This window comes from Allobosea rubneri, assembly GCF_032464875.1.
GTDB classification, from domain to species: Bacteria; Pseudomonadota; Alphaproteobacteria; order Rhizobiales; family Beijerinckiaceae; genus Allobosea; species Allobosea rubneri.
In genome coordinates this window covers 55,158-110,601 of the sequence record NZ_JAWDID010000008.1, presented here as the reverse complement: position 1 = coordinate 110,601, position 55,444 = coordinate 55,158, and the positions used below count along the sequence as shown (strand labels likewise).

At 67.6% G+C, this 55,444-nt stretch carries 57 protein-coding genes and 1 other RNA gene (2 of these 58 only partly in view); 38 read left to right on the top strand and 20 right to left on the bottom strand.

Annotated features, from left to right (window positions below; all coding sequences use genetic code 11):
• The 6 genes from RKE40_RS07860 to RKE40_RS07835 form a co-directional block, all read left to right on the top strand.
• On the top strand, positions 1-270 hold the final stretch of the coding sequence (locus RKE40_RS07860; protein WP_316017675.1) for a FadR/GntR family transcriptional regulator. 456 nt of this gene lie to the left of the window's left edge; 270 of the gene's 726 nt are visible here — the last part of the coding sequence; the start codon falls outside the window, past its left edge; it ends in the stop codon at positions 268-270.
• Positions 271-280: 10 nt separating this feature from the next.
• On the top strand, positions 281-1,249 hold the full coding sequence (locus RKE40_RS07855; protein ID WP_316017674.1) for a tripartite tricarboxylate transporter substrate binding protein: 969 nt from the start codon (positions 281-283) through the stop codon (positions 1,247-1,249).
• Between the two features lie 77 nt (positions 1,250-1,326).
• Entirely contained in the window at positions 1,327-1,800 is a 474-nt protein-coding gene (locus RKE40_RS07850; RefSeq protein WP_316017673.1) for a tripartite tricarboxylate transporter TctB family protein, read from the top strand.
• 4 nt (positions 1,801-1,804) lie between these two features.
• Positions 1,805-3,313, top strand: a complete 1,509-nt coding sequence (locus RKE40_RS07845; RefSeq protein ID WP_316017672.1) for a tripartite tricarboxylate transporter permease — start codon at positions 1,805-1,807, stop codon at positions 3,311-3,313.
• A gap of 472 nt (positions 3,314-3,785) precedes the next feature.
• Entirely contained in the window at positions 3,786-7,670 is a 3,885-nt protein-coding gene (locus tag RKE40_RS07840) for an autotransporter outer membrane beta-barrel domain-containing protein (RefSeq protein ID WP_316017671.1), read from the top strand.
• Between the two features lie 280 nt (positions 7,671-7,950).
• Positions 7,951-8,403, top strand: a complete 453-nt coding sequence (locus RKE40_RS07835) for a GNAT family N-acetyltransferase (RefSeq protein ID WP_316017670.1) — start codon at positions 7,951-7,953, stop codon at positions 8,401-8,403.
• 81 nt (positions 8,404-8,484) lie between these two features.
• On the opposite strand, the gene RKE40_RS07830 is transcribed toward RKE40_RS07835, so the two are convergent.
• The 12 genes from RKE40_RS07830 to RKE40_RS07775 all read right to left on the bottom strand — a co-directional run bounded on the left by RKE40_RS07830 (position 8,485) and on the right by RKE40_RS07775 (position 18,003).
• On the bottom strand, positions 8,485-9,501 hold the full coding sequence (locus RKE40_RS07830; RefSeq protein WP_316017669.1) for a peptidoglycan -binding protein: 1,017 nt from the start codon (positions 9,499-9,501) through the stop codon (positions 8,485-8,487).
• A 53-nt stretch (positions 9,502-9,554) separates the two neighbouring features.
• Entirely contained in the window at positions 9,555-10,574 is a 1,020-nt protein-coding gene (locus RKE40_RS07825) for a flagellar motor protein MotA (protein WP_316017668.1), read from the bottom strand.
• Positions 10,575-10,661: 87 nt separating this feature from the next.
• Positions 10,662-11,450, bottom strand: coding sequence for an inositol monophosphatase family protein (locus tag RKE40_RS07820; protein ID WP_316017667.1), 789 nt, complete (start codon positions 11,448-11,450; stop codon positions 10,662-10,664).
• 97 nt (positions 11,451-11,547) lie between these two features.
• Positions 11,548-12,468, bottom strand: coding sequence for a tetratricopeptide repeat protein (locus RKE40_RS07815; protein ID WP_316017666.1), 921 nt, complete (start codon positions 12,466-12,468; stop codon positions 11,548-11,550).
• Complete coding sequence (locus tag RKE40_RS07810; protein WP_316017665.1) at positions 12,465-13,118, bottom strand: thiamine phosphate synthase; 654 nt, start codon at positions 13,116-13,118, stop codon at positions 12,465-12,467. Before RKE40_RS07810 ends, RKE40_RS07815 begins: the two co-directional genes overlap by 4 nt.
• Positions 13,115-14,269, bottom strand: a complete 1,155-nt coding sequence (locus RKE40_RS07805; protein ID WP_316017664.1) for a benzoate/H(+) symporter BenE family transporter — start codon at positions 14,267-14,269, stop codon at positions 13,115-13,117. Before RKE40_RS07805 ends, RKE40_RS07810 begins: the two co-directional genes overlap by 4 nt.
• Positions 14,270-14,279: 10 nt before the next feature.
• Entirely contained in the window at positions 14,280-15,104 is an 825-nt protein-coding gene (locus RKE40_RS07800) for a TIGR00282 family metallophosphoesterase (RefSeq protein ID WP_316017663.1), read from the bottom strand.
• Between the two features lie 73 nt (positions 15,105-15,177).
• Positions 15,178-15,753 carry a 5-formyltetrahydrofolate cyclo-ligase gene (locus tag RKE40_RS07795; protein ID WP_316017662.1) on the bottom strand — a complete coding sequence of 192 codons (576 nt, stop codon included), beginning with the start codon at positions 15,751-15,753 and terminating at the stop codon, positions 15,178-15,180.
• Between the two features lie 6 nt (positions 15,754-15,759).
• A non-coding RNA gene (gene ssrS / locus RKE40_RS07790) (6S RNA) lies at positions 15,760-15,915 on the bottom strand.
• A gap of 231 nt (positions 15,916-16,146) precedes the next feature.
• The gene (locus RKE40_RS07785) at positions 16,147-17,211 is read right to left on the bottom strand and encodes a D-alanine--D-alanine ligase family protein (protein ID WP_390893282.1); all 1,065 of its coding nucleotides are present in this window, start codon (positions 17,209-17,211) and stop codon (positions 16,147-16,149) included.
• A 96-nt stretch (positions 17,212-17,307) separates the two neighbouring features.
• A complete protein-coding gene (locus tag RKE40_RS07780) occupies positions 17,308-17,676 on the bottom strand; it encodes a cell division protein ZapA (protein ID WP_066476063.1) in 369 nt (122 codons plus the stop codon).
• Positions 17,677-17,706: 30 nt separating this feature from the next.
• On the bottom strand, positions 17,707-18,003 hold the full coding sequence (locus RKE40_RS07775; RefSeq protein WP_316017661.1) for a DUF4164 domain-containing protein: 297 nt from the start codon (positions 18,001-18,003) through the stop codon (positions 17,707-17,709).
• Positions 18,004-18,323: 320 nt separating this feature from the next.
• Between RKE40_RS07775 and tkt the strand changes: the two genes are divergently transcribed.
• The 8 genes from tkt to RKE40_RS07735 all read left to right on the top strand — a co-directional run bounded on the left by tkt (position 18,324) and on the right by RKE40_RS07735 (position 25,801).
• Entirely contained in the window at positions 18,324-20,327 is a 2,004-nt protein-coding gene (gene tkt / locus RKE40_RS07770; RefSeq protein WP_390893281.1) for a transketolase, read from the top strand.
• 97 nt (positions 20,328-20,424) lie between these two features.
• Entirely contained in the window at positions 20,425-21,435 is a 1,011-nt protein-coding gene (gap, locus tag RKE40_RS07765; protein ID WP_316017660.1) for a type I glyceraldehyde-3-phosphate dehydrogenase, read from the top strand.
• A 71-nt stretch (positions 21,436-21,506) separates the two neighbouring features.
• Positions 21,507-21,968: a hypothetical protein gene (locus tag RKE40_RS07760; RefSeq protein ID WP_316017659.1), complete on the top strand. Its 462-nt coding sequence runs from the start codon at positions 21,507-21,509 to the stop codon at positions 21,966-21,968.
• A gap of 35 nt (positions 21,969-22,003) precedes the next feature.
• Positions 22,004-23,197, top strand: a complete 1,194-nt coding sequence (locus RKE40_RS07755) for a phosphoglycerate kinase (RefSeq protein ID WP_316017658.1) — start codon at positions 22,004-22,006, stop codon at positions 23,195-23,197.
• A gap of 86 nt (positions 23,198-23,283) precedes the next feature.
• On the top strand, positions 23,284-23,529 hold the full coding sequence (locus RKE40_RS07750) for a hypothetical protein (RefSeq protein WP_316017657.1): 246 nt from the start codon (positions 23,284-23,286) through the stop codon (positions 23,527-23,529).
• 94 nt (positions 23,530-23,623) lie between these two features.
• Entirely contained in the window at positions 23,624-24,706 is a 1,083-nt protein-coding gene (fba, locus tag RKE40_RS07745) for a class II fructose-bisphosphate aldolase (protein ID WP_316017656.1), read from the top strand.
• A 192-nt stretch (positions 24,707-24,898) separates the two neighbouring features.
• Entirely contained in the window at positions 24,899-25,489 is a 591-nt protein-coding gene (locus RKE40_RS07740; RefSeq protein WP_316017655.1) for a TetR/AcrR family transcriptional regulator, read from the top strand.
• A gap of 24 nt (positions 25,490-25,513) precedes the next feature.
• Positions 25,514-25,801, top strand: coding sequence for a YciI family protein (locus RKE40_RS07735; RefSeq protein ID WP_316017654.1), 288 nt, complete (start codon positions 25,514-25,516; stop codon positions 25,799-25,801).
• Positions 25,802-25,821: 20 nt separating this feature from the next.
• Here the strand turns inward: RKE40_RS07735 and RKE40_RS07730 are convergent, their stop codons facing one another.
• Together RKE40_RS07730 and RKE40_RS07725 are read right to left on the bottom strand one after the other, a co-directional pair.
• Entirely contained in the window at positions 25,822-27,828 is a 2,007-nt protein-coding gene (locus tag RKE40_RS07730; protein ID WP_316017653.1) for a PhoX family protein, read from the bottom strand.
• A 101-nt stretch (positions 27,829-27,929) separates the two neighbouring features.
• Positions 27,930-29,279: a globin-coupled sensor protein gene (locus RKE40_RS07725; protein ID WP_316017652.1), complete on the bottom strand. Its 1,350-nt coding sequence runs from the start codon at positions 29,277-29,279 to the stop codon at positions 27,930-27,932.
• Between the two features lie 213 nt (positions 29,280-29,492).
• On the opposite strand from RKE40_RS07725, the gene RKE40_RS07720 reads away from it, so the two are divergent.
• Positions 29,493-30,239: a YebC/PmpR family DNA-binding transcriptional regulator gene (locus RKE40_RS07720; protein ID WP_316017651.1), complete on the top strand. Its 747-nt coding sequence runs from the start codon at positions 29,493-29,495 to the stop codon at positions 30,237-30,239.
• A gap of 122 nt (positions 30,240-30,361) precedes the next feature.
• Here the strand turns inward: RKE40_RS07720 and RKE40_RS07715 are convergent, their stop codons facing one another.
• Entirely contained in the window at positions 30,362-31,141 is a 780-nt protein-coding gene (locus RKE40_RS07715; protein WP_316017650.1) for a TSUP family transporter, read from the bottom strand.
• 159 nt (positions 31,142-31,300) lie between these two features.
• Here RKE40_RS07715 and ruvC point away from each other — a divergent pair, with 159 nt between their 5' ends.
• Positions 31,301-31,810: a crossover junction endodeoxyribonuclease RuvC gene (gene ruvC / locus RKE40_RS07710; protein WP_316017649.1), complete on the top strand. Its 510-nt coding sequence runs from the start codon at positions 31,301-31,303 to the stop codon at positions 31,808-31,810.
• Here the strand turns inward: ruvC and RKE40_RS07705 are convergent.
• Positions 31,798-33,009, bottom strand: coding sequence for an NAD(P)/FAD-dependent oxidoreductase (locus RKE40_RS07705; protein WP_316017648.1), 1,212 nt, complete (start codon positions 33,007-33,009; stop codon positions 31,798-31,800). The two genes, ruvC and RKE40_RS07705, sit on opposite strands and share 13 nt — an antisense overlap.
• A 99-nt stretch (positions 33,010-33,108) precedes the next feature.
• On the opposite strand from RKE40_RS07705, the gene ruvA reads away from it, so the two are divergent.
• From ruvA to RKE40_RS07685, 4 genes are read left to right on the top strand one after another with little or no spacing between them, the layout of a single operon-like run.
• Positions 33,109-33,726, top strand: coding sequence for a Holliday junction branch migration protein RuvA (gene ruvA / locus RKE40_RS07700; protein WP_316017711.1), 618 nt, complete (start codon positions 33,109-33,111; stop codon positions 33,724-33,726).
• On the top strand, positions 33,723-34,208 hold the full coding sequence (locus RKE40_RS07695; protein ID WP_316017647.1) for a GNAT family N-acetyltransferase: 486 nt from the start codon (positions 33,723-33,725) through the stop codon (positions 34,206-34,208). Before ruvA ends, RKE40_RS07695 begins: the two co-directional genes overlap by 4 nt.
• Entirely contained in the window at positions 34,205-35,251 is a 1,047-nt protein-coding gene (gene ruvB, locus RKE40_RS07690; protein ID WP_316017646.1) for a Holliday junction branch migration DNA helicase RuvB, read from the top strand. Before RKE40_RS07695 ends, ruvB begins: the two co-directional genes overlap by 4 nt.
• On the top strand, positions 35,248-35,784 hold the full coding sequence (locus RKE40_RS07685; protein ID WP_316017645.1) for a DUF3828 domain-containing protein: 537 nt from the start codon (positions 35,248-35,250) through the stop codon (positions 35,782-35,784). Before ruvB ends, RKE40_RS07685 begins: the two co-directional genes overlap by 4 nt.
• Positions 35,785-35,802: 18 nt before the next feature.
• On the opposite strand, the gene RKE40_RS07680 is transcribed toward RKE40_RS07685, so the two are convergent.
• Positions 35,803-36,015, bottom strand: coding sequence for a hypothetical protein (locus RKE40_RS07680; RefSeq protein WP_316017644.1), 213 nt, complete (start codon positions 36,013-36,015; stop codon positions 35,803-35,805).
• A gap of 170 nt (positions 36,016-36,185) precedes the next feature.
• Here RKE40_RS07680 and ybgC point away from each other — a divergent pair, with 170 nt between their 5' ends.
• The 14 genes from ybgC to RKE40_RS07610 all read left to right on the top strand — a co-directional run bounded on the left by ybgC (position 36,186) and on the right by RKE40_RS07610 (position 50,691).
• Positions 36,186-36,611 (top strand): tol-pal system-associated acyl-CoA thioesterase, encoded by a 426-nt coding sequence (gene ybgC / locus RKE40_RS07675; RefSeq protein WP_316017643.1) that lies wholly within the window; start codon positions 36,186-36,188, stop codon positions 36,609-36,611.
• A 57-nt stretch (positions 36,612-36,668) separates the two neighbouring features.
• Entirely contained in the window at positions 36,669-37,316 is a 648-nt protein-coding gene (locus RKE40_RS07670; RefSeq protein WP_316017642.1) for a TetR/AcrR family transcriptional regulator, read from the top strand.
• Between the two features lie 302 nt (positions 37,317-37,618).
• Complete coding sequence (locus RKE40_RS07665) at positions 37,619-38,068, top strand: DUF2852 domain-containing protein (protein WP_316017641.1); 450 nt, start codon at positions 37,619-37,621, stop codon at positions 38,066-38,068.
• A gap of 527 nt (positions 38,069-38,595) precedes the next feature.
• Positions 38,596-39,309, top strand: coding sequence for a protein TolQ (tolQ, locus tag RKE40_RS07660; RefSeq protein ID WP_066476097.1), 714 nt, complete (start codon positions 38,596-38,598; stop codon positions 39,307-39,309).
• Positions 39,310-39,321: 12 nt separating this feature from the next.
• Complete coding sequence (tolR, locus tag RKE40_RS07655) at positions 39,322-39,768, top strand: protein TolR (RefSeq protein ID WP_316017640.1); 447 nt, start codon at positions 39,322-39,324, stop codon at positions 39,766-39,768.
• A 46-nt stretch (positions 39,769-39,814) separates the two neighbouring features.
• On the top strand, positions 39,815-40,936 hold the full coding sequence (tolA, locus tag RKE40_RS07650; protein ID WP_316017639.1) for a cell envelope integrity protein TolA: 1,122 nt from the start codon (positions 39,815-39,817) through the stop codon (positions 40,934-40,936).
• Positions 40,937-40,992: 56 nt separating this feature from the next.
• Entirely contained in the window at positions 40,993-42,306 is a 1,314-nt protein-coding gene (tolB, locus tag RKE40_RS07645) for a Tol-Pal system beta propeller repeat protein TolB (protein ID WP_316017638.1), read from the top strand.
• A gap of 114 nt (positions 42,307-42,420) precedes the next feature.
• Positions 42,421-43,089 carry a DUF2939 domain-containing protein gene (locus RKE40_RS07640; protein ID WP_316017637.1) on the top strand — a complete coding sequence of 223 codons (669 nt, stop codon included), beginning with the start codon at positions 42,421-42,423 and terminating at the stop codon, positions 43,087-43,089.
• A 179-nt stretch (positions 43,090-43,268) separates the two neighbouring features.
• Positions 43,269-43,769: a peptidoglycan-associated lipoprotein Pal gene (pal, locus tag RKE40_RS07635; protein WP_316017636.1), complete on the top strand. Its 501-nt coding sequence runs from the start codon at positions 43,269-43,271 to the stop codon at positions 43,767-43,769.
• Positions 43,770-43,955: 186 nt separating this feature from the next.
• The gene (gene ybgF, locus RKE40_RS07630; RefSeq protein WP_316017635.1) at positions 43,956-44,810 is read left to right on the top strand and encodes a tol-pal system protein YbgF; all 855 of its coding nucleotides are present in this window, start codon (positions 43,956-43,958) and stop codon (positions 44,808-44,810) included.
• The gene (gene tilS, locus RKE40_RS07625; RefSeq protein WP_316017634.1) at positions 44,807-45,853 is read left to right on the top strand and encodes a tRNA lysidine(34) synthetase TilS; all 1,047 of its coding nucleotides are present in this window, start codon (positions 44,807-44,809) and stop codon (positions 45,851-45,853) included. Before ybgF ends, tilS begins: the two co-directional genes overlap by 4 nt.
• Positions 45,854-45,964: 111 nt before the next feature.
• Positions 45,965-47,890 carry an ATP-dependent zinc metalloprotease FtsH gene (gene ftsH / locus RKE40_RS07620; protein ID WP_066476107.1) on the top strand — a complete coding sequence of 642 codons (1,926 nt, stop codon included), beginning with the start codon at positions 45,965-45,967 and terminating at the stop codon, positions 47,888-47,890.
• 226 nt (positions 47,891-48,116) lie between these two features.
• Entirely contained in the window at positions 48,117-49,460 is a 1,344-nt protein-coding gene (gene glmM / locus RKE40_RS07615) for a phosphoglucosamine mutase (RefSeq protein ID WP_316017710.1), read from the top strand.
• Positions 49,461-49,785: 325 nt separating this feature from the next.
• Complete coding sequence (locus RKE40_RS07610) at positions 49,786-50,691, top strand: outer membrane protein (protein WP_316017633.1); 906 nt, start codon at positions 49,786-49,788, stop codon at positions 50,689-50,691.
• Between the two features lie 132 nt (positions 50,692-50,823).
• Here the strand turns inward: RKE40_RS07610 and RKE40_RS07605 are convergent, their stop codons facing one another.
• The gene (locus RKE40_RS07605) at positions 50,824-51,258 is read right to left on the bottom strand and encodes an HIT family protein (protein WP_316017632.1); all 435 of its coding nucleotides are present in this window, start codon (positions 51,256-51,258) and stop codon (positions 50,824-50,826) included.
• 103 nt (positions 51,259-51,361) lie between these two features.
• Here RKE40_RS07605 and RKE40_RS07600 point away from each other — a divergent pair, with 103 nt between their 5' ends.
• The 4 genes from RKE40_RS07600 to RKE40_RS07585 all read left to right on the top strand — a co-directional run bounded on the left by RKE40_RS07600 (position 51,362) and on the right by RKE40_RS07585 (position 54,303).
• Complete coding sequence (locus RKE40_RS07600; protein WP_316017631.1) at positions 51,362-51,661, top strand: metal-sensing transcriptional repressor; 300 nt, start codon at positions 51,362-51,364, stop codon at positions 51,659-51,661.
• Positions 51,662-51,694: 33 nt separating this feature from the next.
• Positions 51,695-52,807 carry an S-(hydroxymethyl)glutathione dehydrogenase/class III alcohol dehydrogenase gene (locus RKE40_RS07595; RefSeq protein ID WP_316017630.1) on the top strand — a complete coding sequence of 371 codons (1,113 nt, stop codon included), beginning with the start codon at positions 51,695-51,697 and terminating at the stop codon, positions 52,805-52,807.
• Between the two features lie 185 nt (positions 52,808-52,992).
• Positions 52,993-53,832: an S-formylglutathione hydrolase gene (gene fghA, locus RKE40_RS07590; RefSeq protein WP_316017629.1), complete on the top strand. Its 840-nt coding sequence runs from the start codon at positions 52,993-52,995 to the stop codon at positions 53,830-53,832.
• A 63-nt stretch (positions 53,833-53,895) separates the two neighbouring features.
• A complete protein-coding gene (locus tag RKE40_RS07585) occupies positions 53,896-54,303 on the top strand; it encodes a low affinity iron permease family protein (protein WP_316017628.1) in 408 nt (135 codons plus the stop codon).
• Between the two features lie 119 nt (positions 54,304-54,422).
• Here RKE40_RS07585 and RKE40_RS07580 read toward each other — a convergent pair whose 3' ends face one another.
• Together RKE40_RS07580 and RKE40_RS07575 are read right to left on the bottom strand one after the other, a co-directional pair.
• On the bottom strand, positions 54,423-54,779 hold the full coding sequence (locus RKE40_RS07580) for an iron chaperone (RefSeq protein WP_316017627.1): 357 nt from the start codon (positions 54,777-54,779) through the stop codon (positions 54,423-54,425).
• A gap of 111 nt (positions 54,780-54,890) precedes the next feature.
• On the bottom strand, positions 54,891-55,444 hold the 3' portion of the coding sequence (locus RKE40_RS07575; protein WP_316017626.1) for a dioxygenase family protein. Its footprint extends 46 nt past the window's final position; 554 of the gene's 600 nt are visible here — the last part of the coding sequence; its start codon lies beyond the right edge, outside the window; it ends in the stop codon at positions 54,891-54,893.

The window sequence follows — 55,444 nt, the reverse complement described above, 5'->3', positions numbered from 1 at the left end:
GCCTTCCATCTCGCGATCATCGACGCGACCCACAACCCGATCCTGCGCAGCTTCCGCGGCGTGATCGACACCATCCTGAGCGCGCTCTTCGACATCACGGTCGGAGTATTCGCCGGCAACCTCGCGAACCATGCCGCCGTGGCGCAGGCGATCTCCGCCCGCGAACCCGAGCGGGCGCGCCGGGCGATGGAGCATCTGCTCGGCTACACCCAGCAGCACCTTCTCTCCGGCAGCCTGAAGCCGGCGCGAACCGACAACGACAAACCCTAGGGAGAACGAAATGAAACTGAAGAGCCTGATGATGGCGGCCGCCTTCGCGGCCACGAGCTTCTCGGCGAGCGCGGCCTGGCCCGAGCGCCCGATCACGCTGGTCGTGCCCTGGGCCGCGGGCGGCGGCACCGACGCGGTCGCGCGCATGGTCGCCGCCGGTCTCGAGAAGGAGCTGGGCAAGCCCGTCAACGTCGTCAACCGCACCGGCGGCGGCGGCGTCGTCGGCCACACCGAAATGGTCAACGCCAAGCCGGACGGCTACACGATCGGCCTCGCCACGGCCGAGGTCACGACCTTCTACTGGTCGAACACCGCGCCCTTCACCTATGAGAAGCTGACGCCGATCGCGCTGGTGAACTTCGATTCCGCCGCCTTCAACGTCGCGGCGAACTCGCCCTGGGCCGATCTGCGCGCTGCGCTCGACGACATCAAGAAGCAGCCGGCCGGCAAGTACAAGCTCTCCGGCATGGCGGCGGGCGCCGCCTATCACCTCGCCTTCGCCGGCCTGCTCCAGCTCGAGGGCATCGACCCCAAGGCGGTCGTGGTGGTGCCGAGCCAGGGCGCGGCCCCGGGCTTCCAGGAGCTGGCCTCGGGCGGCGTGCAGATCGTTCCGTCCTCGCTGCCGGAAGGCAAGCCGATGTTCGATGCCGGGCGGGTCAAGTCGCTCGCGGTGATGTCGAAGGAGAAGATCGGCGCCTTCCCGGCGGTCCCGACCGTCAAGGACGCGATCGGCAAGGACTATGAGGGCGGCACCTGGCGCGGCCTCGCGGCTCCCGCCGGCCTGCCGGCGGACGTCACCGCCAAGCTGGTCGAGGCGGCCGCCAAGGTCGCGAATTCCGAGGAGTACAAGAAGTTCCTCGCCGAGCGCGGCTTCGGCCATGCCTTCGCCAAGGGGCCGGCCTTCGGCGAATTCCTCGCCACCCAGCACAAGAACAACGGCGAGATCATGGGCGCGCTCGGCCTGCGCCTGCGTCAGTAGCAGCGGGCTCTCCGCCCTCAACCTTCCGCGGAGCGCCTGCCCATGGCGCTCCGCCCGTTTCCCGGGTCAAGCCGCGCATGAAAGTCAACGAACTCGTCGCCGGGCTGTTCTTCCTGGTCGTCGCCGGCCTCTATGCCGCCGGGGCCTGGAGCCTGCCCAATCCGTCGCAGCAGCCGCTCGGCCCCTCTGCCTTCCCGCTGATCCTCGCCGGGCTGCTCGCGCTCTGCGCGGCGCTGCTCGTCTGGCAGGGCGCGCGCGCATCCGAGCGCGGCCCGGCGCTGGCGCTCGCCGACTGGACGCGCAGCCCGGCTGCGCTCGCCCGGCTCCTGCTCGTGCCGGGCGCGGTGCTCTTTTATGTGCTGGCTTCGGAGGCGCTCGGCTTCCTGATCACCGCGGCGGTGATCCTGGCCACGCTGTTCCTGGCCGGCGGCGTCCGGCCGCGGCTGGCGCTGCCGCTGGCGCTCGCCGCTGCGCTGGTGATGCACTCGATCTTTTATCTCGGCCTCGGGGTGCAACTGCCCTGGGGACCGCTCGAACCCGTGCGCTGGTGAGATCATGCTCGACGCCTATGTAACCGCGCTGGGGATGGTGCTCGATCCCTATGTGCTCGCCGTCATCGTCGCCTCGGCCATTTACGGCCTCGTCGTCGGCTGCATTCCCGGGCTCTCGGCAACGATGGCGACGGCGCTCCTGGTGCCGCTGACCTTCTTCATGCCGCCGGTGCCGGCGATCGCCGCCATCGTCACCACCTCGACGATGGCGATCTTCTCCGGCGACATTCCCGGCTGCCTGCTGCGCATTCCGGGCACGCCCGCCTCGGCCGCTTATGTCGAGGATTCCTACAGGATGACCCAGCGCGGCGAGCCGGAGCTCGCGCTCGGCATCGGGCTCTGGTTCTCGGTGCTCGGCGGGCTCTTCGGCACCGCGGTGATGATGGCCGCCTCGCCGGCGATCGCCGATTTCGCGCTCGGTTTCGGCTCCGTCGAGTTCTTCTGGATCGTGATGCTCGGGCTCGGCGGCGCGGTCTTCATCGGCTCCTCGACGCCGCTCAAGGCCTGCATCGCGCTGCTGCTCGGACTGATGATCGCCATGGTCGGGATGAACAATCCGGCGGGCCAGCCGCGCTTCACCTTCGACTCGACCGAGATGCTCGGCGGCGTCTCGCTGATCCCGATGATGGTCGGCATGTTCGCCTGCTCGGAGGTGATGCGGCACATGATTTCCGGAGGCAACGCGCCGCAAATCAAGATCAAGAAGATCGGTCCGATCTTCGCCAATATGTGGCGCCTCACCAAGCAGTACCCGGTGCAGCTCCTGCGCGGCAGCGCACTCGGCACGGTGGTCGGCATCCAGCCGGGCAGCGGCGCCGACATGGCGGCCTGGATGTCCTATGCGATGAGCAAGCGCTTCTCGAAGGAGCCGGAGAAGTTCGGCACCGGCCATCCGGAAGGGCTGATTGAGGCAGGCGCCTCGAACAATTCCTCGCTCGCCGGCGCCTGGATTCCGGCCCTGGTCTTCGGCATCCCCGGCGACTCGATCACCGCCATCGCGATCGGCGTGCTGATGATGAAGAATATGGCGCCGGGACCGACGATCTTCGTCAGCAACCCGCAGAACGTCTATGCGCTCTTCCTCGTCTTCGTCATCGCCAACCTGCTGATGCTGCCGCTCGGCTGGGCAATCATCAAGGTCGCCTCCAAGGTGCTGACGGTGCCGCGCAAGGTGCTGATGCCGATCATCCTGCTCTTCGCCATCGTCGGCTCCTATGCGATCAACAACTCGCTGTTCGATGTCGGCCTCATGCTGGCCTTCGGCGTGCTCGCCTTCGTGCTGGAGGAGAACGGCTTTCCGGTCGCGCCGGTGATCCTCGGCGTGGTGCTCGGACCGCTGCTGGAGGAGTACTTCATCAACTCGATGATCAAGTCCGACGGCAGCCTGCTCGGCCTCGTCGACCGGCCGATCGCCGCCGTGCTGGCCGCGATCACCATCGGCATCATCGGCTGGACGATCATCAGCTCGATACGCGGAGGACCGCGCCGCGAGGTCACGGCGCAGGACCTGTAGGTGGGGCGGTCAGCCGTTTTCGGGTCGGAGAACTGCCGGCCCGAGGGACCTGAATCGATCTTGCCTTTGGTAAATTGAGTGAGCCCGGCGGCACCGCCCGCTTACGATATCGCGAGCTAGGCCCGGAAATCGGTTCGTGATCTCCGGGCCTTAACTTGTCATGCACCATAGCCGGGCTCATCCTCGTCGGCGCCTGCCTTGATTCTGAGTGAGCCTTTCTGGCTCGGGATGCCGCTTCCCCTGACGACCCAGAAGGGTATCGGAACTTCGACTGTCAACGACGGTCGTGAGGGAGCAGCAGTATCCCTGGTCGGAAGGTCCGGAAATGGAGCGACCGATGCTTCGCTGGCCTTTGTACGCAGTCTCGGCTCTCTCAGTGTCGTTGTGTTTGAGCGGTCCTGCACGCTCGCAGGTCTGTCCTTCCCCGGTCGTCGTCAATGGCGCGCAATGCACGGTCACGCCGGGAACGGTGGTGACCGTCACGCCCGCGAATGCGATCGGCCTCAGCGCAACCGGAGCGGGCGGCCTGATCACCGGCAACGGCATCACCGCGAATCTCGCCGCCGCGACGACGACCGGAGCGCGCGCCCAGAACACAGCCTCGATTCTGTTCAACGGCAGCACGCTCGCTACCACCGCGATCACGACCGCGACGGCGGCCGGACAGATCGGCCTGCAAGCGACAGGAGGGGGCAGCTCCGTCAGCGCCACCGGCTCGGGCGTCACGCTCGGCCCCGCGAACGGAACGACCGTCGCCAATAATCTGATCGGGGTGAGCGCCGTTTCAGGGGGCACGGTCACCCTCGTGAACACCAATGTCACGACGCTGGGCGGAGCCGGCGGGCTGAACAATCACGCGCTCGTTTCGGATGGTGGCGGCAGTCTCGTCGACGTCACGGGTGGGACGATCGCGACGCGTTCCCGAGCCTCCTTCGGCGCCTTAGCCCAGAATGGCGGCAGCATCCTTCTCAACGGGACCTCGATCTCGACGACCGGTGTCGGCACGGCGGTCATCGCCGGAGGTCACGCCCTGTTCGCGACCGGAGCGGGCAGCCAGATCACCGGCTTGAACCTCACGCTCGGCACGACGGGTAACTTCTCGAGCCCGGTTCGCATCGAGAATGGCGGCGCGATCTCCCTGACCGGCGCGACGATCACCGCGAGCGGCACCTCCGCCGCCGATACCGATCCTGCTGCGGGCGCGCGCGTGCTCAGCGGCGGACAGCTCAGCCTCACGGGCAGCACGATCACGACGACCGGGCAGCGGGGCACCGGCATCTCGGTCCAGGGCGCCGGATCCATAGCGACAGTCACGGATACCGGCGTTTCTGCGGCGGGCAATCGCGCCAATGCGCTGTTCGTCGCCGACGGAGGCCAGGCGAATGTCAGCGGCGGCACGCTGTCGTCGGCCGGGCCAACCTCGGTCCTGGTCCAGGACGCCGGCTCCGCGGTCACTCTGACGAATGCGGCGATACAGGGCGTCAGCGGCCCGACGCTGATCGGCTATGGCCTGCGCGTGAATTCCGGCGCGACCGCGACCATGACGGGCGGTTCCTCGACCACGGATGGCCGCGACAGTCCCGGCATCGCGGCCTCCGGTGGCGGCAGCGTCACGGCGACCAATGTCAGGGTGACGACCTCCGGCAACGACAACGCGATGGGCGTGATCGCCGACCTCGATGGCACGATCAACCTCGCCGACAGCGTGGTCACCACGACCGGGGGCGAAGTCCGCTCGGGAGCCCGTCCGCACGCGCTCGTGGCGCGCAACCCAAACGGCGTCCTCACGGCGACCGGGACGACCGCGACGACCTTCGGCCTGCTTGCGATGGGTGTCGTCGCCGACGATGGCGGCGTTCTGACCTTCTCCCAGGGCCGGGTCACGACCTCCGGTACCAGCGGTATCGGCCTCTTCTCCGTGACCGAGCAGACGGGAGCGCAATTCGCCGCGAATCTGACGGCCAGCGATCTTTCGATCACGACCAGCGGCAGTCTCGCGCACGCCGTCGCGGCTCAGTCGCGCAATGACATCTCCGCGCCGCTGGCGCTCGCGACGGTCAACAGGGCCATCATCCTCACCACCGGACCAAACGCGGTGGGATTGCGCGCCGTGCTCGGCGACTACGGCACCCGGCCGGTTACCGGACGCGGCGAGGCGCAGGTGGTCGCCAACGATTCCCAGGTCCGGACGCAAGGGGATGGCGGGCATGGCGCGCTGTCGCGCGACAATCCGACCTCGGTGACCATGAACCGGACGGATGTCGTCGCCTCCGGCCTGGCGGCGCATGGCTCGGTCGCCGAAGCGGGCGGTCTGATCGTCGGCAATACTGCGAGCGTGACCGCGACCGGTGCGTCGTCGGCGGCGCTCTTCGTCATCGGGGCGCCCGATGCGGTGTCGAACGCCCGTTTCACCGATAGCAGGCTCGCCAATCTCAGCGGTCCGACGATCGGCGTCGCGGGCAACGGCAATGTCTCGCTGACGAATTCGACGGCAGGTGGAAGCGGGGAGTGGCTGCGTGTCGGTCAGAGCGTGGATTTCCCGCCATTGATCCAGTCGCCGCCGCTGACCGGCGTGCAGGATCTGCCCGATGCCGATCTTCCTCCGCCGGCGGCGCTTCCGCCCCTCGGAGCCCCGCTCGGCCTGCCGGTGGTTCCCGGCCTCGCCAATGTGACGCTGATCAACTCGACCGTGGTCGGCTCGGCCTTCACCGCGCCCGGCAGCGTCTCGAATGTGACGCTGGTCGACAGCACCTGGATCATGACCGGCAATTCGAACCTCACCAATCTCGTCAACGATCCCAGCCTGATCCAATACACTGCGCCGACGGGCGATCCGACGCTGCTCGCCAGCTACAAGACCCTGACGGTCGTGACCTATCTCGGCATTGACGGACGCATCGGCCTGAACACCTTCCTCGGCGCCGACGCATCGCCGTCAGACCGCCTGATCATCGATGGCGGCTTGGCATCCGGGCGTTCGCCGCTGCTGATCGCCAATACGACGGGGCCTGGCGACCTCACCACAGGCAACGGGATCCTGGTGGTGGACGCGGTCAATGGCGGCGCCACGGTGCCCGGTACCTTCACGCTGGGCCGGCCAGTGGTCGCCGGCCCCTATGAGTACTTCCTCTTCCGCGGCAGCGTGGACACATCGGGGCCGCAGAACTGGTATCTGCGCTCACATATTGCTCCGACACCCGAGCCGCCGGTGCCGCCAACCCCGCCACAACCGGGGCCGGCGCCGGCACCGACGCCGACACCGGTAGTGATCCCGAGCTACCGCCAGGAGGCCTCGCTCTATGCGGCGCTGCCGGCGATGCAGCTGATCTATGGCCGCACCTTGCTCGACAGCCTGCATGAGCGGGTCGGCGAGCTCCGGCCGTTGGAGGCCGCGCCGGTGACCGAGGAACGCACGATCTGGTGCAAGAACCCCGAGAAGAACTTTCGCTGCACCACGGTCGTGCAGCTGCCGGCGAGCGCGATCGCGCCCGGCCGGTCCTTCGTCTCCTCGGGCTGGGCCCGGATCATCGGCTGGCACGGCGAGCATCAGAGCGGGCCTTACGGCATCCTGCGCAACGGCCCGAGCTTCGACTACGATCTCTATGCCTTCCAGGCCGGGCTCGATCTCTACCGCAGCTACAATGCCGACGGCTCGCGCGACCATGCCGGCATCTATGGCGCGGTCGGTCGGATCGAGGGCGATGTCAGGCATTTCAACGGCATCAGGGCCGGGCGCAACACGATCGATGCCACCTCGCTCGGCGCCTACTGGACGCATTTCGGCGCCTCGGGCTGGTATCTCGACGGCGTCGTGCAAGGCACCTGGTACGATGCCAAGGCCGATTCAAGGCGCGGCTTCGAGCTCAACCGCGATGCCTTCGGCTTCGCGGCCTCGCTGGAAGGCGGCTATCCGATTGCGCTCGGCCAGGGCTGGATCATCGAGCCGCAGGCGCAGATCGTCTACCAGACGATCTCGAGCGGCAGCGCGTCAGACGCCGTCGCTCAGGTCCGCTTCTCCGACGCCGACTCGTTCGCCGGCCGGATCGGCGCCCGGCTCGCCAGGAGCTGGACGCTCGAGGATGCTGCAACGGGCGGGCGGCCACGGATGCTGACCGCCTGGCTGAAGGCGAGCCTTTGGAACGAGTTCCTGGGCAACCCCAAGACCTCCTTCTCCTCGGCGACGGGCTTCATCCCCTTCCGCTCCGATCTCGGCGGCAGCTGGGCCGAGCTCAAGGCCGGCGTCGATGCCCAGGTCGCCCGCAACGTCGCCCTCTACGCCTCGGCCGGATACTCCGTCGGCCTCAACGGACGCGCCCACGCCTATGACGGAAGGCTCGGCGTCAAGGTCTCCTGGTGAAGGAGCTTCGATGCCTGGAACGGGACGACCACGGTGTTCGGCGCCGGGGTCTCCCGAGGACGACGAAGACCTCACCTCGCTCGCAGGCCGAGCTGTGCGGGCATGTGCTCTTGGCTGCGGTCGTTCTCCAGACGGGACTTGAGAGGTGCCGGCCGACGCGCTAGAGCACTGGCATCGGCAGAAGGATGTCAATGCGCAGAGGCCTCATCTGAACCGCATCTAGCGGTGTCATCAGCCCCCTGAGGGCTTCTCTGCTTGCATTCCCATCTGCGGAAACATCATGAAAAACGTGGAAACGACGATCCGCGCCTATGAGGCGTCGACGGATCTCGAAACGCTGTCGGCCATCTGGTTCGAGGCTTCGCTCCTGGCCCATCCCTTCATCGGGGAGGAACGCCTGCGCGAGCAGCGCGTCCTGATCGAGACGAAATATCTCCCAGAGGCGGAGACCTGGGTGGCCTGTCGCGGCGGAGAGCCGGTCGGCTTCGTCAGCCTGCTCGACCACTTCATCGGCGGGCTCTTCGTCGCCTCGGGCCAGCAGGGCAACGGCATCGGCCGGACCCTGGTCGCCCATGCGCTGAAGCTGAAGGGCGAGCTCGTGCTCGAGGTCTACACCGGCAACAGGCAGGCCTACGCCTTCTACGAGGCGCTCGGCTTCAAGGAGCAGTCGCGGCGGGCCCAGGACGATGAGGGCCTGCCGTTCGAGAACGCGCAGATGCGCCTGAAGGCCTGATGGTCCGGCAGGGCAGCGCACGCGTGGCCCTGCCTGTCCCGGCGAATGCGGTTTCGGCCGCAATCGCTTCCGGCGCCAGGCTCAGCGCTCGGTGATCTTGAACTCGATGCGGCGGTTGCGGCGCCAGGCTTCGTCATTGTTGGCGACGTCGAGCGGCTGGAACTCGCCGAAGCCGGTGGCGGCGATGCGGTCGGCCGGGATGCCCTTGGTGATCAGGTATTCGACCACGGCGACGGCACGCGCGGTCGAGAGATTCCAGTTCGAGGGGAACTGGGCCGAGCGGATCGGCCGGTTGTCGGTATGGCCGTCGACACGCAGAATCCAGGGCAGGTCCGGCGGCATCTCGCGGCCGAGGTCGGCAATGATCGCACCGAGCTTGTCGAGCTCGACGCGGCCTTCCGGCTTCAGTACCGCCTGTCCGGCGTCGAAGAAGACCTCCGACTGGAAGACGAAGCGGTCGCCGACCACGCGGATGTCGGGCCGCGTGCCGAGCACCTGGCGCAGGCGGCCGAAGAAGTCCGAGCGGTAGCGCGCCAGCTCCTGGACGCGCTGGGCCAGCGCGACATTGAGGCGCGAGCCGAGCTCGGCGATGCGCGTCTGCGCTTCCTTGTCCTTGGCCTCGGCGGCGCCGATCGCCTCCTCGAGCGCGGCGAGCTGGCGGCGCATGGCGAGGATCTGCTGGTTGACCAGCTCGACGGTGGCCTGGGCCCGCGCCGAGAGCTGCTTCTCGGCCTCCAGCGCCTTCTGGCTCTCGGCGAGCTGGGCCGGCGCGCTGCCATTGACGCTGTCGAGCATGCCCTGGATGCGGCTGCGCTCGGCCTGCTCGGTGGTGAGCGTTGATTGCAGCAGGGCGAGCGAATCCTTGGCGTCCTTGCCGGCGGCGCGTTCCAGCGCCAGGAGATCGGTGAGTTCGGAGAGTTGGCGATTCAGCCGGTCGAGCACCGTGTCCTTGCCCGAGATCTCCTGCGACAGGAAGAATTGCCCGAGCACGAAGACCGACAGCAGGAAGACGATGCCGATCAGCATCGTCGAGAGCGCGTCGACGAAGCCTGGCCAGAAATTGACGTCCTCGCGGCGATGGGAGCGGGACAGGGCCATGTGCGGCGCTCCTTTCGTTCAGATCGCGTCGATGACGAAGCTCTGTGGCGCGCTCATGGCTCCGCCACCGTATCGGCTGCGAGGCGCTCGATCAGGCGCTTCAGGTCCTTCTCGCGCGCGGCCTGGGCTTCGACCCAGTCGCGAATCAGCTGCTGCTCGGAGCGCATGTGCTGGACGAGGCCCTGGATGCCCTCGGCGAGGTTGGCCATGGCCTGCGCCGCGGCGCGGCTGTTGGCGCCTTCCTGGATCGCGGCATGGAGCTTGTCGAAGCGCTCGCCAAGTCCGTCGAAGCTGGCGGCCTGGCTCGCCGCGGTGCTGGCGCCAAGATAGCCCTCGACCTCGTTGCGGAAACGGCGCTGCGCCTGGGCGACCTGGAGTTCGAGGAAGCCGAGCACCAGCGAGCCGGCGATGCCGAAGAGCGAGGAAGAGAACGACAGGCCCATGCCGGCGAGCGGCGCGGCGAGGCCGGCCTTGAGCTCGTCGAAGAGGACACCGGCCTCGGCGCCGGTACGCAGGGTCTTGATGACGTTGCCGACCGAGGAGACCGTGTCGAGCAGGCCCCAGAAGGTGCCGAGCAGGCCGAGGAAGACGAGCAGGCCGGCGAGATAGCGCAGGACCTCGCGGCCATCGTCGAGCCTGACCGCGATCGATTCGAGCAGGCTCGCGGCCTGGTCGGAGGCGAGGCTGCGACGCTGCAATGCGGGCAGGACCGCCGCGAGCGGGCTGATCACCTGCGAGCGGCGAATTGCGGCATCGGCCGGACTCGCGGCCAGCCGCGTCGCGGCGCGAGCCTCGCTGTCGACGCGCCAGAGCTCGCGCAGCGCGATCAGGACGCCGACCGCGAGCGCGCCGACGATCAGGCCGTTCAGGCCCGGATTGGTCATGAAGGCGGAGCGCAGGCCAGCCTGGAGGATGAAGATCAGGAAGCCGATCAGCGCCAGGAAGACCAAGGCGCGGATGAAATAGCGCAGGGGCCGCGAGAAGCGGAGCGTTTCGGAATGCAGCGCGGACATCGGGGCCGCAGCCGCATTCTCCCGCGCCACGGCCTCATGGGCCGCTTCGTCACTGGCCATGCGTGGTCTTCCGTTCCGGTTTCTCCGCCCTTGGCAATGTCGCCTCCCGCCACGCCGGGATCAAGCGCGAATGCGGCTTACCCCGCCTCAGGCCACGGTTTTCAGCGCGGCGCGCAGGGCCGGCTCGCCGGCCTCGTTGCCGCAGATCACGTCATGGGCCGAGGTCGGCTGCTTGCCGTCGAGCGTGCCGAAGGTGCCGCCGGCCTCGCGGACCATCACCGCCGCGGCCCCGAAATCCCAGGTGTTGAGACCGCGCTCCCAATAGGCGTCCATGCGTCCGGCGGCGACATAGGCGATGTCGAGCGCGGCCGAGCCCATGCGGCGGACATTGGCGAAGCGGCTCATCACCGCGCCGAGCTCTCTCAGGAAGAGCGGATGGCCACCCTTGCCGATATGCGGCACGCCCATGCCGATCAGCATGTCAGCCGACTCACGGCGGCCGGAGACGCGCATGCGGCGGTTGTTGACATAGGCGCCCTTGCCCTTCTCGGCGATGAAGAGCTCGTCCTTGGCGGCGTCGTAGACGACGCCGGCGATGAACTGGTTGTCGCGCTCCAGGGCGACGGAGATGTTCCAGTGCGGGATGCCGCGCAGGAAGTTGTGGGTGCCGTCGAGCGGGTCGATATGCCAGCGATTGCTCTCGTCGGTGCCGACGACGACGCCGCTCTCCTCCATGACGAAGCCGTAGCCGGGCCGGGCCTTCTCCAAGGCCGCGCGCAGGATCTCCTCGGCCTTGTGGTCGGCCTTGGAGACAAAGTCGCCCGGGCCCTTGGCCAGGACCTGCAGGTTCTCGACCTCGCCGAAGTCGCGCTTCAGCGAGCGCGACGCCTTCATCACGGCATCGGTCATCACGGTCATCAGCGGGGAACGGATCATCTTCAAAACCTCAGGGCGCGCAGGGCGCGGCAGAACGGGAGTGGGCTATCAAAGAGCGGAGGCAGGCGGCGCCGACGGTGCAGCGCGAATTTCGCCGTCACTTGCTCGGTTGGCTCGGCGTCGTCAAGGCCGTGGCCTCGATCCGGTCGGCCGCGAGGCGGGCGGCGCGGGCGAGCTGCTCCGGCGAAAGCCTTTCGAGAAGCTCGTCCAGGGTCGCATCCGAAAGGCCCTGAGCGCGTGCCGCAAGATGCCAAGCCGCGGCCTCGGAGAGGTCCGGCGGCACCGTACGACCGAACTGGTAGAGCTTGGCCAGCCGGTTCTGGGCGATGGCGTTGCCTCTGTTGGCGGCGCGGATGAACAGGCGTGAAGCGGCGCGCTCGTCCCTGGCGACGCCGTCGCCGTTGAACAGCATGATCGCGTATTCGACCTGACCGGCAAGATTACCGCTGGCGGCGGCCTTGCCCATCCATTGCGCTGCCTTCTGCGCGTCGGCGGGGCCGCCGCGGCCGAGCTTGCTGAGCACCGCGAGGGCATGCATCGCGTCGCCGAGGCCGGCATCGGCGGCGAGTTCGAGGCTGGCGATGGCGCGCTTGTCGTCCTCGGGCTTGCCGGTGGCGAGCAAGGCGAGGGCGAGATTGTAGTTCGCGGCGGGGTGGCCGGCGGCGGCGGCCTTCTCGAGCAGGACGCCGGCCTTGGCCGGATCGCGCGTCACGCCCTGACCCTCCAGGGTCGCCATGGCGAGCCCGAAGACGGCATTGACGTCGCCTTTCTCGGCGGCGAGCCGGTACCAGTCGGCGGCAGCGGCCGCGTCGTCGCGGACGCCGAGGCCCTGGCGGTAGATCTCGCCGAGCAGGGTCATCGCCGCGGCGTCGTTCGGGTTGGCCTCCAGCCGCTTCATTGCTTCCGTCTGGGCGCGGCGATAGTGGCCGGCCTGATAGGCGCCATAGGCGAGGTCGGGCTCCGCCGCGCCGGCCGGCAGGGCGAGAGCCAGTCCCAGCAGAGCGAGGCGCAGCCTCATCGGGTTCCCTTGCGTGCGGCAAACTCGGTGATGGCCGCATCGGCTGCGCCGACCGCGGCGCGGATGTCGACGTCATCGCCGAAGAGCCATTCGCCGAGCGCGAGGAATTCCGCGCCGGTTTCGACCAGCGCCGGCACGGAGGCGGCATCGGGCGCATAGGCGATGCAGGGCGTCTCGAAGATCTCGGCCCACCAGGAGGCGCGCTCGACCACCGCCGGCAGCGGCGGGAGCGAGCCGTCCGGGCGTGGCTCGCCGAACATCACATAGTCGACCCCGGCCTCGCCGGCATCCATGGCGTCATGGCGCGAGCGCAGGCCGCCGACGCCGATGATCCGCTCCTGGCGCAGGCTGGAGCGCGCTTCGGCGATCGCCTCGATGCCCTCGGTGATATGGACGCCATCGGCGCCACCGCGGCTGGCGACCTGGGCCGAGGCCTCGACGACGAGCGCGACGTTCTGGGCCTGCACCGACGGAGCGAGCGCCTTGACACGCTCGGTCAGGCTGCGCTCGTCGCCGGGCGCGAGCCGCAGCAGCACGGCTGCGACATCGCCGCCGGCGAAGGCCTGCATCAGGCGAAAGGAGATCGCGCCGGGGTCGAGGACCGGGGGCGTGACCAGCATCAGGCGGGTGCGGGGCGGTTGTGTGCTCATGATCGGCTGCGCAAACGGCCCGCGACGTGGTCCAATGTCAAGACCGCGAGGCCGGCAACGAGGCTCCAGAAGGCCGAGCCGACGCCGAAAAGCGACAGGCTCGAGGCGGCGACGGCGAAGGTGACGACCGCGGCGAAGCGCTCTTTGTCGCTGCCCATCGCCTGGCCGAGCGCGCCGGTGAGCGAGCCGACGAGGCCGAGCCCGGCGACGGCGATGATCAGCGCCTTCGGCATGGCGAGGATCAGCGCCAGCAGGAGGCCTGCGGTGGCAGCTATGGCGAGCCAGAAGAATGCATACCAGATCCCGGCCTTCCAGCGCTCCTTCGGGTCGGGATGGGTGTCGGCGCCGGTGCAGATCGAGGCGCTGATCGCCGCCATGTTGACCATATGCGCGCCGGTCGGCGCGGTCAGGAACGACATCAGCCCGGTGACGAACAGGCAGGAGGCGGTCGGCGGATGATAGCCGGAGGCGCGCAGCACCGCGAAGCCCGGCAGGTTCTGCGCGGCCATGGTGACGAGATAGAGCGGGATGCCGATGCCGAGGATCGCCGTCAGGTCGAGATGCGGGACGATCAGCTCGATATGGGTGAGCGCGACAGGCCCCGCCGGCAAGGTCGCGGTGCCGGTGGCGAAGGCGAGTGCGAGACCGGCGCCCAGCGCCGCGATGACGCCGAGGAACGGGTTCCACAGCCGCGCCAGCAGGAAGACGACGAGCAGGGGCAGCACCAGCGCCGGCTGCAGGCGCATCTCGTCGAAGACGGCGACGACGAAGCGGAAGATCACGCCGGCCAGCATCGCCGCAGCGATGCTCATCGGGATGCGCTCGACCAGCGCGCCGAGCGGGCGGAAGGCGGCGGTCGCCATCATCAGCGCGGCGGCGGCCAGGAAGGCGCCGACGGCCGAGGCCATGTCGACGCCGCTCGCCGCCGCGATCAGGGCGGCGCCCGGTGTCGACCAGGCGCAGATGATCGGCATGCGGTGCCGCCAGGACAGGATCAGGCTGGCGAGCCCCTTGGCGATGGCAAGGCCGGCGAGCCAGGAGACGGTCTGGCCGGGCGTCGCGCCCAGTGCCTGCGCCGCCGCCAGCACCACCGCGACCGAGGCCGCATAGCCGACGAAGACCGCGACGAGGGCCGAGAAGAGCTGCGACATCGGCGGGCCCTTACGAATCCCAGGCTGTCGGCCAGGCCTGATCGAGCTCGGGACCGAGCCGGACCGCGGAGACGGATTTGGCGAGGCCGCTGACGTCGTCGGTCTCGACGGCGATGCCGGAGAGCGTGCCCTGGCCGAGCGCGGCCTCCAGCCTGGAGCCCGGCGTCTTCTGCAGGAAGCGGCGGATGGATTCGTCCTTCTGCATGCCGAGGATCGAATCATAGTCGCCGCACATGCCGGCATCGGACTGGTAGGCCGTGCCGCCCGGCAGGATGCGGGTGTCGGCGGTCGGGACATGGGTGTGGGTGCCGACGACGAGGCTGGCGCGGCCGTCGAGGAAATAGCCCATCGCCAGCTTCTCGCTGGTCGCCTCGGCGTGGAAATCGACCACGACCGCATCGGCGACGTCGCGCAGCGGGCAGGCGGACAGCTCGCGCTCGACCGCGGCGAAGGGATCGTCGAGCGGGTCCATGAACAGGCGGCCCATGACGTTGACGACGAGCACGCGGGCGCCGTTCCTGGCCTCGACCACGGCGGCGCCGCGGCCGGGCGTGCCCGGCGGGTAATTGGCCGGGCGGATCAGCCGGGGCTGGCGCTCGATGAAGACCAGCGCCTCGCGCTGGTCCCAGGAATGGTTGCCGAGGGTGATGACATCGGCCCCCGCGGCGAGAATCTCGTCGCAGATCGCCTCGGTGATGCCGAAGCCGCCGGCGGCGTTCTCGCCGTTGATGACGACGCAGTCGAGATTCCAGCGCTGGCGCAGGCCGGGGAGGCGATCCAGCACGGCCTGGCGGCCGGCGCGCCCGACGATGTCGCCGAGGAAGAGTAGACGCATTGTCGGGGTCTCTGTGGCAGCAGCGGTCGCTTTCAGTGCCGTGATTGCGTCGGCAAATCAACCGTGCAGCGGGTCAGGCGCAGCGTATGGTTTCCTTCTCCGTGACGATCCAGTCGAGGCTGCGGTCATGCGGTTCGTCGGGAACCGCCAGGATTTCCTGGGCGGCGTAGCCGATGCCGACCGTGGCGAGCGGGCGCAATTCCGCTATGGCGCGGTCGTAATAGCCCTTGCCGTAGCCGATGCGGAAACCGCGCCGGTCGAAAGCGGCGAGCGGCACGATCAGCACCGCCGGCCGGACCTCGGCTTCCGAGGACTGAGGCACCAGCGTGCCGAAACCGCCGGGAACGATCGGCTCCCAGGGCGCCCAGCGCCGAAAATGCATGCGCCCGTCGACGATCGCCGGCAGGCAGAGCGGCAGGCCGCGTTCATGCAGCGCTTCGAGGATCGGGCGCGGATCGGCCTCCGAGCGCATCGGCCAATAGGCGGAGACCGGGCCTTGCGAGAAGGCGGGCAGGGCCAGAACGCGCTCGGTGATCGCCTCGTCCCAGATCAGCCGGTCGTCGAGTTCGAGCGCGTCGCGCCGGGCCAGGGCCTCGGCACGCAGGGCAGCCTTGCGGGGGGAGGGGGCGGGGGAGGCGGCTTCGGTCATGGAGAGTGCGGAGCCACCTCGGCCGTGGAGATTTCGATCCCGGGACACCTACAAAGTAGGTGGGCGCCGTGTGTCCGGGTCCAGGGACCCAGTCAGGGACAGCTCCCTAGGGAGTCGTATGGGCCCGGGAATACATGACTCTCACGCACCAGGCAGCCCCGCCCAGACAAGGTAAGGCGCATGCCGGCAAAGCGCCAGAGGGTTTGGCCGTCGGCGCAGAGAAATTCGTGTGGCGAGGCGGTCGCGAGTCAGGCGCTCGTGTCGTCCCGGGCGACCGAAGGGAGACCCGGGACCCGGAACCTCTTTCGGCGAAGCTCGGGAATGGATCCCGGATCGGCGCGGCTTCGCCGCTTGTCCGGGATGACGGGAGAGGGCTTCCGAGACCGGTGCGCCTCACGCTCCCCGCGCCAGCCCGTGGCGGATCACGCGGTCGATCAGGTCGGGATAGGCGACGCCGCTGGCGGCGAGCGCCTTCGGGAACATGCTGATGTCGGTGAAGCCGGGGATGGTGTTGATCTCGTTGACCAGCGCGCTGCCGTCCGGCCGCAGGAAGAAGTCGACGCGGGCCATGCCGTCGCAGCCGAGCGCGTAGAAGGCGCGCTTGGCCAGGGCCTGGAGGTTCGCGATCGTTTCCGGCGGCAGATTGGCGGGCACCTCGACGCGGGCGCCGTCCTCGTCGATGTACTTCGCCTCATAGGTGTAGAAGCCATGGCTCGCGGCGGCGGCGATCTCGCCCGGCAGCGAGACGATGGTCTCGCCGTCGGCCTGCTCGAGGACGCTGAGCTCGATCTCGCGGCCTTCGATGAACTCCTCGACGAGGACGACACGGTCGTAGCGGAAGGCCTCGGCCAGCGCTACGGCGAAGCCTTCGGCAGTCGTCGCCTTGCTGACGCCGACCGAGGAGCCCTGCCGCGCCGGCTTGACGAAGAGCGGCAGGCCGAGGGCTTCCGTCGCCTGATCGAAGCTCAGCATCTCGCCCAGCCGGACGGTGAGCGAGCGGGCGACGCCGAGCCCGGCCTCGCGCAGCAGCCGCTTGGCGATGTCCTTGTCGAGCGCATTCGCCGAGCCGACGATGCCGCAGCCGGCGAGTGGGACGCCGGCGACGGCTGCGAGGCCCTGGACCGAGCCGTCCTCGCCGTCGAGGCCGTGCAGCACGGGGAAAAGTACGTCGATCTTCGGCAGGGCCTGCGGCGCAGTGCCGTCCTGCAGGCGCAGCAGGCGCCCGCTCCCGCCGGGCAGCAGGCAGAGCTCGGCTCCGTCCTGCGGGATGGGATCGGGCAGGACGCCGTTCTCAAGTTCGAGCTCGCGCCACTGGCCGGCCTTGGTGATCAGGATTGGCACGACATCGTAGGCCGCCTTGTCGATCGCCTTCACCACATTGGCGGCGGACATCAGCGATACGTCGTGCTCGGCGGATTTGCCGCCGAGGAGAATTGCCACCCGGACCCTGTCGCTCATCGTCATCGCCTTCATCGACTCGTTCAGCTGCGAGCCTCAGTCGGGGATGATTGAGGAATTGCAAAGGCGGCGGTGCTGCTCGCGAGGATATTCCGATCAGCCCGCCGCAGTCGGCAGCAGGCTTCGCGCCACGCCCTCGATGCGCTCGGCCGCTGCCTCCAGCGCATCGGCCGCGCGCTGCTCGATCTCGCCGGCGCGCTGGTCGGCCGAGCCGGCGTCGCCCTGCAGCGAGGCGAGATGGTCTTCCAGCCTGGCGACCTTCCTCTGCAGCTCGCTGACCTCGTCGGCGACCATCAGCGCCGCCATGACATGCAGGCGCATGTCGCCGATCTCGCCGAAGGCCTGGCGCATTTCCTCGATCTTGCCGTCATAAATGCGGGCGAGATCCTCCAGATGGGGCTCCTCGCCCTCGCCGCAGGCCATTCGGTAGGCCTTGCCGGCTATGGTGACGTTCACCTGGGGCATATCTGCACCTGCGGCATACCTGCTCTTTCTTCAGCTCTCGGCGTCTTCAGGCGCTTCGGTGCGCGTGATCATCTCGTGCAGGGCCGTCATTGCCTTGTCGAGCCGCCGGTCGACCTCCTCGGCGGCGCCCTGGACATGGCCGAGCTTGGCCATCGTGCCGTCGAGCTCGACGGCGAGGCGGGCCCTGTCGTCCTGCATCAGCGTCAGCTCGGTTTCGAGATTGGCACGGCCGCGCTCGGCTTCGAGCCGCCGGCGGGCGGCCGCTTCGAGCTGGCCGAGCGCGCCTTCGAGGCGCGACAAGGCGTGATCCAGTGCCGGAGACGCCACGTTTCTTCCTTTTCAGGCCGGTCAAGCCGGCTCATCCGATTCGCGAGCCTAGTGCATGTCGCCGCACCCCGAAAGATCGGCCTGCGCTGCGAACCATCCCTAAGGCTCTGAACGGCTAGGCGATTCACAGGATTTGCCGGAAGAGGGCGGCTGAGGTTTGCCGCGCGGAGCGGTGGATTGCGCCGAAATCGCCTGTCCGGAGCGAATTGACACCGCTCGCGGCGAGGGCCTATCGAACGCGCGCCTTTTTCTGCAACCGTTTCCCGCTCGCCGGCCTGTTTTCACGCGTGAGCGGATGTCCCATCCCCCGGAGTGAGCCAATGACGATGCAAGCGATCGACCGCGCCCAACATGAGCGGCTCGCCAACGCCATTCGCTCGCTCTCGATGGACGGTGTCGAGCAGGCGAAGTCCGGCCATCCCGGCCTGCCGATGGGCGCGGCCGACATCGCGGCGGTGCTGTTCTCGCGCATCATGAAGTACGACGCGGCCGCGCCGACCTGGCCCGACCGCGACCGCTTCGTGCTCTCGGCCGGCCATGGCTCGATGCTGATCTACGCGCTGCTCTATTTGACCGGCACGGGCGGCCTCGAGCTCGATGACCTCAAGAAGTTCCGCCAGCTGGAATCGAAGACCCCGGGCCACCCCGAGAACTTCATGACCAAGGGCGTCGAGACCACCACCGGCCCGCTCGGCCAGGGGCTCGCCACCGCCGTCGGCATGGCGATGGCCGAGCGCATGCTCGCTGCCGAGTTCGGCAAGAAGCTGGTCGACCACAAGACCTATGTGCTCGCCTCGGACGGTGACCTGATGGAGGGCATCAGCCAGGAAGCGATCGCGCTCGCCGGCCATCACAAGCTGAACAAGCTGATCGTGCTCTGGGACGATAACGGCATCTCGATCGACGGGCCGCTCTCGATCTCCGATTCGGTCGATCAGGTCGCGCGCTTCAAGGCCTGCGGCTGGAAGTCCGAGCGCGTCGACGGCCATGATCCCGATGCGATCGAGGCCGCGATCCGCCGCGCCCAGAAGTCCAACAAGCCGACCATGATCGCCTGCAAGACGGTGATCGGCTTCGGCGCGCCGAAGAAGGCCGGCACCTCCAAGGCGCATGGCGAGCCGCTCGGCGCCGAGGAACTCGCCGCCGCCAAGAAGGCGCTCGGCATCACCGGCGGCCCGTTCGAGGTCGCCGCCGATGTGCTCAAGGCCTGGCGTGGTCTCGGCGCCGCCGGCGCCGCGGCCCACAAGGAATGGCAGGGCCTGCTCGCCGGCCTCTCCGAGCGCAAGCGCGGCGAGTTCGAACGCCGCCTCGGCCTGACCCCGCCGGCCAAGCTCGGCAAGGCGCTTGCCGCTCACAAGAAGGCGCTCGCCGCCAATCCGCAGGCGGTCGCGACCCGCAAGGCCTCGGAGCTGGCGCTCGATGCGATCGTGCCGGTGATGCCCGAGCTGGTTTCCGGCTCGGCCGACCTGACGCCGTCGAACAACACCAAGGCCAAGGGCCTCGAGGACTTCACCCCGAAGACCCCGAAGGGCCGTTACATCCGCTACGGCATCCGCGAGCACGCCATGGCGGCGGCGATGAACGGCATCACCCTGCATGGCGGCTTCCGCACTGCCGGCGGCACCTTCCTGGTCTTCGCCGATTATGCGCGCCCGGCCATGCGCCTCGCCGCGTTGATGGGGCTGCCGGTCGTCTACGTGATGACGCATGACTCGATCGGCCTCGGCGAGGACGGGCCGACCCACCAGCCGGTCGAGCATCTCGCCTCGCTGCGGGCCATGCCGAACATGCGCGTGCTGCGCCCGGCCGACGCGATCGAGACCGCCGAAGCCTGGCAGATCGCGCTGGAGCGCACCGACGGGCCGACCGTGCTCGCCCTTTCGCGCCAGAACCTCGCGCCGCTGCGCCAGGACGGCGCGGCGACCAACCGCTCGGCGAAGGGTGGCTACGAGCTGCTCGCGGCCGAGGGCGGCAAGGCGCAGGTCTCGCTCTTCGCCTCGGGCTCCGAGCTCGAGATCGCTGTCGCGGCGCGCAAGCTGCTGGCCGAAAAGGGCGTGCGCGCCCGCGTCGTCTCGGTGCCCTCGCTCGAGCTGCTCCTTGAGCAGGACGAGGCGGTGAAGGCGGCGATCATCGGCGAGGCACCGGTCAAGATCGCGGTCGAGGCCGCGGTCCGCTTCGGCTGGGACGCCGTGGTCGGGGCCGATGGCGGCTTCGTCGGCATGTCCTCCTTCGGCGCCAGCGGTCCCTACAAGCAGGTCTACGCGCATTTCGGCATTACGCCGGAAGCAGTGGCGGAAGCCGCAATCAAGCGCCATAACGCCTGAGTTTCTGTGGCCAGACCATGGATCTGCCATGGTTTGGCCGATTTGCCCGCACTAATGGCGCTGGCTGCGCCGCCGAATGGCGAAGGAGAGGATTGAGATGACGGTCAAGGTGGCGATCAACGGCTTCGGCCGCATCGGGCGCAACGTTCTGCGTGCGATCATCGAGTCGAAGCGCAAGGACATCGAGGTCGTGGCGATCAACGATCTCGGCCCGGTCGAGACCAACGCCCATCTCTTCCGCTTCGATTCGGTGCATGGCCGCTTCCCCGGCACGGTGACCGTCTCCGGCGACACGATCGATGTCGGCCGCGGGCCGATCAAGGTCACCGCCGTGCGCGATCCCAAGGACCTCCCGCACAAGGCGCTCGGCGTCGACATCGCGCTTGAGTGCACCGGCATCTTCACCACCAGGGAGAAGGCGGCCGCCCATCTCGCCGCCGGCGCCAAGCGCGTCCTGGTCTCGGCTCCCTGCGACGGCGCCGACCTCACCGTGGTCTATGGCGTCAACCATGGCGAACTGACCAAGGACCACCTCGTCGTCTCGAACGCCTCGTGCACCACCAACTGCCTCGCGCCGGTCGTGCGCGTGCTGCAGGACGCGGTCGGCATCGACAAGGGCTTCATGACCACGATCCATGCCTATACCGGCGACCAGCCGACGCTCGACACCATGCACAAGGATCTCTACCGGGCCCGTGCCGCGGCGCTCTCGATGATCCCGACCTCGACCGGCGCCGCCAAGGCGATCGGCCTCGTCATCCCCGAGCTGAAGGGCCGCCTCGACGGCACCTCGATCCGCGTGCCGACGCCGAACGTCTCGGTCGTCGACTTCAAGTTCATGGCGAAGCGCAAGACCACGGTCGAGAAGATCAACGACGCCATCATCAAGGCCAGCAAGCGCGGGCCGCTGAAGGGCATCCTGGCCGTCACCGACCAGCCGAACGTCTCCATGGACTTCAACCATGATCCGGCCTCGTCGACCTTCGCGCTCGACCAGACCAAGGTGATGGACGAGAAGTTCGTCCGCATCCTCACCTGGTACGACAACGAGTGGGGCTTCTCGAACCGGATGAGCGACACCGCCGTCGCCATGGCCAAGCTGATCTGACCCAGAAGGGTCCCTGAATGGCCGCGCCCGGCGCGGCCATTCCACTTTCACGAACGGGAAAGCCAGAGCCCATGAACAAGATCGAGCCCACCGTCGCGAACCCGTCGCCCGCTCCCGAGGCGATCATTCCTCCCGCCCCGACCATGGCGGAGGCCGCCGCGGCCCGCGCCGCCGAGATCAAGGCCGTCGAACCGGCCGTCGCAAGCGACCCGCGCAAGCTCGATCAGCTCTCGCGGATCGAGGAGAAGGCGGCCCGGATCGAGGAGAAGTTCGCCCGCTACGAGGCCGTTCTGACGCGCGCCGAGGCTTCGCTCGAGCGCAGCGCCCAGAAGGTCGACCTCGCTGCCGGCACCATGGATTTCGCCGGGCTGCGCGACGAGCTTTCGACGCTGCGCCAGCGCGTCAACGCGACGCCGCGCTTCGGTGCGCTGCTGCTGACCGGCATCGTGACCGCGATCCTGACGGTGATCCTCACCGTGATCGTGCTGAAGAGCGGTGTCCCCGGTATCCTGCCGCCGATCCTGCCGCGCTGACGCTGCCCACGCCCCGACCTTCAGAAGAGACCGCGATGCCCGCTTTCCGCACCCTCGACGACGCCGACCTCGCAGGGAAGCGCGCTCTCGTCCGCGTCGACCTCAACGTGCCAATGGAAGACGGCAAGGTCACCGACGCGACAAGGATCGAGCGGGTGCTGCCGACGATCCGCGAGATCTCCGAGAAGGGCGGCAAGGTCATCCTGCTCGCGCATTTCGGCCGTCCCAAGGGCCGCGATGAGAAGAACAGCCTCAGGCAGGTCGTTCCGGCGCTCGCCCATGCGCTCGGCCAGCCGGTCATCTTCGTCGGGGACTGCATCGGCGAGGATGTCTCCAAGGAGGTCGCGGCGGCCAAGAACGGCGAGGTACTGCTGCTCGAGAACACCCGCTTCCACGCCGGTGACGAGAAGAACGATCCGGAGTTCGTCAAGGCGCTCGCCGCCAATGGCGATCTCTACGTCAACGACGCCTTCTCGGCGGCGCACCGCGCGCACGCTTCGACCGAAGGTCTGGCGCATGTGCTGCCGGCCTATGCCGGCCGCACCATGCAGGCCGAGCTCGAGGCGCTCTCGGCCGGCCTCGACAGCCCGGCCCGGCCGGTGATGGCGATCGTCGGCGGCGCCAAGGTCTCGACCAAGCTCGAGCTGCTCGGCAATCTCGTCAAGAAGGTCGATGTGCTGGTCATCGGTGGCGGCATGGCCAACACCTTCCTGGCGGCGCGCGGCGTCAATGTCGGCAAGTCGCTCTGCGAGCACGATCTCGTCGCGACCGCCCGCGAGATTGAGGAGAAGGCCAAGGCGGCGGGTTGCGAGATCGTTCTGCCGGTCGATGCGCTGGTGGCGCGCGAGTTCAAGGCCAACCCCGGCCACCGCGTCGTCTCGATCGGCGAGGTCGCCGATGACGAGATGATCCTCGATGCCGGCCCGCTCAGCGTCGCCGAGGTCGTGCTGCGGCTCGACAAGGTCAAGACCGTGGTCTGGAACGGCCCGTTCGGCGCTTTCGAATTGCCGCCCTTCGACACGGCGACGGTGACGGTCGCCAAGGCGGTGGCCGAGCGCGCCCGGACCAACCGGCTCGTCGCGGTCGCCGGCGGCGGCGATACGGTCGCGGCAATGAACCATGCCGGCGTGGCCGACGACCTGACCTATGTCTCGACGGCGGGCGGCGCCTTCCTCGAATGGATGGAAGGCAAGGCCCTGCCGGGCGTCGAGGCGCTGCGGCAGGGCTGAGCGGCGGCGCAGCCTGCGGTTGCGTAGCGTAATGTTTATGCTATGTTCTCGTTACGGCGTGACGGTTTCGTCGGAGCCACGATGCGATGAGCGAGAATGTTCAGACCGCAATGTTCGAGATCCTGAAGAAGATTCAGGCGCAGCTCTCCGAGCACGACAGGCGCTTCGACGCTGTCGACAAGCGCTTTGATGATCTCGGGGATCTCGTCCGCAAGCAGCGTAGGGATACGGCTGGCCTGCTCGTCATGGCGAAGTCGATCACCGGCAACTTCGCCGAGGAGCTTGCGGCTGTCGAGGAGCGCGTCGCGGCGCTCGAAGCACGCGGTCGCTGAGCGGGATTCACGCTTTCGGCGGCTTTCGCTTTGCGTCCGCCACAGTTCGATTCTAAACCCTCCGGATAAAGCAGAGTCCAACCGGAGGATCATCGTGGCCCGTATTACGCTTCGCCAATTGCTCGACCATGCCGCCGAGAACGACTACGGCGTTCCGGCCTTCAACATCAACAACATGGAGCAGGCGCTGGCGATCATGGCGGCTGCGGACGCCACCGACGCTCCGGTGATCATCCAGGCCTCGCGCGGGGCGCGCTCCTACGCCAACGACATCATGCTCAAGCACATGATGGACGCCGTCACCGAGATCTATCCGCATATCCCGGTCTGCGTGCATCTGGACCACGGCAACGAGCCCGCAACCTGCATGACCGCGATCCAGGCCGGCTTCACCTCGGTGATGATGGACGGATCGCTCAAGGCCGACGGCAAGACACCGGGCGACTGGGACTACAATGTCGGCGTGACCAGGACGGTGACCGAGATGTCCCATCTCGGCGGTATCTCCGTCGAGGGCGAGCTCGGCGTGCTTGGCTCGCTGGAGTCCGGCGAGGGCGAGAAGGAGGACGGCCACGGCTTCGAGGGCAAGCTCTCCCACGACCAGCTCCTGACCAATCCGGACGAGGCGGTGAAGTTCGTCGCCGAGACCAAGGTCGATGCGCTGGCCATCGCCATGGGCACCTCGCACGGCGCCTACAAGTTCACTCGCAAGCCCGACGGCGCGATCCTCGCGATGCACGTCATCGAGGAGATCCACAAGAAGCTGCCGAACATGCATCTCGTCATGCACGGCTCGTCCTCGGTGCCGCAGGACCTGCAGGACATCATCAACCAGTATGGCGGCAAGATGCCCCAGACCTGGGGCGTCCCGGTCGAGGAGATCCAGCGCGGCATCAAGCACGGCGTGCGCAAGATCAACATCGACACCGACAACCGGATGGCGATGACCGGGCAGATCCGCAAGATCCTGTCCGAGAACCCCGGCGAGTTCGATCCGCGCAAGTATCTGAAGCCGGCCATGGAAGCGATGACCAAGCTCTGCAAGCAGCGCCTGGAAGAGTTCAACACCGCCGGCCAGGCCTCGAAGATCAAGCGCGTCATCACGCTGGCCGACATGGCCAAGCGCTACGCCAAGGGCGAGCTCGACCCGACCTTCGGCGCCAAGAAGGCGGCCTGAGCTCATCTGCAAGCCCTTCGGCTGCCGCATTGCCGCAGCAGACCCCATCTCCAGCGCCGCCGGGTTTCCCGGCGGCGTTTTTGCTTTGGCGGGCGCCTGCGTCTTGACCATCTAGGTCATCTGTCCTAAACAAGGTTTAGGACAGATGACCTAATAGGTTTGACGGTCCACAGGGATAGCGGGGAGGGCCGGGTGAGGGCAGCCGCCACGAGGCAGCAGATCGTCGACGCGGCCGACCAGCTCTTCTATGAGCGCGGCTACGAGGCGACCGCCTTTGCCGACATCGCGGCGGCCGTCGGCATTTCCCGCGGGAATTTCTATTATCATTTCAGAACGAAGGACGAGATCCTCGCGGCCGTGATCGTGCTGCGGCTGGATCGGACGCGGGGCATGCTGGAGCACTGGCAGCGTGAGGCCGGGACGCCGCGCGAGCGCATCCGCTGCTTCATCGGCATGTTGACTGCCAACCGCGCCAAGATCATGCGCCATGGCTGCCCGGTCGGCACGCTCTGCAACGAGCTTGCGAAGCTCGACCATGACGCTCAGCAGCACGCGGCCGAGATATTCACCCTGTTCCGGGACTGGCTCGCCTCGCAGTTCGCGGCGCTCGGCTGTGCGGCCGAAGCGGACAGGCTGGCGATGCATGTGCTGATGCGCAGTCAGGGCGTAGCGACCCTGGCCGCCGCCTTTCGCGACGAGGCCTTCATCCAGCGGGAGGTCGAGGAGATGTCGGCCTGGCTGAAAGCGCTCGAACCGCGCGAAAACGCCGCTTCATCAACCTGATCAATTTGCCGGAAAGGAAGCCCTATGTTCGTCGTCGCGCTCCGCTTCTCCGCCAACAAGTCTCGTGCTGCGGCCCTGATGCCGGCCCATAACGACTGGATCAGGCGCGGCTTCGATGATGGCGTCTTCCTGCTGACGGGCAGCCTGAAGTCGGGAGGCGGCGGCATGGTTCTCGCGCACAAGCTGTCACGCGAAGAACTCGATGCGCGCCTGCGCGAGGACCCCTTCGTCGCCGAGGATGTCGTCAGCGCCGATGTCCTCGAGATCGCTGCCGGACGAGCCGATGACCGGCTCGCCTTCCTGCTGAACTGACCGGCAAGGCGCCGGCAGGATCAGACGCCGATCTTGCCGCCGCCCTTGCGGGTGATCGCCACCACCGAGGGGCGCACCGGCATGTCCGGCTTGAAGTCCGGCCAGCGGGTCGAGAGGTCCTCGTAATAGGAACGGCGGCCGAATTCCGGCCAGTCCGGGCCGTCGTCGCCGGGGTGCTGGACCGCGACGAAGGCGGTGGTGTCGTCGGGCGTGAAGCAGGGGCCGCAGAGCTCGGCGCCGTGCGGCACGCGGTAGAACAGTTTTGAGGTGCGGCGTGCCGCGCCCTTCGTATCGACCGCCCAAAGCCCGTCGGTGCGGCCGGTTTCCTTGGGGCCGTTGCCGTCGGTCGCGACCCAAAGCCGTCCGCCCGAGTCGACCACGGCATTGTCGGGCATGCCGAACCAGCCATTCTTCGTGGTCTCGGTCGAGAAGCTCGCTCCGACCGCGGCGATGGAAGGATCGCCGCATTTCAGCAGCACTTCCCATTTGCCCCTGGTCGCAGTGAAGTCGCCGCCATCCTCGATGATCTCGATGATGTGCCCGAAGGCGTTCTTGGCGCGCGGATTGGCGGCGTCGACCTGGTCGTCCTTGCGGCTGGTATTGTTGGTCAGCATCACATAGACGCGGCCGTTGACGCCGTCGGGCGTGATGTCCTCCGGCCGGTCCATCTTGGTGGCGCCGAGCAGGTCGCCGGCGCGGCGGGTCTCGATCAGCACGTCGGCCTGGCTGGTGAAGCCGTTGGCCGTGGTGAGCGGCCCCTCACCGAAGACCAGCGGCAGCCATTCGAGCGTGCCGTCGGCCGTGAACTTCGCGACATGGAGCGTGCCGGAATCGAGCAGGTCCATGTTGGCGGCGCGGTTCGCGGGGTCGAAGCGGCCGGCGGTGACGAACTTGTAGACATAGTCGAAGCGCTCATCGTCGCCGAGATAGGCGACGACGCGGCCGTCCTTGGCGACGATGTTGTCGGCGCCCTCATGCTTGAAGCGGCCGAGCGCGGTGCGCTTCTTCGGCACCGAGTTCGGGTCGAAGGGGTCGACCTCGACGATCCAGCCGAAGCGGTTGGCTTCGTTGGGCTCGCTGGCGAGGTCGAAGCGCTCTTCGAAACGGCCCCAGGCATAGGGTGAGGAGGGGATGGCGAGGCGCTTGTAATTGGCCTCCTCGCGATGGCCTTCCGGCAGCTTGCCGGAGAAATAGCCGTGGAAATTCTCCTCGCCGGAGACGAAGGTGCCCCAGGGCGTCATCGCGCCCGCGCAGTTGTTGAGCGTGCCGAAAACCTTGCGGCCCGAGGCGTCGGCCTTGGTCCGGACGCGCTCAGTGCCGGCGACGGGGCCGGAAAGCTGCATCTCGGTCGCCACCGTGATCCGGCGGTTCAGCTTTGAATCCTTGACCAGCGCCCATTTTCCGTCGGTCCGGCGGATCTCGGCGACGGTCGCGCCATGGGCCATCGCCTCGATCGCGTAGCGCTCCTTGGTCGCGTTCTTCATCACCGGCTTGCCGTCCTTGATCTCGACGACGCCGGGGAACATCAGATGCGGGTTGGTGTATTCGTGATTGACGAAGAGCACGCCATGCGCGGACGGGTCAGCCGCGCCGGGCAGGGGCAGGTAGCCGACGAAGTCGTTGTTGTAGCCGAACTGCCTGGCCTGGGCCTCAGGCGTCTGTTTGGTGGGGTCGAACTGCGGCGCGTCGGGAAAGAGCGGGTCGCCCCAACGCAGCAGGACATCGGCGTCGTAACCCTCGGCGACATGATGGTCGGCGTCGACGCCGGCCTCGACCTCCTTGAAGGCGAAGGCCGAGCCTTCGGTGCCGCGCGCTTCCGCCCGTTCGGCAGTCGCCAGCGCCGCGGTCTCGACCGTCGCCGAGATCGCGGAGACGGCGAGCGCGCCCTTGAGCAAGCCGCGCCGCGAGAAGCGCTGGCCGATCAGCTCACCCATCGTCGGGTTGTCGGTCGGGTTCTGCGGGGCGGCGTCCTCGTGCTCGAGCAAGCTCGCGCCGAAGGTCGATTCATATTGGGTATCGTCGCCCATCACCGCTCTCCATGCCCTAAGCTTGCTTCCGATTGGAACGGTTGCAAGCTAGCCGGAGCGGTTGACAGGCAGGTGACGCCGCGAGGTGCTGGAGCCGAAGCTCAGGCTGCGCGGCTGCGACGCGTCAGGTTCTCGAAGGCATCGGCCAGTCCCTCGGCCTGGCGGGTCAGCGACTGCGCGACGCCGAGCACATCGCCGACGCTGGCGCCGGCCGCCTGGGCCGATTCGTTGACCGCGCCGATGGTATGGGCGACCTCCTGGGTTCCCTGCGCGGCAAAGCTGACGCTGCGGGCGATCTCCTCGGTCGCGGCGCGCTGCTGCTCGATGGTGCTCGCGATGGTCAGGGTCGTCTGGTCCATGCCGGAGACGAAGCCGGCGATGCTCTCGATGGCAAGGATGGCCTCGCGGCTATGGGCCCGCATCGTTGGAACCTGGGCGGCGATCTCGTCGGTCGCCTTGCCGGTGCGCTCGGAGAGCAGCTTGACCTCCTGAGCGACGACGGCGAAGCCGCGGCCGGCCTCGCCAGCGCGGGCGGCCTCGATGGTGGCGTTGAGGGCGAGCAGGTTGGTCTGCTCGGCGATGTCGCGGATCAGGTCGACGATCGAGCCGATGGTTTCGGCCGACTGCGCCAGACTCTTGACGATGACCTCGGTCGTCTGCGCCGCGGCGCTGGCGTCATGGGTCTTGGTCGTGGCGCCGGTGACCTCCGCCGCGATGTGCCGGAGCGAGATCGAAAGCTCCTCGGCAGCGTTGGCGACGTTGCGGACATTCTCCGAGGCCGCATCGGAGGCGCTGGCTGCTGCGAGGGCCTGCATTCCGGTCTCCTGCACGGTGTCGTTCATGGTCCGGGCAAGCGTCTCGATCACACGGGCGCTGCCGGCGACCGAAGCGACGACGTCGCGGACCGTAACCTCGAACGCGGCGATCTCAGTCTGGGACGTCTCGCGGCTCTGCTTCTGCACGAGCGTGTAGGTCTCGAGCAGCAGTTCCAGGTCGAACTGGATGGCCTTCAGCAGCGCGGCGCGCAGGGCGATACGCCGGTTGAGCTCCTTGCGTTGCCAGAAGCGCAGGCGGCCGAGGCCGTCGCGCTGCAGTCCGAGTTCGGCGCCGATCGCATTGCCGACGATGGCATGGCAGATGGCGACGCCATGGACGGGAACGCCATGGTCATGGAAGGCGGTGGCGAGCGTACGTGCGGATGCCAGGAAGTCGTCGTCGAGCTCGCCCGAGACCAGCCTGATCCAATGGGCCAGCCGCAGCGCATGGACCTCCGGCTGCTGCATCGCGCGGTGGATCTCGGGCCAAGCTTCGAAACGGTCGTGCAGCCCTTGCAGCAGCCCGGGCATGCGCTCCCGTGCGAAGTCACGCTGGCCGTGCAGCAAGGCAAGGTCGTATTCGTCGATACGGAAGGTGCGCAGACGCGCGTCGTGCTGGGCGATGGCGTTGCTCATACGCAACTTCTTGGGATCTCGGCGATGGGCTGACAGGTTCGCGAGGACATTGCGAGGAGTTCGAAAACAAAGGCTTAAGCGCGCGCGAAAGGCAGTGAGCCAACGCGAAAAAGCAGTGTTGCGCGCTTGCTTCCTGCCGATCCGGCTGACTATAACCCGCCCCTGCGCGCGGCGCCGGGCTGCCGCAACGATCAGAGCGGAGGCGACCAAGCCATGGCCGGGCATTCCCAGTTCAAGAACATCATGCACCGCAAGGGCAAGCAGGACGCGGTGCGTTCCAAGCTGTTCTCGAAGCTGGCCCGTGAAATCACCGTCGCCGCCAAGATGGGCATGCCCGATCCGAACATGAACCCGCGCCTGCGCATGGCCGTGCTGGCGGCGCGCGCGGAGAACATGCCGAAGGACAATATCGAGCGCGCGATCAAGAAGGCGATCGGCGGCGAAGGCGAGAACTATGACGAGGTCCGCTACGAGGGCTACGGCCCGGGCGGCGCGGCCGTCATCGTCGAGGCGCTGACCGACAACCGCAACCGCACGGCCTCGGCGGTGCGCTCCTACTTCACCAAGTCCGGCGGAGCGATGGGCGAGAGCAACTCGGTCTCGTTCATGTTCAACCGGGTCGGCGAGATCAGCTACCCCGCCGAAGCCGGCGATGCCGACAAGGTGATGGAGGCGGCGATCGAGGCCGGTGCCGACGACGTCATCAGCGACGAGAACGGCCACACCATCCTGTGCGCCTTCGATGCGCTCAACGAGGTCTCCAAGGCCCTGGAAGCCGCCCTCGGCGCACCCGCCTCGGCCAAGCCGGTCTGGCGGCCGACGACGACGGCCCCGCTCGACGAGGAGAAGGCGGCGTCGATGATGCGGCTGATGGAGGCGCTCGACAATGACGACGACGTCCAGAACGTCTTCGCCAATTTCGAGATCGCCGACGATGTGATGGCCAAGCTCAGCGGCTGAGGCCGGACAGCTGGATTGGGTCATGGTCGGGCTTGTCCCGACCATCCACGCCTTCCTCCGGCGAGATCAGTGGTCAAGACGTGGATGCTCGCCACAAGGGCGAGCATGACGGTTGTGGCGCATTATCGCCCGAGCCACGCATCCCAGAGCGGCAGGCCGACGATCGCACTGGCGAAGATCGTCAGATAGGCAATGCGACGGAAGGTCTGCTCCGATGCGAGCCCGAAGGCGTGCGTGCCGATCCAGAGGCCTGCGCCATAGATCAGGAAAAGTGGCAGCGCCATCAGCAGGCCGGCGGCGCTGAGGATGCCCTTGATCCAGAGGATGGTGCCGCTGACGATGGTGCCCAGGCCGAAATAGGTCTGCATGTTGGCGCGCGTCTTGTGCCGGTCGTTGCGCTGGGCGCCGAGCCAGAACACGGCCAGCGGCATGCCGCCGATGCTGGCGAGCCCGTTGCAAAGCCCGGACAGGGCGCCGACGCCGAGCGAGAGCGGAATGCCCGGCTGGCCATGATAGCGCCAGCCGGATGCCAGCAGCGCGACGGTGCCGAGCACGAGCGCGGCCAGGAGCCAGCGCATCGTCGTCTGGTCGAGCCAGATCAGCAGAGCGAGACCGAGCGGCAAGGTCAGCGTCGCCGCGACGAGCAGAGGGATGACCTCGCGCCATTCGGCGCGCTTGGCCGAACGCGCCGCCAGTGGCAGGGCGAAGGGCATGTCGATCAGCCAGATCAGGCCGAGCGCCGCGACCGGGCCGAGCACGACCGAGGCGAGCGGCATGAAGACCATGGCGAAGCCGAAGCCGGTGAAGCCGCGGACCAGCCCGCCGAGAAAGGTCGCAAAGAGCAGTGTGGCTATCCCCGAGACCGTGAGACCGGGAAAGAAGGGGGCGAGGAATTCCAGCATGGCCTCGGATGCGATGGCGACGCCTTCACCTCACCCCAAGCAGCGGCGCGATCAACCCCCGTTGCAGTGATGGCAGCGATGAGCGCCAAGCATCGGAGCGCCAGATATCGATCGCCCGCCGCGGTTCCACCGCAGGCTGCGGGGTTCTAGTTTGCCCCGATGAACGCGATTCGCATCCTCGGCATCGATCCCGGCCTGCGCAAGACCGGCTGGGGCGTCATTCTCAGCGAGGGGACCAAGCTCAGCTTCATCGCCTGCGGCGTCGTCGAAAGCGAGCAGAAGGCGACGCTGGCCGAGCGCCTGCGGCAATTGCACGACGGCATCGCCGGCGTGATCGCCGCCCATGCGCCGGGCGAGGTCGCAGTCGAGGAGACCTTCGTCAACCGCGATCCGCAATCGGCGCTGAAGCTCGGCCAGGCACGCGGCGTCGCGCTGGTGGTTCCGGCGCTGGCGGGGCTGGAGGTCGCCGAATATGCGGCGAACCTGGTCAAGAAGACGGTGGTCGGCGTCGGCCATGCCGACAAGAAGCAGGTGCAGGCGATGATCCGCGTGCTGCTGCCCAAGGCGGAGACGAGGAGCGCCGACGCTGCCGATGCGCTGGCGGTGGCGATCTGCCATGCCCAGCATCGCGGCGCCCGGGCGATGCTGGCGAAGTATCAGGCCCGGTAGGCGTAGAGCTCGGCATCCGGATCGCCCTTGCCGGTGAGGCCGGCCCGGACGATCTCGGCGCCGATGCGGCTATAGGTGATGCCGTTGCCGCCAAAGCCCATCACGGCCCAGCAGTTCTTCAACCCGGGCATCTCGCCGATCGTCGGCAGCCCCGTGGTGGAGGCGCCGAAGGTGCCGGCCCAGGCAAAATCGGCCCGCGTGTCGAGGCCGGGCAGCAGCTTGGCGAGCTTCTTCTGCAAGGTCGCAGTCTTGGCTTCGATCAGACGGTCGCGTGCCTCTTCGTCGACGAAATCCTCGTCCTCACCGCCGCAGATCACGCGGCCATCGGGCGTGGTGCGCAGATAGAGATAGGGCTCGGAGGCTTCCCAGATGAAGCAGCGCTCCGGCCAGAGGCGGCGCGGCTGCGGGATGGTGGCGATCGCCCAGGTCGAGATCGCCTGATGTCCCTTCGGCTCGTGCCCGAACGGGATCTCGTAGCCGGTGCAGAACACGACATGGCGGCTGCTTATGCGTGCGCCGGCCTTCGTACGCAGGACGACGGAACGCGGCCTGGCATCGATGTCGACGATCTCGACCGGGCTGGCGAGCCGCGCCCCGCGGGCGATCGCGATGCGCAGGAACGCTGCGGCGAGGGCGCGCGGATCGACCTCGAGATTGTCGTAGCCGAGCAGGGCGGCCCCGCGCCCGATGCCGAAGCGCTCCTTGAGCGCGGCGGTGCCGAGAAAGGCGGTCTCGAATCCGGCGAGGCGGCGCGCCTCGCCCTCGCGGGACAGGGCCTCGGCGTCGAGCAGGTTGCCGGCGAGGTAGAGCGAATCGCGCTTGCGCATCGGGGCGAGCGACAGGGCGCGGATGCGGGCGCCAAGCCCGTCCAGTGCCAGCCGCGAGCGCCGCCAGGCCCGGATCGCCGCCTCCTCGCCGATCTGGCGGGAGAGCTTGGTCAGGGGCTGGTCGATCTCGTATTGGAGGAGGGCGGTGCTGGCGACGGTCGAGCCACGGACCGGGCCGCGCCGGTCGACGATCAGCACGCCCAGCCCGGCTTCGCTCAGCGCATCGGCGACCATGGCGCCCGAGATGCCGGCACCGATCACGACGACATCGGCGTCCGCATCGCTAGCAAGCTCCCAGCCAGGCACGGAAGGCGCCCGCTTCTCCTGCCAGACCGAGCGGCCGGTCCGCAGGTCCCTCTTCTTCGTCAGCACGTCTTCTTCAGCACTTGGCGCCCCCATCCTGGTGGAGAACGCATGATCGCCGCGAATGATCCGCGCTGGCTGGAAGGGGCGATCATGCTAACAGGATGCATGATCGGAAAGCTAAAGGGCCTCATCGATTCGTATGGCGAGGACTTCGTCATCGTCGACGTTCAGGGCGTCGGCTATGTCGTGCAGTGCTCGTCGCGCACTTTGCAGCGCCTGCCCAAGACCGGCGAGGCTGCGGCGCTCTCGATCGAGACGCATGTCCGCGAGGATGCGATCCGGCTCTACGGCTTCCTGTCCGATACCGAGCGCGACTGGTTCCGCCTGATGCAGACGGTGCAGGGCGTCGGCGCCAAGGTCGCGCTGGCGATCCTCTCGACGCTGGAGCCCGGGGCGCTGGCGACGGCGATTGCGACCGGCGACAAGGCGGCGGTGGCCCGTGCATCCGGCGTCGGGCCGAAGCTGGCGCAGCGGATCTGCGCCGAGCTCAAGGACAAGGCTCCGGCCTTCGGCCATATCGATGCCGGCGTCGCCGAGCTCGCCGGCGCGCTCGACGACAAGCGGCTGCCGCAGCCGGTCGCCGATGCGGTCTCGGCCCTGGCCAATCTCGGCTATCCGCAGGCGCAGGCGGTGGCCGCGGTCGCGGCCGCTTCGCGGGCTGCAGGAGACGGCGCCGGGACCGCGCAGCTGATCCGGCTCGGCCTGAAGGAACTGGCGAAATGAGTCGCGCGCCGGAACTGGTCCGCGAGATCGATGACAAGAGCGCCTTCCTCGCGCTGATGATGCGGCATTGGGGCTCGCATCGCATGATGATCGGGCTGAAGACCTATGACTGCGCCGAGATTCCGCTGCTCGGACTGTTCACGGCCGCCGGCGAGCCGCTGGCACTGGCGAGCTGGGCTCCCGACGGCGACACCGCGGTGCTCTGCGCGCTGCATGCGCTGAAGCCCGGCGAAGGCGCGGCGGAGCGGTTGCTCGATGCAGTCAAGGCGGCGGCGAAGGCGCGCGGCGCCGTCAGGCTGCGGGCCATGCTGACCAATGACAACATGCCGGGGCTGGCATTCTATCAGAAGCTCGGATTCCGCTTCTCGGGGCTTTATGTCGAGGCGATTGATGCCTATCGCTCGGTGATCCCGACGATCATCAAGACCGGCTATCAGGGCCTGCCCGTGCGCGACGCGCTCGAATTGGAGATCGCGTTGTGAGTGAACCCCGGCGATTGGTGACGCCCGAGCGTCGCGACGACGACAGCGAGAGCTCGCTGCGGCCGCTTTCGCTCGCCGATTTCACCGGCCAGGCGGCGGCGCGGGCGAATCTGCAGGTCTTCATCAATGCCGCACGCACCCGCGGCGATGCGCTCGACCACGTCCTGTTCGTCGGGCCGCCCGGCCTCGGCAAGACGACGTTGGCGCAGATCGTGGCGCGCGAGCTCGGCGTCAATTTCCGCTCGACCTCCGGGCCGGTGATCGCCAAGGCCGGAGACCTCGCGGCTCAGCTCACCAATCTCGAAGAGCGCGACGTGCTCTTCATCGACGAGATTCACCGGCTCAATCCGGCAGTCGAGGAAATCCTCTATCCGGCGATGGAGGACTACCAACTCGACCTGATCATCGGCGAGGGGCCGGCGGCGCGCTCGGTCAAGATCGACCTGCCGAAGTTCACTTTGGTCGGCGCGACGACGCGGGCCGGTTTGCTGACGACGCCGCTGCGCGACCGCTTCGGCATTCCGGTCCGGCTGCAGTTTTATACGGTCGAGGAATTGCAGGGCATCGTCGCGCGCGGCGCGCGGGTGCTCGGCGTGCCGATGTCGGATGACGGCGCCAACGAGATCGCGCGCCGGTCCCGCGGGACGCCGCGAATAGCGGGACGCCTGCTGCGACGTGTGCGCGACTTCGCCATCGTCGACGGCGATGCGATCGTCACTCGCAAGGTCGCCGACAAGGCGCTCAGCCTCCTCGAAGTCGACGGGATCGGCCTCGACCTGATGGACCGGCGCTATCTCACAATGGTCGCTGTGAACTTCGGCGGCGGTCCGGTCGGCATCGAGACCATCGCGGCGGCGCTCTCCGAGCCGCGCGACGCGATCGAGGAGATCATCGAGCCCTTCCTGCTGCAGCAGGGCTTCCTGCAGCGCACGCCGCGCGGGCGCCTTTTGACCGCGCATGCTTTCCGGCATCTCGGCATGGCCGAGCCCAAGCGCGATACGGCGCAGTTCGGGTTGTTCGGCGATGAGGAGGACGAGGCGTGATCGGCAGGGGCAAGGCGCTGGCCCTGGCGCTCGCGCTTTCCGGGCAGATCGCCATATCGGCCTCCCCGGTGCGAGCGGACGACGTCTCGCCGCGCGGGCCGGTCTCAGAGGCCTACGCCATCACCATCAAGACGCTCAAGGGAACCGGTAAGCCCGCCTGGCGTCCGCCGCATCGCGACAGGCTGATGAGCCGGGAGCTTGCCGCGCTCTTTGCCCGCGACGACCTCTACCAGGAGGAGAGCGGCGATATGGGCCAGATCGGCGCCGATCCCTTCCTCAACGGTCAGGACGGCGAGATCAAGAAGCTTAGCCTGGACACTATCCCCGTCGCGCCGGGCAAGGCGACGGTCGTTGCCAGCTTCCGCAGCTTCGGCAAGCCCGTCGCTGTCCAGTTCAGGATGGTGCTGGAGAATGGCGGCTGGCGCATCGACGACATCGTCGACCAGTTCGAAGGCAAGGACTACTCGGTCCGGGCGGCGCTGTCGCAGCCCTATGACTGCGGCTCGTTCATGGGCAAGCCCTGCAAGCGCTGAGCCGCGCCCCGGCTGCGTCTACTGGCGCGCGAATTTGGATCGCTGCATGGCCGGAAGCTGGCCGGCATGATCGAGTGCGCCGGACGGCGCTTCGCGATCGCTCTCTATCGGCTGCATGCCCTCGCCGGGGCTGCGACTTTCCGGCCGGGCCGGCTCGGTTTCCGCCTTGCGCTTCCGATCCAGCGCCTTGCGGGCCTTGGCCTGCTGGGCCGCGTGTCGCAGCTTCTCCATCGATTTGGTCTCCGTCCGGTTGCCCGGTGATAACCTGTGGGCGGCGGCGAGGTTCCCTTGCGGCCGGAGCGGGCGGTTGTGGTCGCGCTGCCTTCGGGGCTAAAGCTCGCGGCACGCCCGCGAAAGGAAGCGCGGCTGTGCTCTCGGGAGCCGGCCGCCTGAGAGCCTCAATGAACGAATCGAACGCTGCGCCCGCCGGCCACCGGATTTCCGTCCGCGTCTATTACGAGGACACCGACTTCTCCGGAGTCGTCTACCACGCCTCCTATTTGCGTTTCATGGAGCGCGGCCGCACCGAGCTGATCCGCGCGCTCGGGATCGAGCAGCGCGAGCTGTTCGACGGCGATCAGGCGCTCGGCTTCGCCGTCCGGCGCATGACGATCGATTTCGTCAGGCCGGCGGTGATGGACGATCTCCTGACGGTGGAGACGCGTCCGACGCTGGCGCGCGGCGCCACAATGGAGCTCGACCAGCGCATCCTGCGCGGCGAGGAGGTCCTGATCACGGCGCAGGTCAAGGTCGCCTGTGTCGGTGGCGGCAAGCCGCGGCGCATCCCCGATGTGCTGCGGCACCGGCTGGGCCTCGAGATCGTCTGAGCGGGGCTGCTCGGACTGGCATCGACCCGGTTCGAGCACCATGTTAGTGCCCGTAACATGAGCTGGAAACGCGACGAGCCCGGTCAGCCGCGGGGCTATCACCACGGCAACCTCAAGGAAGCGCTGATCCGCGCCGCGCTCGGCCTGATCGGCGAGAAGGGGCCGAACGGCTTCACCTTCGCCGAGGCGGCCCGCATGGCCGGCGTCAGCCCCGCCGCGCCCTATCGCCATTATCGTGACCGCGACGAGTTGTTGGCCGATGTCGCGGTGCGCGGCTTCATTGCCTTCGAGGCCGCCCTGGCCAAGGCCTGGGATGGCGGCAAGCCCGATCCGGAAACCGCCTTCCACCGGCTCGGCCGGGCCTATCTCGCCTTCGCGCATGACGAGCCGGCCTTCTATTCGGCGATGTTCGAGGCCGGCGTGCCGCTCGATGCCAGCCCGGAATTGCGGGCCGCCGCCGACCGCTCTTTCCAGCAATTGCGCCAGGCCGCCGAGACGCTGATCGCGGCACTGCCTCAGGGCAGGCGGCCGCCGGCGCTGATGATGGCGCTGCATATCTGGGCGATGTCGCATGGCGTCGCCGCCCTGTTCGGCCGGGCCGATGGCGGCAGGCGGCCCTTGCCTATGTCGGCTTCCGACCTGCTGGAGGCCGGGATGCTGGTCTACCTCAAGGGTCTCGGCCTGCCGCCCGAGCAGGCTGGCTGAAAGGCGGCGCAGCAGGCTTCGCCCAACGCGCACTGTCGTTCCGGCCAGCCCGGTCGCATCCCGGAAGCGGTCCGCACATCATTCAGAGGGCTCAGGCATTGATCCCCGGGGCTGTGCGCGGGGGGCGGCTTGTCCGTGCCGACGGGGAGGCGACTCAGAATTTTCTGCGTCTCGTCTTGAAACGCTTGGCAGTCGCGGCCAGATATGTAAATGTGATTTACATTCACACGGTCGGCATCCGCCGATCGGGGAGGTTGGCCGGCAGTGGCGCCCGCCGCTGCCATCTGTTTCGAGAGGGAACGATGCCGATCGTCGCCAAGCTGGACGAATACGGAAAAGGAGCCTGGATCGCCTTTGCGGTGCTCGGCTTCATCATCTTCTGGCCCCTGGGTCTGGCGACCCTGGTCTTTCTGTTTTGGAGTGGACGCATGGGACATGGTTGCGGACAGGCGCATTACGAGCATCGGATGAGCCGCCTGCAGGATAAGATGGACCGCCTGCGCGACCGCATGGGCGGCGGGCAGGGCTGGGGCCGCTCCGGTTTCGGTGGCTGGGGTCGCGGCCCGTCCAGCGGCAACCGCGCCTTCGACGAGTACCGCGAGGAGACGCTGCGTCGCCTCGAGGACGAGCAGCGCGAGTTCCAGGATTTCCTCGGCCGGCTGCGCATGGCCAAGGACAAGGCCGAGTTCGACGAGTTCATGAGCGAGCGTCGCCGGGGCACGCCGGAGGCGGAAGCCGGCGGCAACGCCTGACCGTCTGATCGCATCAGCGACCCCACAGCTTTCGCGGCCCGCTTCCCTCTGGGAGGCGGGCCGTTTTGCTTTCGCGACTCAGTAGCCGGCTCCGCGTTCCTGCAACGCGTCCTCGCGTCAAAGATGACCGGGGCCACCCTGGTCGGCAGAGCAGTATCGCGGCGGGCCGGCCGGGCCGGGTGCTTGGCGCAGCCCGCTGCATTGAAGCGGCTGGAACAGGGCGGCCAGCGCTTGCACCTGCGCATTCACGCCCTTGCGCGCGCCGCCGGGATTCGCAGGCAGGCCGGCGCCATAACCCGATGTTAACCACGAGGACTGTTAAGGTTGACCGGGCCTTAATCCGAAACAAGGCCTTTGGCGCGCCGAATATCGCCGTTTGGCCCATCTTTCGCCGGATTCAGCGGCGATTGGTTCTGACGGCATATCCCCGGAGCGCAGATCGGGCGGCGGCGCGAACTTCGCGACGCGTCTAGCGGGCTGTGCGGAGTCGGTCGGATTTCGCATCGGCCAGGCAGAAGGATGACAGGATGAACCCCGCCGCGGAGGTCGCGCAGGTCGCGCCGCAGATCGACATGTCGTTCTGGTCGCTGTTCTGGCACGCGCATTTCGTCGTCAAGATCGTGATGATGGGCCTGCTCGCCGCATCGGTCTGGTGCTGGTCGATCATCGTCGACAAGACCCTGCTCTATCGCCGCACCCGCCGTGACATGGACGCCTTCGAGGAGGTGTTCTGGTCCGGCCGCTCGCTCGAGGAACTCTATCGCGAGCTCGCCAACCGGCCGGTAAGCGACATGGCCGCGGTCTTCGTCGCGGCGATGCGCGAATGGAAGCGCTCCTTCGAGAATGGCGGGCGCTCGGTCGCAAGCCTGTCGCAGCGAATCGACAAGGTGCTCGACGTCACCATCCAGCGCGAGGCGGAGCGGCTGGAATCGAAGCTGCTCGTGCTCTCCACCATCGCTTCGGCGGCTCCGTTCATCGGCCTTTTCGGGACGGTCTGGGGCATCATGAATTCCTTCACCGCGATCGCGGTCTCGAAGAACTCCTCGCTCGCCGTCGTGGCGCCGGGCATCGCCGAGGCGCTGTTCGCCACCGCGATCGGCCTGTTCGCCGCGATCCCGGCCCTGATGGCCTACAACAAGCTGCAGGCCGAGGTCGCCAAGGCGCAGAACCGGCTCGAAGCCTTCGCCGACGAGTTCTCCGCGATCCTGTCGCGGCAGATCGACGAACGGCTGGCGGCTTAAGGGGCGGCGCGGATGGGCATGTCAGCCGCAGCCGGCGCCAAGGCCGGGGGACGCCGCCGCCGCAGCCGGCGGCACGGCGCCATCGCCGAGATCAACATGACGCCGTTCATCGACGTCATGCTCGTGCTCCTGATCATCTTCATGGTCGCAGCGCCGCTGATCGCGAGCGGCGTGCCGATCGACCTGCCGCAGACCGGCGCCAAGCCGATCAATGTCGACCAGAAGCCGATCACCATCGCCATCGACGACAAGGGCCAGATCTTCCTGCAGGACCAGCCGACGCTGGAGCCCGATCTCGTGCAGAAGCTCCAGGCGATCGCCAAGCAGGGCTTCGACGACCGGATCTATGTCCGCGGCCACAAGCAGGTCGACTATGGCCGCGTCGCCTCGGTGATGTCGACGATCACCAGCGCTGGCTTCAAGCGCGTCGCGCTGGTCACCGAGCCCAGCTCGCGGTGAACGGGGGAGTCTGTCCGCGTTGAAGATCTCCAGTTCCGAACCGGGCATGGCGGTTTCCGCCCTGGGCCACGCGACCTTCCTGGTCGCGGGGCTGCTGGCGTTTTCCTCGCCGAACCCGCTGCCGGAGCATATGGAAGCGATCGCGGTCGAGGTCATCGACCCTTCCGCGCTGAACCAGGTGACGCGCGGCGAGCGCCAGGCCGAGAAGGTTCAGGAGCAGCCGCAGCAGCGCGCCGAGCGCCAGTCCGAGATCGTCGAGCGCAAGGAAGCCGGCGAGGCCAAGCACGACACGCCGGCGCCGCCCTCGCGTCCGGCCGAGCTCAAGGTCGCGGAAGAGAACGTCGCGGCACCGTTGCCGCCGTCGCGGCCGACCCCGAAGCCGACGCCGCCGGCCGAACCGGTGAAGCAGCCGCCGCAGAAGACCGAGCAGGCCGCCGCCCGCGAGGCCGAGCAGCGCCGTGAGGAGCTGGCGAAGCTGGCCGAGGAGGCCGAGCGCGAGAGCAAGGCCAAGCAGGCAGAGGAAGAGGCGAAGGCCGCCGCCAAGGCGAAGGCTGAAGCCGAGGCGCAGGCCAAGGCGGAAGCCGCCAAGCTCGCCAAGGCGAAGGCCGAGGCCGAAGCCAAGGCCAAGGCGGAAGCCGAGCAGAAGGCGAAGCTCGCGGCGGAAGCCAAGGCGAAGCGCGAGGCCGAGGCAAAGGCGAAGCGCGAGGCCGAGATCGCCAAGAATTTCAATCCGAACGACATCGCCAAGCTGCTGCAGTCGAAGGAGCAGGCGCAGTCCTCGGGATCGAGCGCGCCGCAGGTCAACCGCACCGCCTCGCTCGGCACCCAGACGGGCTCCTCGCAGAAGCTCTCGCCCTCGCTGCGGGCTCAGCTGATGGGCATCATCCAGGACCAGCTGCAGAAGTGCTGGAACGTGCCGATCGCGCTGCAGAGCTCGCCCCGGCCGGTGGTGCCGCAGGTGCGCATGAAGCTCAACACCGACGGCTCGCTGCTCGGCCAGGCGAGCGTGACCAATTCCTCGTCCGACCCGCTCTTCCGGGTCGCGGCGGATTCGGCGCTGACGGCGACGCGGCGCTGCTCGCCGCTGCGGATTCCCGCTCAGTTTGCCGCGTATTATGACGACTGGCGCGATGTCGTCGTCAATTTCGACGCAAGGGACGTACTGTGACCGCGATCGACCGCAATCCTCTTCCCACTCTCCAGACGTTGTCGCGCGCGCCCGGATTGACGCGCCGCCATGCGCTGGCGCTCGGCGGTGCTGCATTCGCGGGCGCGGCTTTGCTGCCGGCCGCGGCGCGTGCCGAGCTCGTCATCGACCTGCGCAAGGGCACCTTCCAGCCGATGCCGATCGCGATCGCCGATTTTGCCGGCGAGGGCGGCGTGCAGGTCTCGACGATCATCACCAACAACCTGAAGCGCTGCGGCTATTTCCTGCCGATCGAGAAGGCGCGTCATCCCGAGAAGAACCCGCCCTTCGACAGCGTCCCGCAGTTCGAGGCGTGGAAGTCGGCCGGCATCCAGGCGCTGGTGACCGGCCGCGTCTCGCGCGACGGCTCCGGCCGGCTCAAGGCCGAGTTCCGGCTCTGGGACGTGCTGACCGGCGAGCAGATCGACGGGCAGCAATACTTCACCGACCCCAATAATTCCCGCCGCGTCGGTCACATCATCTCGGATGCGGTGTTCAGCAAGGTCACCGGCGTCGGCGGCTTCTTCGATACCCGTGTCGTCTTCGTCGACGAGTCCGGCTCGAAGGAGAGCCGGCGCAAGCGCCTCGCGATCATGGACCAGGACGGCGCCAATGTGCGCTACCTCACCGATGGCGCGATCTCGGTGGTGACGCCGCGGTTCTCACCGGTCGCCCAGGAAGTCACCTATATGGCGCAGCGCACCGGCGAGCAGCCGCGCGTCCATGTGCTGAACATCGAGACCGGCCAGCGCCAGGTCGTCGGCAACTTCCCCGACATGACCACGAGCCCGCGCTTCTCGCCGAACGGCGCGCGCATTGCGCTCAGCCTGCAGCAGGGCGGCAACGCCAATCTCTACGCGATCGACATCGGCTCGCGCACCACGACGCGGCTGACCTCGACCCCGGCGATCGACACCTCGCCCTCCTATTCGCCCGATGGCTCGCAGATCGTCTTCGAGAGCGATCGCGGCGGCTCGCAGCAGCTCTATGTGATGGGCGCCGGCGGCGGGGAGGGCAAGCGCATCTCCTTCGGCCAGGGCTCCTATTCGCAGCCTTCGTGGTCGCCGCGCGGCGATCTCATCGCCTTCACCCGCCAGGGCGGCGGCGCCTTCTCGATCGGCGTGATGCGCCCCGACGGCTCGGGCGAACGCATCCTGACCGAGGGCTTCCACAACGAGGCTCCGAACTGGGCCCCGAACGGCCAGTACATCATGTTCTTCCGCGACCCCGGCGGTCAGTCGGGTGGCAAACTCTACATGGTCGACATCACCGGCCGGGTGGAAATCCCGGTGCCGACGCCGGCCTTCGCCTCCGACCCGACCTGGTCGCCGCTGCTGACCGCGGCGCGCTGAGGCTACGCGGCCGGTCTCGTTCACGAGCCGGTGAGCGAGGCTTCCGCTTCGCGACCATGACACGTTCTCCTTTCAGCGTCGGCGTTGCGATGCCCGGCCTTGAAGGGAGAGCGGATGGCGCAGACGATTCCGGACCGCGACGATGCCGAAGACCTCGCCACGCTGCCGTCGCGGCGCGGCAGGTGGATCGTGCTCGGCCTGCTCTTCGCTATCCTGTTCGGCTACTGGGCCTCGCCCTATGTCGCGGCGGCACGCCTGGCCCAGGCGGCCAATGCCGGTGCGGCGGACGAGGTCCTCGGCCGCATCGATCTTCCGGCGCTGCGCATGTCTTTCGCCCGCCAGATCGTCCGCTCCTACATTTCCCGCAATCCGCAGGCTCGCGGTCTCGATCCGCTCGCCCGTCAGGTCGTCGCCGGGGCGGCGACTGGCTTTGTCGATGCGATCATCGCCGAGCATCTGACGCCCGCGGCGATAACCGCATTGCTGACCGAACGAGGCTCGGCGGCCCCTGCGGACGAACTGCTGGGGCCGGGGCTGGCGCTGCCCCGGGCCGGTGGGCTCGGCGATGCCTGGACCCTGTTCAGGAACTCCGGCTTCGATGGGCTGACGAGCTTCGCGGTGACGGTGCCGCCGAAGGCTGCGGCCGCGGACGAAATGGACGCCTATCGGCTACGCTTCGGGCTTTCCGGAACGCGCTGGAAGCTGCGCGCGCTCGAACTGCCCAAGACGGTGCTGGCGCGCCTCGCGGATGAACTGAAGAGCCGCACCGACCGCGCCTCCTGATGCAATTCTGTCACAGCAACGGGAATGCGGTCATTCGAGAGATTTGGTTAACCATGTGCCGCAATGCCGCCACTTCGCCTTGGTTTGGCAAGGTCTCGTTTAGGTTGATAGATCATTTCTTGCTGAACGTGCGATGCCGCCAAGGCGCGCTCTCGCCTTTGAAAGTCCGGAGAACAGACATGCTCGCGTCCCTCGCCGCCAGCGCCCGCACCACGCGCTTCGCCGTCGCCATTCTCGGGGCGCTCGCCCTCGGCGCCTGCGCCAAAGACCAGAATGCCGACGGCTTCGGCGCCGGCGGAGCCGCGACCCCCGGCAGTGCTCAGGACTTCGTCGTCAATGTCGGCGATCGCGTCTTCTTCGAGACCGACTCGACCGATCTGACGCCGACCGCCGTCGCCACCCTCGACAAGCAGTCGGCCTGGCTCGGTCGCTATCCGCGCTACACCTTCACCATCGAAGGTCACGCCGACGAGCGCGGCACCCGCGAATACAACTACTCGCTCGGCGCCCGCCGCGCCCAGACGGTGCGCGACTACCTCGCCTCGCGTGGCGTTCCGGCCAACCGGATGCGCACCATCTCCTACGGCAAGGAGCGCCCGGTCGCGGTCTGCAACGACATCTCCTGCTGGTCGCAGAACCGCCGGGCCGTGACGGTGCTCGACGCTGGCGCCGGCGTCTGACATCCTCGACCGATCACGCAAGGACCGGCGCTTCCCGAAAGGAAAGCGCCGGTCCTTTCATATTTTGGCCGTGGTATCGGGGTGTGATAGTTTCCGGTTCCGAATAATGCGGTTTGCTGGATGATGACTGGGTCGAAGTTCTTTGGTTCCGCCTCGAAGCGGCTGGGTGTTCGTTGTGGCGTTGCCGTGACGGCATTACTGCTGGCGATCGGGGCGGTCGCGCTCCCCGCGTCGGCACAGGATGCGGCGGATCTGCTGGTCCGCACGACACGGCTCGAAAACCAGCTGCGCCAGCTCTCGGGGCAGATCGAGCAGCTCCAGTTCGAGAACCGGCGGCTGACCGAGCAACTGCGCAAGTTCCAGGAAGATGTCGACTTCCGGCTCTCCGAACGCGGTGGTTCGCGCTCGGGCGCGGCTCCGGCCTCTCCGCCGGCGGCCCAGCCGCCGCAGCCCGCGCGCCAGCGCCGCGGCGATGCTTTCGATCCCGCGGCCAATCCCGGCTCCGCTGGCGCGCCGCGCCAGATCGGCGAGGTGATCGACGAAGATTTCGCCGGCAGTTCGACGGCAGGGCAGGGGCCGCTCGACCTCTCCGGCGTCGGCCGCTCGGCACCGACCGCGCCACGTGGTCCGAGCGTCGCTGCGGCCGGGCAGGCCGCCAGCCCGCGCGAAATCTACGACGTCGCCTATGCTCATGTGCTGCGCAAGGAGTACGAGCGGGCTGAGATGGGCTTTCGCGAATTCCTACAGAGCTATCCGCGTGATCGTCTCGCGCCGGACGCCACCTTCTGGCTCGGCGAAAGCTATTTCCAGCGCCAGCGCTATCGCGAGGCGGCCGAGCAGTTCCTGAAGATCTCGCGCGACTACCCCAAGGCCGGCAAGGGCGCCGACAGCCTGCTGAAGCTCGGCATGGCCCTGAACGGGCTCGGCGCCCGCGACCAGGCTTGCGCCACTTATGCCAAGGTCGGCGTCGACTTTCCGTCCGCCTCGAATGCGGTGCGCAAGGGCGTCGAGCGCGAGCAGAAGCGCGCCCGCTGCGCTTGAGCGCGGCGACCCACGCAGGCGCCGAGCCGGCGCCGCTCTGCGAGGCCGAGGCCGAGGCGCTGTTCGCGCCGCTTGCCGCCGAAGAGCGCCTGCTGGTCGCCGTATCGGGCGGCCCCGATTCCGTTGCTCTGCTTGCGCTGCTCACCGTCTGGGCGCGAGCCTGTGCCGGACGGCCGGCAATCTATGCGGCAACCGTCGATCATGGCCTGCGGCCGGAGGCCGCGGCCGAGGCGGCGGCGGTCGGGCTTTTATGCCGCGACCTCGATGTTCCCCATGTCGTCCTCCGTTGGGAGGGTGAGAAGCCCCGGTCGGGCCTGCAGGAGCAGGCGCGGCTGGCGCGCTATGAATTGCTCGCCGGACAGGCGAGGGCGCTCGGCGGCGCTGTCATCGTCACCGCTCATACGCTCGATGATCAGGCCGAGACCCTGCTGATCCGGATGGCGAAGGGCTCCGGGCCCGCCGGGCTCGCCGGCATGCGCGCCCGCACCTTCCGCCATGGCGTGCCGCTCGCCCGGCCGCTGCTCGGGGTCGCGAAGGCGCGCCTCGTCGCCACTTGCCTGGCGCGCGGGCTCGACCATGCCAGCGACCCGTCGAACGAGGATCCGCGCTTCACCCGGGTGCGCTGGCGCGCGCTGATGCCGCAGCTCTCCGAGGAAGGGCTGACGTCGGCCCGGCTCGCTCTGCTGGCCTCGCGTCTGGCGCGCGCCGAACAGGCGCTGGAGCAGCGGGCGGCGGGCCTGCTTCCCGCCCTGTCGACGCGCGGCGACGACGGTTTGCGGCTCGATTTCGTCGGCCTTTGCCGCGAGCCGGACGAGATCGTGATCCGCGTCCTGGCGCGCGCTCTGGCGGCGTCGCAGCCCGAAGCCGAGATGCGCCTCGAACGGCTGGAAAACTGTGCTCTTGCCCTGGCCGAGGCAGCGCGAGGCGGCGAGCCGCTCCGGCGCACGCTGGGCGGCTGCGTGCTCCGGCTTACCGGCGACGGAGCCCTGACGGTTGCACGAGAACCGCCACGGCGACGCGGCGTTCACCCTGAGGGGGAATGAGGCGAGCAAAACGCAGCCTTCCCTTGGCAAGAAGGGGATAGGCTCCTAGATTAGACCGTGAAAATCTCAGGCTCGTCCGGCATTTCCGCTGGAGAGCGGATCGGAACCCTGATGAATCCGAATTTCCGAAATTTCGCCCTCTGGGTGGTGATCTTCCTGCTGGTCCTGGCGCTCGTCACTCTCTTCCAGAGCCCGAGCCAGCGGGTCAGCACCAACGAGATCCCCTATAGCCAGCTGATCAACGAGTCCGAGGCCGGGCGCATCACCAACGTCGTGGTCGCCGGACAGGAGATCACCGGCACCTTCACGGATGGGCGCAGCTTCGTGACCTATGCGCCCTATGGCGACCCGGCGTTGCTGAAGACGTTGGCGCAGAAGGGCGTTCAGGTTTCGGCGCGGGCTCCTTCCGAGGGCACGCCGTGGTTCATGGCACTTCTGGTCAATTCACTGCCCTTCGTCATCTTCATCGGCCTGTGGATCTTCATGTCCCGCCAGATGCAGAACGGCGCCGGCCGGGCGATGGGCTTCGGCAAGTCGAAGGCCAAGCTCCTCACCGAGGCGCATGGCCGCGTCACCTTCGAGGACGTCGCGGGCATCGACGAGGCCAAGGAAGACCTGCAGGAGATCGTCGAGTTCCTGCGCGATCCCCAGAAGTTCCAGCGCCTGGGCGGCCGGATTCCGCGCGGCGTGCTGCTGGTCGGCCCTCCCGGCACCGGTAAGACCCTGACCGCGCGCGCCGTCGCCGGCGAGGCGAACGTGCCGTTCTTCACGATCTCGGGCTCCGACTTCGTCGAGATGTTCGTCGGCGTCGGCGCCAGCCGCGTGCGCGACATGTTCGAGCAGGCCAAGAAGAACGCGCCCTGCATCATCTTCATCGACGAAATCGACGCGGTCGGTCGTCATCGTGGCGCTGGTCTCGGCGGCGGCAATGACGAGCGCGAGCAGACCCTCAACCAGCTCCTGGTCGAGATGGATGGTTTCGAGCCGAACGAGGGCGTGATCATCATCGCCGCGACCAACCGTCCGGACGTGCTCGACCCGGCGCTGCTGCGTCCCGGCCGCTTCGACCGCCAGATCGTCGTGCCGAACCCGGACGTCGCGGGCCGCGAGAAGATCCTGCGCGTGCATGTGCGCAAGGTGCCGCTCGCTCCGGATGTCGACCTCAAGGTGCTGGCCCGCGGCACGCCCGGCTTCTCCGGCGCCGATTTGATGAACCTCGTCAACGAGGCCGCCCTGCTCGCTGCCCGCCGCGGCAAGCGCATGGTCACGCATCTCGAATTCGAGGACGCCAAGGACAAGGTCATGATGGGCGCCGAGCGCAAATCGATGGCGATGTCCGAGGAGGAGAAGAAGCTGACCGCCTATCACGAGGCCGGTCACGCCATCGTCGGCCTCTATGTCCCGGCCGGCATACCCGTCCACAAGGCGACCATCATCCCGCGTGGACGCGCGCTCGGCATGGTCAAGTTCCTGCCGGAGGGCGACCGCTACTCGATGAAGTTCAAGGAGTTCACCTCGCAGCTCGCGGTCGCCATGGGCGGGCGCGTCGCGGAGGAGATCACCTTCGGCAAGGAGAACATCACCTCCGGCGCCACCGGCGACATCCAGCAGGCGACCAAGATGGCGAAGGCCATGGTCACGCAGATGGGCTATTCGGAGGAGCTCGGCCTGGTCGCCTATGGCGACAATCAGGAAGAGGTCTTCCTGGGCATGTCGATGGGCCGCAGCCAGAGCATCTCGGAGTCGACGGCGCAGAAGATCGACAGCGAAGTCCGCCGCCTGGTCAACCAGGGCTATCTCGACGCCAAGGAAATCCTCAGCAAGCACCATGACGAGTTCGTCGCGGTGGCCGAGGCTCTGCTCGAGTTCGAGACGCTGACCGGCGACGAGATCCGCGACCTGATCGCCGGCAAGCGCCCGTCGCGCGATGCGGACGACACGCCGCACGCCCCGCGCGGCTCCGCCGTGCCGAGCGCCGGCAAGGGCCGCAAGCGCGGCGAGCCGGATGCGGGCCTGGAGCCTCAACCGCAGGCCTGAGACTGCCTTCCGGAAGAGGGAGAGATCGGGCGGCCCCATGGGCCGCCCTTTTCTTTGGAAGGCGGAATTTTGCTACGCTCCAGCACCGCAATCCGAGGTGGAAGCTTGCCTGGGCGCTTGACGGATATGTTTCGACACAATTTGTGAGAAGCTGAACGGGCGAACAGCCTGTATGACCACGCCAGGTAATGTCGAGCCGGCAAGGCTCCAGGGACAAAACTCGACCATGACACGCAAATACTTCGGCACCGATGGCATCCGCGGCCGCGCCAACGGTGTGATCACGCCGGATCTCGCGCTGCGGGTCGGTCAGGCGACCGGCCTCGCCTTTCGCCGCGGCGAGCATCGCCACCGGGTCGTGATCGGCAAGGATACACGGCTCTCCGGCTACATGATCGAGAATGCGCTCGTCGCCGGCTTCACCTCGGTGGGCATGGACGTGCTGCTGCTCGGACCGATGCCGACGCCGGCGGTCGCGATGCTGACGCGCTCGATGCGATCCGATCTCGGCGTGATGATCTCCGCCTCGCACAACGCCTACGAGGATAACGGCATCAAGCTGTTCGGTCCGGATGGCTACAAGCTCTCCGACGAGGTGGAAGCCGAGATCACCCGCCTGATCGATTCCGATCTCGGCAAGCAGCTTTCGGCCTCGCCGGCGCTGGGCCGCGCGAAGCGCATCGAGAGTGCCGATGCCCGCTACATCGAGTTCGCCAAGCGTACCATGCCGCGCAATCTCAGCCTGGAAGGTCTGCGGATCGTCGTCGATTGCGCCAACGGTGCCGCCTACAAGGTCGCGCCAGAGGCGCTCTGGGAGCTCGGGGCCGAGGTCATCGCCATCGGCGTCGAGCCTGACGGCTTCAACATCAACCGCGATGTCGGTTCGACCAAGCCGGAGGCGCTGAGCCAGAAGGTGCGCGAGCTCCGCGCCGATATCGGTATTGCGCTCGACGGTGACGCCGATCGTGTCCTGATCGTCGACGAGAACGGCCAGGTCGTCGATGGCGACCAGCTGATGGGCGTGATCGCGCGCAGCTGGCAGGAGGACGGGCTGCTCTCGGCGCCGGGCATCGTCGCCACAGTGATGTCCAATCTCGGTCTGGAGCGCTATCTGGCGGGGCTCGGCCTGTCGCTGGCCCGGACCGCGGTCGGCGACCGCTACGTGTTGGAGCACATGCGCGCCAACGGCTTCAACCTCGGCGGCGAACAGTCCGGCCACATCATTCTCTCCGATTATGCGACGACCGGAGACGGGCTGGTCGCGGCGCTGCAACTGCTCGCCGTGGTCAAGCGCCAGGAGAAGCCGGTCTCCGAGGTCTGCCATTGCTTCGAGCCGCTGCCGCAGATCCTCAAGAACGTCCGCTACAAGCAGGGGCGGCCACTGGAGGAGAAGCCGGTGGTCAGCGCCATCAAGGCGGCGGAGCAACTGCTGGGCGAAAGCGGGCGCCTGGTGATCCGGCCTTCCGGTACCGAGCCGGTGATCCGGGTGATGGCGGAAGGCGACGATCGCGAGCTCGTCATGCGCGCGGTTGATGAAGTCGTCGAGGCGGTGGCGAAGGCCGCAGCCTGAGTACACCGCTCGTTTCGCGGCTCCAGTCGTAGTCGCGGACCTAGACAATACGGCAACTCGCGATAGCGCCGGAGCCTTGCGCAAGGTTCCGGCGCTTTTTTGTCTTGCGGCTCGCGGCAGGTGCGGGTCGTCGGCGCCGCCAGGCATGACCACGGGCGATGTGATCGAGAACTTAAGCTTCCGGTAACTACAGCGCCCCCGTTCACGCAAAAGTAGGGTTAGGTTTTAAGGTTAAGTGTCATTTAAGAAATCAATGGCAAGGTCTTCCCATCGGTAACTCGCGCGAGCTGCGTCCCTGCCTGCGCAAAAACGAAGGAACCCTGCCATGGGCAGCCTTAAAACCCTTGCGCTTGCCGGCGTCATGGCTCTGGGCGTTTCCGCCGTCGCCAAAGCTGCCGATTTCCCGGTCGCGGCTCCGCCGCCTCCGCCCCCTGCGCCGGAACTGCGCGGCTCGGTCGGCGGCGGCTGGTATCTGCGCGGCGATATCGGCGTCGGTTCGCAGGGCTATGACGAGCTCGATGTGAAGCTGAACAATGCCCCGGTCATCCAGACGGCGGGCGTCACCTCGTTCAGCACGATCAGCCCCGATCGCAGCTTCGCCGCCTTCGCCGGCGTCGGCATCGGCTACCAGTTCAACAACTGGTTCCGCATGGATCTGACCGGCGAATATCGCGGCGCATCCTTCACCGGCCGCGACCAGCTCTCTTACAATTTCGGCATCCCGATCAATCAGACCAACAATTACCGCGCGGATGTCGCGACCTTCGTCGGCCTGGTCAACGGCTACATCGATCTCGGCACCTGGAACTGCCTGACGCCTTATCTCGGCGCCGGCATCGGTTTCGCCAATCACAGCGTCAACGGGCTGACCGACAACGGCATCAATCAGGCGGTAGGCTCGCCGTTCGCCAACGTCTCCTATGCCTATGGCGACACGGGCAGCAAGACCAACTTCGCCTGGGCGCTGATGGCCGGCGTCGCCTATGACGTGACCTCCAGCCTGAAGCTCGATATCGGCTACCGCTACCTGAACATGGGCGATGGCCCGACCATCGGGCTCGCCGGCGCCAATGGCCTGCTGGTCAACCCGAGCTCCTCGGTCCGCTTCAAGCAGATCGACAGCCACGACATCCGCATCGGCATGCGCTGGAACTTCAACGATCCGAACTGCTGCGGCCCGAAGGAGCAGCCGATCTACGCGCCGGCGCCCCACGTCGTCCGCAAGTTCTGATCGGCAAGCACCGATCCAGCTCGACAGCTGACCAGAAGACTGCGCGAACCCGGTTCGCGCAGTCTTTTCGTTTACGGGGGAGGCTGGCCGGCACGGCTGCTGCGCTGTTGCCCGGGCTGTCCGGCGGCGGGCTCAGGAGGCGAGTCGCCCTCGCAATGCCGCCGCGACGCCCTCCAGCTCCTGAGCCGGCGGCTGGGTCGGCAGCGTGAAGGCCTCGACGCCTTGCTCCAGATAGACTGCCGAGGTGATGTCGTGCCGGTGATGCATCGGCACGAGATGGGCGTGGGCGTGGTTCACATGGATGCCGGTGTAGAGCATCGCGACCCGCTCGACCGGGTAGAGCGCCTTCATCTCGCGGGCGAGGCGCTGCGACAGCGCCATGATCTTGCCAGCCAATGCGGGCGGAAGCTCCTCGAACCAGGGATAATGGGCGCGCGGGATCACCAGCGTGTGGCCCGGCCGGATCGGATGGATGTCGAGAAAGGCGAGGACATCCTCGTCCTCATGCACGGCGTGGCAGGCGATCTCGCCGCTTGCGATCCGGCAGAACAGGCAATCATTGGGCATCCCGGCCTCCAGCACACCATCCGGCGAGCAGGTCTGCTGGCCGGGACGAGCCCATGATTGACATACTCCCCTAGAGTATTCTAGGCCTAGAGAATGAAATGCCATGCCGCATAGTCCGGAAGAGAAAAAGCGTGCGATCGCACGCCTGCGCCGGATCAGGGGGCAGGCGGAGGCGCTGGAGCGCGCCGTCGAGGCCGGCACGGATTGCAGCACATTGCTGCAGCAGATCGCGGCGCTGCGCGGCGCGGCCAACGGGCTGATGGCGGAAGTGCTCGAAGGCCATCTGCGCGAGACCTTCGGCCATGCGAGGGGAGACCCGCCGGGTGGCGAGGGCGCTGCCGGATTCGACGCCGAAGCCGAGATCGACGGCATCATCAGGACATTGCGCACCTATCTGAAATAGGCGCGCCGGGACCAGTTCAAGGAGGACATCAAGATGAAGACACGCGCCGCCGTCGCCTGGGAGGCCGGAAAGCCGCTGACCATCGAGACCATCGAGATTGGCGGCCCGAAGGCCGGTGAGGTGCTGGTCGAGGTGATGGCGACCGGCATCTGCCATACCGACGCCTACACGCTGTCCGGCCTCGATTCCGAGGGCAAGTTCCCGGCGATCCTCGGCCATGAGGGCGCCGGCATCGTGCGCGAGGTCGGCGCGGGCGTCACCACGCTGAAGCCGGGCGATCATGTCATCCCGCTCTACACGCCCGAATGCCGCAGCTGTAAGTCCTGCCTGTCGCGCCGGACCAATCTTTGCACCTCGATCCGCGCGACGCAGGGCCAGGGCCTGATGCCCGACGGCACCTCGCGCTTCTCCTGCGATGGCGGCGAGGTCTTCCACTATATGGGCTGCTCGACCTTCGCGAACTTCACCGTTCTGCCCGAGATCGCGCTGGCCAAGGTCCGCGAGGACGCGCCCTTCGACAAGATCTGCTATATCGGCTGCGGCGTGACGACCGGCATCGGTGCGGTGATCTACACCGCCAAGGTCTGGCCCGGCGCCAATGTCGTGGTCTTCGGGCTCGGCGGAATCGGCCTCAACGTGATCCAGGGTGCCCGCATGGTCGGGGCCGACAAGATCATCGGCGTCGACATCAACCCAGCCAAGCGCGCCATGGCCGAGAAGTTCGGCATGACCGACTTCGTCAATCCGCGCGAGATCGGCAACGACAAGGTGGTGCAGGCGATCGTAGACCTGACCGGCGGCGGCGCCGACTTCTCCTTCGACGCGACCGGCAACACCGATGTGATGCGCCAGGCGCTCGAGTGCTGCCATCGCGGCTGGGGCGAGTCGATCATCATCGGTGTCGCCGAGGCCGGCAAGGAGATTGCCACCCGGCCGTTCCAGCTGGTCACCGGCCGGGTCTGGAAGGGCACCGCCTTCGGCGGCGCGCGCGGGCGCACCGACGTGCCGAAGATCGTCGACTGGTACATGGAGGGCAAGATCAACATCGACGACCTGATCACCCACAAGCTGAGCCTGGACGAGATCAACCACGGCTTCGACCTGATGCATGAGGGCAAGTCGATCCGCTCGGTGGTGGTCTACTGAGCGGCCGTCTTTTGGCCCCATCCATCCCGCACTGAACCTCGGCGCATTCCCGGCACGCTTCGGGCGGCGCCGATCCGGCATCCATTGCGGGCTTTGCCCCGGCCATGGATGCCGGTGCCATTCTGCGCGCCGGCCGGGACGACGATCGAACACCCGTCGAACGCCGCAGCGAAAGGGAACGTCAGATGGAACTCGTCTCCTCCTCGAAAGCCTTCGGCGGCCAGCAGCGCGTCTATCGCCATGACAGCTCGGCCTGCGCCTGCCCGATGAATTTCGCGGTCTTCCTGCCGCCGCAGGCGGAGGTGGGGCCGGTTCCCGTGCTCTGGTATCTCTCCGGACTGACCTGCACGCATCAGAACGCGATGGACAAGGGCGAGTATCGGGCCGCGGCTGCCGCCAATGGCGTCGCCATCATCTGCCCCGACACCTCGCCGCGCGGCGAGGGGGTGCCGGACGAGCCGGAGAACTGGCAGTTCGGCTCGGGCGCCGGCTTCTATCTCGACGCGACGCAGGCGCCCTATGCGACGAACTACCGGATGGAGAGCTATATCCGGGACGAGCTGCCCGCGCTCGTCGCCCGCGAATTGCCGCTCGACATGTCCCGCCAGGGCATTTTCGGCCATTCCATGGGCGGGCATGGCGCGATCACGCTGGCGCTGAAGAATCCCGGGCGCTACGCCTCGGTCTCGGCCTTCGCGCCGATCACCCAGCCTTCGACCGCCGGCTGGTCCCGCCCGGCTTTCGAAAAGTATCTCGGGCCCGACGAGGCGGCCTGGCGCGCCTATGACGCGACCCTGCTGATCGCCGATGGGCATCGCGTCCCCGACCTGCTCGTCGACCAGGGGACCGCCGACGGCTTCCTGCAGGAGGGGCTGCGGCCGCAACTGCTGGAGCTTGCCTGCACCACGGCCGGTATCCCGCTGACGCTGACGATGCGGGAGGGCTACGACCACTCCTACAACTTCGTTTCGACTTTCATGGCCCAGCACATCGCCTGGCACGCCGAGCGGCTGATCCCGGCCTGAGGAACGCCGCCCCCGCTGCGGCGTTGAGGCTAGCAGCATGCTGTTGCAGCATCGAAGCGGGGAATGGTCATGGCATCGGCGCTCTCCACCGGCAGCGACAAGCGCTCCCTGTTCACGCGCCTTTCCCAGGCGACGGCGCATTGGGCCGGCAAGCCGCAGACCTTCGTCATCGCTCTGGCCATCATCGTCATCTGGGCGGGCTCGGGGCCGTTCTTCGGCTTCAACGACACTTGGCAGCTCGTCATCAATACCTCGACGACGATCGTCACCTTCCTGATGGTCTTCATCATCCAGAACAGCCAGAACCGCGACACCGCCGCGATGCAGATCAAACTCGACGAGCTGATCGCCAAGGTCGAGGGGGCGCGCGAGGAGTTGCTCGATCTCGAGGAGCTCGACGAGGACAAGATCGAGGCGATCCGCGGGGAGTTCGAGGAGATTGCCCGCAGGGCGCGCTCCAAGCGTGGCTAGGGCTTCCGCGTTCCGGTGCAGCGCGCAAACCCTCGGGGAGCATGGCCCATCGATCCCGATGGCATCGCATGACGTCGATGAGCCCAGACTGCAGAGCTCTGGGTCGCCGAAGACGGCCTCTAGAAACCCTTCTTGCTGCGGGAGCTGATTGCCAGTTTCTCGACCAGTTCATCAGTGATGGGTTTTCTCACTGAGAACGTAACTCCGGTCTTGGTTGCCTTGAGTTTCAAGGAGGCGATCTCGTCGGCATGGACGGCAATTGCGCTCGGGTCGACATAGAGACCGCATTGTTTGCTGAAGGCGGCATAACCCGCGATGATCGTTCCTTGGATCTGGTAACCAGGCATATCGTATTTCATGGTTTCTTCGGCGTCCGGCAGCGCCCGCGACAGCCCTGCACGCAGGCGACTCAGCACGGGACGAAACTGCGCCGGTGCCGCGGCGATGTAGGCATCATGGTCGTTGATTTTCGACATGGTGACACAGTGCCTTTCGGCATGCCCGTAAGCAACGAATGGGCGAAGGCTCTTGATGCCGCGCTTGCGGCCTGTCCCCGACGACCAACCGCCGCAGAGAAGCAGGCAGCGCTATCCTGCCAGCACGAAATCGAAGCGGCCGAGCTGGCCGCCTTCGGCCGGTCGCAGCTTCATCAGCAGCCTTGAATCGAACAGGCCGTCGCGGCGATTGCCGGGCTCGTCGGGGAAATAGAGCTGTGTCGTCAGCACCGGGCTCTGCGCGCCGCCGCGCAGCTTGACGTGAAGATGGCGGGTGCGGCCGGGGTAGAGCCCGGGCGCCCGGGTGATGAACTGGTAGCGGCCCTGCGCATCGGCGAAGAGATGGCCGCGGAAGCGGAAGCCGCGGTTATCGTACTGGCCGGAGGGGTCGGCCTGCCAGAAATCGAGCAGCGCGCCCGGGATCGGGCGGCATTGCCGCGTCAGCACGAAGCCGCTGAGGACGAGCAGCTCTCCGGCCCCATCCTCGCGCAGATCGGAACGTTGCGGCGATGACGGCGTGAAATAGGGCCCCTCGGTCTGGCGCGGCGTCGCAGCGGCCTGCGCATCGCAAGCTGGCGTCGCCGGGAGCTCGACGCCCTGCGCCACGGCCTCCTCAGGCAGGCCGAGGCTGGCGAAGCCGGCGGCCG

Bases quoted from the DNA above. Each gene is read 5' to 3' on its own strand.
- RKE40_RS07855 (WP_316017674.1), top strand. From the start codon at position 281: ATGAAACTGAAGAGCCTGATGATGGCGGCCGCCTTCGCGGCCACGAGC.
- RKE40_RS07850 (WP_316017673.1), top strand. From the start codon at position 1,327: ATGAAAGTCAACGAACTCGTCGCCGGGCTGTTCTTCCTGGTCGTCGCC.
- RKE40_RS07845 (WP_316017672.1), top strand. From the start codon at position 1,805: ATGCTCGACGCCTATGTAACCGCGCTGGGGATGGTGCTCGATCCCTAT.
- RKE40_RS07835 (WP_316017670.1), top strand. From the start codon at position 7,951: ATGAAAAACGTGGAAACGACGATCCGCGCCTATGAGGCGTCGACGGAT.
- RKE40_RS07830 (WP_316017669.1), bottom strand. From the start codon at position 9,501: ATGGCCCTGTCCCGCTCCCATCGCCGCGAGGACGTCAATTTCTGGCCA.
- RKE40_RS07825 (WP_316017668.1), bottom strand. From the start codon at position 10,574: ATGGCCAGTGACGAAGCGGCCCATGAGGCCGTGGCGCGGGAGAATGCG.
- RKE40_RS07820 (WP_316017667.1), bottom strand. From the start codon at position 11,450: ATGATCCGTTCCCCGCTGATGACCGTGATGACCGATGCCGTGATGAAG.
- RKE40_RS07815 (WP_316017666.1), bottom strand. From the start codon at position 12,468: ATGAGGCTGCGCCTCGCTCTGCTGGGACTGGCTCTCGCCCTGCCGGCC.
- RKE40_RS07810 (WP_316017665.1), bottom strand. From the start codon at position 13,118: ATGAGCACACAACCGCCCCGCACCCGCCTGATGCTGGTCACGCCCCCG.
- RKE40_RS07805 (WP_316017664.1), bottom strand. From the start codon at position 14,269: ATGTCGCAGCTCTTCTCGGCCCTCGTCGCGGTCTTCGTCGGCTATGCG.
- RKE40_RS07800 (WP_316017663.1), bottom strand. From the start codon at position 15,104: ATGCGTCTACTCTTCCTCGGCGACATCGTCGGGCGCGCCGGCCGCCAG.
- RKE40_RS07795 (WP_316017662.1), bottom strand. From the start codon at position 15,753: ATGACCGAAGCCGCCTCCCCCGCCCCCTCCCCCCGCAAGGCTGCCCTG.
- RKE40_RS07785 (WP_390893282.1), bottom strand. From the start codon at position 17,211: ATGAGCGACAGGGTCCGGGTGGCAATTCTCCTCGGCGGCAAATCCGCC.
- RKE40_RS07780 (WP_066476063.1), bottom strand. From the start codon at position 17,676: ATGCCCCAGGTGAACGTCACCATAGCCGGCAAGGCCTACCGAATGGCC.
- tkt (WP_390893281.1), top strand. From the start codon at position 18,324: ATGACGATGCAAGCGATCGACCGCGCCCAACATGAGCGGCTCGCCAAC.
- gap (WP_316017660.1), top strand. From the start codon at position 20,425: ATGACGGTCAAGGTGGCGATCAACGGCTTCGGCCGCATCGGGCGCAAC.
- RKE40_RS07760 (WP_316017659.1), top strand. From the start codon at position 21,507: ATGAACAAGATCGAGCCCACCGTCGCGAACCCGTCGCCCGCTCCCGAG.
- RKE40_RS07755 (WP_316017658.1), top strand. From the start codon at position 22,004: ATGCCCGCTTTCCGCACCCTCGACGACGCCGACCTCGCAGGGAAGCGC.
- RKE40_RS07750 (WP_316017657.1), top strand. From the start codon at position 23,284: ATGAGCGAGAATGTTCAGACCGCAATGTTCGAGATCCTGAAGAAGATT.
- RKE40_RS07735 (WP_316017654.1), top strand. From the start codon at position 25,514: ATGTTCGTCGTCGCGCTCCGCTTCTCCGCCAACAAGTCTCGTGCTGCG.
- RKE40_RS07730 (WP_316017653.1), bottom strand. From the start codon at position 27,828: ATGGGCGACGATACCCAATATGAATCGACCTTCGGCGCGAGCTTGCTC.
- RKE40_RS07725 (WP_316017652.1), bottom strand. From the start codon at position 29,279: ATGAGCAACGCCATCGCCCAGCACGACGCGCGTCTGCGCACCTTCCGT.
- RKE40_RS07720 (WP_316017651.1), top strand. From the start codon at position 29,493: ATGGCCGGGCATTCCCAGTTCAAGAACATCATGCACCGCAAGGGCAAG.
- RKE40_RS07715 (WP_316017650.1), bottom strand. From the start codon at position 31,141: ATGCTGGAATTCCTCGCCCCCTTCTTTCCCGGTCTCACGGTCTCGGGG.
- ruvC (WP_316017649.1), top strand. From the start codon at position 31,301: ATGAACGCGATTCGCATCCTCGGCATCGATCCCGGCCTGCGCAAGACC.
- ruvA (WP_316017711.1), top strand. From the start codon at position 33,109: ATGATCGGAAAGCTAAAGGGCCTCATCGATTCGTATGGCGAGGACTTC.
- RKE40_RS07695 (WP_316017647.1), top strand. From the start codon at position 33,723: ATGAGTCGCGCGCCGGAACTGGTCCGCGAGATCGATGACAAGAGCGCC.
- RKE40_RS07680 (WP_316017644.1), bottom strand. From the start codon at position 36,015: ATGGAGAAGCTGCGACACGCGGCCCAGCAGGCCAAGGCCCGCAAGGCG.
- ybgC (WP_316017643.1), top strand. From the start codon at position 36,186: ATGAACGAATCGAACGCTGCGCCCGCCGGCCACCGGATTTCCGTCCGC.
- RKE40_RS07670 (WP_316017642.1), top strand. From the start codon at position 36,669: ATGAGCTGGAAACGCGACGAGCCCGGTCAGCCGCGGGGCTATCACCAC.
- RKE40_RS07665 (WP_316017641.1), top strand. From the start codon at position 37,619: ATGCCGATCGTCGCCAAGCTGGACGAATACGGAAAAGGAGCCTGGATC.
- tolQ (WP_066476097.1), top strand. From the start codon at position 38,596: ATGAACCCCGCCGCGGAGGTCGCGCAGGTCGCGCCGCAGATCGACATG.
- tolR (WP_316017640.1), top strand. From the start codon at position 39,322: ATGGGCATGTCAGCCGCAGCCGGCGCCAAGGCCGGGGGACGCCGCCGC.
- tolA (WP_316017639.1), top strand. From the start codon at position 39,815: ATGGCGGTTTCCGCCCTGGGCCACGCGACCTTCCTGGTCGCGGGGCTG.
- RKE40_RS07640 (WP_316017637.1), top strand. From the start codon at position 42,421: ATGGCGCAGACGATTCCGGACCGCGACGATGCCGAAGACCTCGCCACG.
- pal (WP_316017636.1), top strand. From the start codon at position 43,269: ATGCTCGCGTCCCTCGCCGCCAGCGCCCGCACCACGCGCTTCGCCGTC.
- ftsH (WP_066476107.1), top strand. From the start codon at position 45,965: ATGAATCCGAATTTCCGAAATTTCGCCCTCTGGGTGGTGATCTTCCTG.
- glmM (WP_316017710.1), top strand. From the start codon at position 48,117: ATGACACGCAAATACTTCGGCACCGATGGCATCCGCGGCCGCGCCAAC.
- RKE40_RS07610 (WP_316017633.1), top strand. From the start codon at position 49,786: ATGGGCAGCCTTAAAACCCTTGCGCTTGCCGGCGTCATGGCTCTGGGC.
- RKE40_RS07605 (WP_316017632.1), bottom strand. From the start codon at position 51,258: ATGCCCAATGATTGCCTGTTCTGCCGGATCGCAAGCGGCGAGATCGCC.
- RKE40_RS07600 (WP_316017631.1), top strand. From the start codon at position 51,362: ATGCCGCATAGTCCGGAAGAGAAAAAGCGTGCGATCGCACGCCTGCGC.
- RKE40_RS07595 (WP_316017630.1), top strand. From the start codon at position 51,695: ATGAAGACACGCGCCGCCGTCGCCTGGGAGGCCGGAAAGCCGCTGACC.
- fghA (WP_316017629.1), top strand. From the start codon at position 52,993: ATGGAACTCGTCTCCTCCTCGAAAGCCTTCGGCGGCCAGCAGCGCGTC.
- RKE40_RS07585 (WP_316017628.1), top strand. From the start codon at position 53,896: ATGGTCATGGCATCGGCGCTCTCCACCGGCAGCGACAAGCGCTCCCTG.
- RKE40_RS07580 (WP_316017627.1), bottom strand. From the start codon at position 54,779: ATGTCGAAAATCAACGACCATGATGCCTACATCGCCGCGGCACCGGCG.